Source organism: Leucobacter insecticola (genome assembly GCF_011382965.1).
Taxonomy (GTDB): domain Bacteria; phylum Actinomycetota; class Actinomycetes; order Actinomycetales; family Microbacteriaceae; genus Leucobacter; species Leucobacter insecticola.
This window is the reverse complement of record NZ_CP049934.1, coordinates 628,247-685,917: the sequence shown is the minus strand read 5'-3', so window position 1 is coordinate 685,917 and position 57,671 is coordinate 628,247. Positions and strand designations below refer to the sequence as shown.

Sequence of the window (57,671 nt, the reverse complement as noted above, 5' to 3'; positions counted from 1 at the left end):
ACGAGAACGGCCGGGGCGACAACACGCAGAAAACGAGGCACCCCATAAGCCTACGGCCTCGACCGGGTGGGCCTGCAATCTTCAGGGTCAATTGCGCCATTGCGGGCTTGCTTTCCACTCCAGCCAGGAGGGAGGCTGAATAATGGGTCCATGGCTGAATTTCCTTGGACTCTCGACACACTCGCCGTACACGCCGGACGGGAGGACCTTGCCGCACTCGGTTTGCACGCCCTCCCCATCGACCTCTCCACGACAAACCCGCTGCCCGATATCGCCGTCGGCGGCGACTCATATGAGGCTCTGGCCACCGGTGGCAGGCCCTGGCGAATGGCAGCGCGGTCTACGCGCGCCTGTGGAACCCGACCGTTGCCCGCTTCGAATCCGGCCTCGCGGCGCTCGAACACGCTGAGGCGTCCGTGGCGTTTGCGTCGGGCATGGCCGCGCTCACCGCTGTACTCCTCGCCCTCACCGCAAAATCGGGCAAACGCCACATTGTCGGAGTGCACCCCCTCTACGGCGGGACGGTGCAGATCCTCGAGAGTGGCATCCTGGGCACGGAGGTGACATTTTGTTCACCCGATGAGGTCGCCTCCGCCTGCCGCCCCGACACCAGCCTCGTCATCATGGAGAGCCCCGCGAACCCGACGCTCGAACTCGTGAGCATCTCAAGTGTCGCAGCCCAGGCGGGCGATGTGCCGGTGCTCGTCGACAACACCTTCGCGACGCCGGTCCTGCAGACACCCCTCGACCACGGCGCCGCGCTGTCAATGCACAGCGCGACCAAGTATCTGGGCGGCCACGGCGATGTGATCGGTGGCGTGATCGCATGCTCAGAGGAGTACGCGGAGAAGCTGCGCGCGATCCGCGTCGCGACCGGCGCGATCCTCCACCCGCTCGCGGCCTACCTGCTTCACCGTGGCCTGCCGACGCTCCCTCTACGTGTGCGCGCGCAGCAGGAAACTGCCGGCCGCGTCGCGGCGTGGCTGAGCCAACACCCGGCTGTCGCCCAGGTGTTCTACCCCGGCATGAACGCTGACCCCCACGGCGTCCTGGGCACGCAGATGGCCGGCCCGGGGCGATGCTTGCCGTGCAACTCGTGGGAGGTTACGACGCGGCCGTTGCACTCACCTCAAATGTGACCGTGTTCACCCACGCAGTGTCTCTTGGAGGCATTGACTCCCTCATCGAAAGCCCAGCCGCACTCACACACCGGCCCGTGAAGGGCGACGCAAAACCCGACACCGGGATCGTGCGCATGTCGATCGGTCTCGAGAGTGCTGAGGATCTCATCGCCGACCTCGCGCAGGGACTGGGTGAGGTCGCGTCCTAAACGACAACACCCCCTGATGCTTCTCGGCAGATTCCAGTGGTCGTCGCAACACCTGACATTTTTCAGGAGAAGCGATGGCCACTGGACGGACCCCTTGGCAGAGATACACGACGGAACAAAAGGCCGAGTTCTTCGCGCTGTTTGAAGAACTTCAAGACAACTCTGAAACAGCAAGACGCTTAGGGTTTAACAAGAACGCGACCTACCGGTGGTTACAGCAGGAAGGGTTGCAAGCGAAAGGAATGCGCGGCCCGGGCTACCACCCCGGACGCGCACGCTATTTCGAACTTCGCGAAAGCGGGATCTCTCGAAGAGAAGCTGCCGCAGCAGTGGGTGTGCATTTTCGTACGGCTGGCGATTGGGACCGTGGCACTCGCCACTTCCAGAACCGGCGCTACTTTGCGGATGGCAGGATCGTGGACTACACCACTGGTATGACTACCTACGCTGACCAGACGGTCATGGTTGATCGCCCCAGGTATGAAAAGCTCCAACAAGACCTTCACCCTCGCCTGGTTTCTCTCGAAGAGCGGGAACGAATCGCTGACCTTTCACGTGCCGGGTGCTCGATCCGGCAGATCGCACAAGATCTGGGCCGCGCACCCTCGACGGTGAGCCGAGAACTCCGTAGAAACCGGTCACAACACGGCCCGTATCACCCGTATGCGGCACACCGGAAAGCCGCGAAGCGCAGGCCGCGACCGAAGTCCAGGAAACTCGTGGCTTGTGGTCCTTTGCGCGCGTATGTGCAAGAGAAGCTTTCTGAGTTCTGGTCACCGGAACAGATCAGTCGTACGCTACGGGTGGACTATCCGACGGATCTAGGGATGCGCGTGGCAACTGAAACGATCTACCAGACACTCTATGTTCAAGGGCGAGGTCAGTTGCGTCGTGAGATCGCTGCGGCTCTTCGTAATGGGAAAGCCCGCCGAACACCCAGGAGGCAGACGCAGAAGCGGCAGCAGAGATTTACTGACCCCATGGTGATGATCTCTGAACGGCCTCCAGAAGTTGCAGATCGTGCGGTCCCAGGTCACTGGGAAGGTGACCTGATCATTGGGAGAGAAGGCGGAAGCCAGATCGGGACTCTCGTTGAACGCTCAACCAGGTACGTAATGCTGGTCCATCTCCCTGGCTCCCGTGACGCGGCAACGACGCGAGAAGCGCTCACGAAAACGATGAGTCACCTCCCGGCACATCTGCGGCGCTCATTGACATGGGATCAAGGAGGCGAGATGGCGGAGCACAAACGATTCTCTATTGCGACTGACATACCCGTGTTCTCTTGCGACCCCGCTTCTCCCTGGCAGCGCGGATCAAACGAGAACACCAACCGGCTCCTGAGACAGTATTTCCCGAAAGGCACGGACCTCTCCCGCCACAGCCCCGAAGAGCTTGCCCGAGTGGCCCAACAGCTCAACACCAGGCCCCGTAAAACGCTGGGCTGGGACACCCCAGCTCAGCGGCTCAACAAGCTTCTCCAATCAACCTTGTAGCCTTCGAAGAACCTTGTGGATCGCATCGTGTGTCAGAATGCCGCCATGCGATACATCGTTACAGCGGATCATGAGATCCCGACCAGAGCACCGTTGAAGATAGCACCCGGCGAAGAAGTATCGATTGGTGACCGGGACACAGAATGGCCGGCCTTCGTGTTCGTCACTGCCCCTACTGGGACCGGCTGGGTGCCCGCACGCCATATTAACGAACGAGGGTCCACGGGAACCGTTCTGGTTGCATATGACACCACTGAGCTTCCTGTTTCTGCTGGAGAAATGGTCGAGGCGCTTTCAAACGATCCCGAAAGCGGGTGGGCATGGTGTCGAAACCAGTCTGGCCGGGAAGGGTGGGTGCCTCACCGTGTTCTGCGAGCCATGTAGCGAAGTAGAAAGCGCCCCCGCTCACCGATTTGGTGAGCGGGGGCGCTTCTGTAATGCTCGGAGTTCTACCGTGTTGCGACGACCACTGGAATCCGCCCTCGCATCAGGGGGTGTTGTTTGAGGAAGTCAGTTACTTCACAGCAGCCTTGAGCTTGCTGCCAACCGAAACCTTCACGCGCTTGCCAGCGGGAATGTCGATGCTCTCGCCGGTACGCGGGTTGCGGCCGGTGCGTGCAGCGGTGGTTGCGGTCTCAAAGGAGATCCACCCCGGGATCGAAACCTTTTCACCAGCGGCGACGGTCTCAGATACAGCGGCGAACAGGCCGTCGATAACGCTTGAAACTGCAGCCTGGCTCTGGCCGGTCTCTGCAGCGATCTTAGCGACGAGCTCAGTCTTGTTGAGTGCCATGTTGTTTCCTTCCAGGGCAACGAAGCTAGGTTCCGAGCCCCTGATCTATTTCAGGTATCCCTCCGGTTTGGAGGGTCCGATCGGGTGATCGGTACGAATCTATCGCACAGCGGCGTATTTCTGCGGATTTTCGTGTCGTTTCGTGTCGTTTCAGTGTGAAAACCCAAAAAATAGGTGTGGCCGCAGACCCTTTTCGGATCTGCGGCCACACCTTAAGCCGGTTTCTGAGCTGTTACCAGCTCGGTTTTACGCTCGCGCGCAACCGTAATCGGCAGTACTTGACTGGTCGAACTGTTACCAGCTCGACTTTGTGATGCCTGGCAGCTCGCCACGGTGCGCCATGTCGCGGAAGCGAACACGGGAAACACCGAACTTCGAGAGCACACCACGGGGGCGGCCGTCGATGACGTCGCGGCTGCGCACGCGCACGGGAGACGCGTTGCGGGGCAGCTTCTGCAGGCCAACGCGTGCAGCCTCACGGCTCTCGTCGGTGCCCTTGGGGTCAACGAGTGCCTTCTTCAGCTCGAGACGCTTCGCAGCGTAGCGATCAACGATGGCCTGGCGCTGCTTGTTCTTCGCAATCATGCTCTTCTTAGCCATGTTTAGCGCTCCTCTCGGAATTCAACGTGCTTGCGAACGACCGGATCGTACTTCTTGAGCACGAGACGATCAGGGGTATTCCGACGGTTCTTGCGGGTCACATAGGTGAACCCGGTGCCGGCCGTCGAGCGGAGCTTGATGATCGGACGTACGTCCTTATCTTTAGCCATTAGAGCTTCACCCCACGCTTCTTCAGATCGGCGACCACGGACTCAATGCCGCGTGCGTCGATAACCTTGATGCCCTTGACCGACAGGGTCAGGGTCACCTTGCGGCCGAGTGAGGGCACAAAGTAGGTCTTCTTCTGGATATTCGGATCGAACCGACGCTTGGTGCGACGGTGCGAGTGTGAAATGTTGTGACCGAAACCGGGAACGGCTCCTGTCACCTGGCACACTGCTGCCATGGTTTTTCCTCTCATACCGTGAGACCGGACGGCCTCACCCAAGATTTCTTGTCTGCGGGAGCTATCGCGATTCAGCCGAAACTGATCCCGAACCACCCCTGCGGTCTATGCAATGGGACTTTGCACAGCCAAAGAGCAAGCTTAGACCAGGAAGCCGGGTCACACAAGTGGCCCGGCTTCCTGTCGCCCGTTACGCCCCTTGCGGCGAGCGCTTGCGGCGCCGCAGCATCGCACCCGCGCCGGCGGCAATTGCCAGAGTCGCAAGCCCCAGCGTCAGGAAGAGCGTGGGTCCGCCCGTGGTGCTCAGCCCGTCCTGAGCCTGACCTCCCGGCGCTCCCGCGTTGCCACCATCGGTAGAGCCACCAGGCCCCTGCGTTCCCGGCTTCGGGTCGGGCTGCTCAGCGGCTAGCCATACGGCGTGCAGGGTTGTCGTAGGCGACAGCAACTCAAACGCCGCGGCGCGGGAGGTGCGATCGGCAGATGCCGGGATCAATTCCTCAGAGCATTCCCCGCCTTCTGGCGCGACGGGGCACCATCCCTCGAAGGTAAAGCCGTCACGCTCAGCCGCGGGGAGATCCACTGCCCAGTGTTCATAGGGAAGTTCCGGGATCTCCGCCAGCACTCGCGGAGCGGCGAAAGTGTTCTCGGTGCTCGGATAGGCGAACGATTCTGCCTGTGCGTTGAACGCAGATCCGGGCTGGACATCGCTCAGTGTGCCGCCCTCAAGCCCCGTCAAGGCAAGCTTTCGGTACCCCACCAACTCGTGTTCCTCACCCGGCATGGACCAATCGGTCGCGGTATCTGCGCCGTCTTCTCCGTACCACAGCCAGGTGGCAGCCGCGGGCACGAAGGGATATTCATCCGGTACCGAGATCGCCGCCACCGGCGTCTCGGTTGAGCGGAACTCGACCACCTCAAGAGAAGTTGGTGACTGAAAAAATGCATAGCGATCGAAGCTGAGCGTATCCATTCCGCCCGGGAACGAGACGGTCTTCATCGGATTCTCGCCGAGCGTTACCGCCTGGTAGAAGGCGTTCGAGTCGAAGGTCGCGTTCTTCAGCCCCTCTGGGAAACTGACCGCAGCAAGCGAGTTGCTGCCGGCGATCGAGCTCTGTTGGAAACCTGACGTGTGAACGTGCAACGACTCGAGTCCCGCGGGAAACTCCAGCTCTCGCAGCGCATTGTCTCCGAAGGTGGCCTCCTGGTAAAAGCCACCGTAGTTGACCTCAAGTTGCTTCAGCCCCTCGGGGAAAACGACGGAAGCCAAGCTCGTTGAGCCGTTTCTTGCGTTCTGCTGAAACGCGTAGTTGCCAATAGTCAGATTATGAATTCCAAGGGGAAACTCCACCGAGGTGAGGGCAGTGGAGCCATTGCCCGATTTCTGCGAAAACGCTGAACCGGCGATCTCCAAAGAAGAAACTCGGTCTGGGAAGTCGATGCTCTTGAGCGAGGCCTCGCCGTCGCGAGAACTCTGTGCCAGCGCTCCGTAACCGATAGACAGGCTGTCGAGCCCGTCGGGGAATTCAATCGACTCGAGTCGGGTTGAGGCAGAGGAGACCAGGTAGAACGCACTGTTCCAGAGCTTCAACTGCTTCAGGCCTGACGGGAAACTGACCCGCGACAGAGCCGTTGCACCTTCCGGCGCGAATTGCGCAAAGGAATAGTAGCCGATCTCGAGGCTCTCCGATCCGGTCGGCAGAATCACCTCGGCCAGCCGAGCATCTCCCGCGCCAGCTTCGACAGACTGCTGGAACGCGGAGTCGTTGATCCTCAGCGAGGCCACGGTGCCCGGAAAATTCACCCGCTCGAGGGTGTTGGATCCGTTCGTTGCACGCTGCCGGAACGAGGCCGTTCCAAGCTCAAGCTTGAGCATGTCGGTCTGCGGAAACGTCAGCTCTGTGAGTGAGTTTGCACCGTTCAGATTCTCTTGCGAAAAAGCCCAGTCTCCCACCTTGAGCGTCGTCAGAGAGTTCGGAAACACCACCGACTCGAGATGATTCATGCCTGAGTCGGACTGCAGAAACGCGTAGCTTCCAATATTGAGCGTCTCAAGCCCCTCAGGGAATGACACCCCGGTGATCTGATTGTTGAGTTCACCGGCGACATTACGGCTGAACGCTTCCGCGCCGATCTCGAGCGAACGGACCGGGCCGGGATTCGTGAACGACACGCTCGTCAGATCGTTCACACACGACCTGGCCGCGTCACTCGCCACCACGACGCTGTCGGTCAGGCCGCCCGCGACAGCGGTGAGGTCAACCACCAGCTGCCCACTTGCACCGTGGGACACACCGGGCGCTGTCGCCCCCGGACACAGCTGTTCCGATCCGAGCGTGAAGCTTGCGGCTCTCGATTCGACAGCCTCGGCCGAAGCCACGCCAAACGGAAGTACAGCAAAAGCCAGCCCAAGAACCGCTACTTTGCCGACAAAGAATTTCTGAAACACACAACCCCCCAATAGGCGACTCTCAATAAGTCGTCAAATGATTCTATCACGCAACCAATCATCACCCCGACATAAGAGCTATACGGGGCATAGGAAGAGCATTGATCAGGGGGAGCGTTCAGAGGCCGCGGGGCCACCGCTCGGCGCGCCGAAAGGCTGTGCCCACGTCCGGCTCGGGATCGTGGGCACAGCCTCACACAGGGGCTCGGCGCCGCTACTCGTAGCGCAGCGACTCCACCGGATCCGCCTTCGCCGCGCGCACCGCGGGGAGCGTGCCCGCGAGGAACGCGATCCCCATCACCAGCACAATCACCGTGATGATCGACGCCGGATCGAAGGCGATGAGCGTCAGTCCCGAGAGATCGGCAAGCAGGGTCGTCGCGAGTGAGGCGCTGACGCCGATCCCGACCACCATCGCGACAAGCGCCCCCAGCGCGCTCCCCAAGAACCCCAGGAACGCAGCCTCAAGGCTGAACAGGGAGAACACCCGCCCACTACCCATTCCCATCGCTTTCATGAGACCGATCTCGCGCGTGCGTTCCTGCACCGACATGTAGAGCGTATTGACGATGCCGAACGCGGCCGCGAGGAGCGCGATGATAGCGAAGGCGTTGAGCACCAACACGATGCCGTCGGTCACCGCGGTGACGGTGCCGAGCTGATCCTTGAGGGTGGTCCCGGTGTACCCTGCGTCGCCGAGCCGAGACTTCAGCGCGTCAATTTCTGCGGGAGTCGCTGCGGGATCAAACCATACGGTCGCTGATGCGTACCGATCAGCCTGCTCCGGGGTCAGCCCGGTCTGTTGCGCCGTGAAGAGCGCGTCGCTGAGCGCGTCATTGACGAGCAGGCTCGGACCCGTCGGGGATACGAGCGGATCCTCCGCCACCCCGACGACCGTGGCCTCGAGGACGTGTTGTGTGCGTTCGGCATCGGTGATCGCGAGAACGACCGGCTGCCCGAGGGCCGCGTCGTCGTTCGCAAAGCCGAGCGCGTCAACATAGTCAACGGGCAACGCGAGTTGCAGCGTGCTCGCAGTTCCGGGGGCGTCAGCATCGTCGGTGCGCACGGCACCCGGCTCGACGCCGGCCGCCATCACCACCGTCTGCCCCGGAATCAGGCTGCCGACGGATGCAACGTACTTGGTAGCCTCGGTGTCCACCTGAATGTAGTCAAGCGAGATGGTTCGATTAGCCTCGACCTTGCGCACACCGCCAATCTCGGCGAGGGCGTCGATATCTGCGGAGTCCAGCGCGCTGACGGTGCCCGCGCTCGGGGCTCCGGGAGCACTGGGCGTTCCGGCCCCCGCGGCCCCACCAGCCGAGATCGCATTCGGGTCGTATTCTCTCGGGCCGGAGCTGCCCGCGCCCGGCAGGCCGACGCCGGGATCATCGCCACTCTTCGAAACGGTCATGGCGTCAGCCGCCCCGGCACCGCTGACCGTATCGGTGATGTAGTTGTTGACGCCGGTGCCAAGCCCGCTCGTCAGCGTGAGAGTAAAGGCGCCGGTGAAGATCGCGAGGATAGTGAGGATCGCGCGCGCCTTCGAGCGAAAGGTGTTCGCCGCCGCGCTTCTGATGATGTCGAGGGTGTTCATGCGAGTGTCTCTGCTTCCTGGATCTGGGCTTCCTGGGATTCGTGCGCGGGAGTTGCGGCGTGCGCGTCTTCGACGATCGCGCCGTCGCGAATGGTGATGCGGCGATCGCAGCGCGCGGCAAGCTCAGGATCGTGGGTGACCACGATGAGGGTGATACCGTGATCCCGATTCAACCCGAACAGGATGTCCTCAACGATCGCACCCGTCGCGGAATCGAGGTTCCCGGTCGGCTCATCAGCGAAGATGATGCGCGGGTTGTTGACGAGCGCACGCGCAATCACCGCACGCTGTTTTTGGCCCCGGAGAGCGCAGAAGCCTTGTTCTTCGCTTTGCTGTCGAGTTCAAGCTGCCGCAGAGCTTCGAGACCGCGGCGCTTGCGTTCTTTGGGCCGCACACCAGCAATTTTCAGGGGCAGGATCACGTTCTCAAGCACGCTCGTGCTGCCGGTCAGAAAAAACTGCTGAAACACAAAGCCAAACGTCTTGTTGCGGACGGTGTTGAGTTTCGAACCGCGCAGGCCGGCAGTGTCGGTGCCTTCGAGGGTGAGTGTGCCGCTGTCTGGGGCGTCAAGCAGTGCGAGTAGGTGCATGAGCGTCGACTTGCCCGATCCGCTCTTGCCGATAATCGCGACGCTCTCGCCCTCGACGATATCAAAACTGACGCCTCTGAGCGCCTCGAAGCGGTTGCTGCCGCGGCCGTAGCCTTTGCGGAGATCCCTCACGGAGATTATCGGCGTGGTCATCACATTCCTTTGGGTCGGGGCGCGGTGTCCGTATTGGTGACTCATGCGCCTGGTGCATCTCAAGCCTGTCGGGTGGGCCGCGCCGCCACATCAGCCCATCGCGGTCAGCGCGATACCGCGGGCGCAGTATCTTCAGATGCTGCGGTGGGGTGATTCACCGTGTCGGTGGTCCGCGAGAGACTAGAGGTGTGAAGCCGCAAACCGTAGATCACCCACGCGCCCGCGTACCCCGCGTGGTGCCCGACGTGGTCCTCATCGCGCTGGTGCTCGCGGCGGCATTGTTCCCACCACCGGTCCCTGCGTTTCAGGCCGCCGGACCGATCGCGTTTGTCGCCGTGTTGCTGCCGGTCGTGGTGTTGCCACTGATGTGGAAGTGGCCGGTGCCGGTGCTCGCGGTGCTGCTCGCGCTATTCGGAGTTGCCGCGCTGACCGGCACCATCTCTCCAGGCATCGCACTCGCCGCTGCCGCAGCAACGTATCGGGCAGCCTCGATGCTGCCGCGTCGCCGCACCCTGTGGCTCGGCGGGGTCGCGGCGGCGGCGATTCTGGTGTTGAGCTTGCCGGTGGCGTGGGAGAACGTGTTCGATCCGCGTGCGCTGCAGTTTGCGCTGCTGGTCGCGTTTGCGGCGGCGGCGGGTGATGCGACCCGTTCGCGCCGCGAAGCGATCGCCGCGATGACGGCACGCGCGGAACGGGCCGAGCAGACACGAGAGGCGGAGGCACGCAGGCGGGTGAGCGAAGAACGCTTGCGGATCGCGCGCGACCTCCACGATGCCGTCGCACACCAGATCGCGGTTATCAGCCTGCAGGCCGGTGTTGCCTCTCAGGCACTCGATTCCGACACTGCGAAGGCGCGCACCTCACTTGCGACCATCCGCGAGGCGGCACGCACGGTGCTGGCCGAAATCGGCGACCTCATGAACATGCTCCGCGCGAGCGAGGACGAACCATCTAGCACCGCTGGTGCGCTCGCCGGCGCGGGCTACTCACCCGAAGCAGCCCGGGCGTCCGCGCCCCAGGCGGGCGTGGCCGAATTGCCGGAGCTTGTTGCGCAATTCCAGCGGAGCGGGCTGCGCGTGCGGCTCCATACCGACGCTGCCGCAGACACGGTGTCGGGTGCTACGTCTCGCGTCGCATTTCGAGTCGTGCAAGAAGCGCTGACGAATGCGCACAAGCACGGATCCGGCACGGCGCAGGTGCGCTGTGAAGTCGTGGCCCAGGAACTGGTGGTGACCGTTGCGAACCCGGTCAGGGCCTCGGGCCCCGATGCCGCTGCAGAAGGCTCGCTGGCTGACAATACACCCCCGGGTTCTGGCCTCGGACTACTGGGACTGCGTGAACGTGTGACGGCGGTTCGCGGCACCATTGAGGCGGGGCCAGCGCCGGGCGGCTGGCGCGTCAGCGCACGGCTGCCGATCCCGAATACGAACCCCCAGGAGACAGCGTGACGACCGTACTCGTGGTTGACGATCAGCCCCTGATTCGGCAGGCCGTGTGTGACCTGCTCGGGGGTGCTGCCGAACTTGAGGTCGTGGGCGAGGCCGCCAACGGGCGCGCGGCGGTGACGCTGGCCCGGCAACTGCGACCAGATATCGTGCTGATGGACATTCGCATGCCGGAGCTTGACGGCATCGCCGCCACCGCCGAGATCTGCGCCGACGAGCGCCTGACCGAAACCCGCGTGCTCATCCTGACCACCTTCGAGGAGGACGACTATCTCGTTGAGGCCTTGCGGGCAGGCGCGAGCGGCTTCATCGGCAAGGGCGCGGAGCCCGAGGCGCTCGTGGATGCCGTGCTCTCCGTGAGCCGCGGTGAGGCACTGCTGTCCCCGGTCGCCACCCGGCAGCTCATTGATCGCGTCGTCGGTGGTGCCGGAAGCGTCAGCGCGCCGCGCCCCCTCCCACCGCGGGGGCTAGAACTGCTCGCGACCCTGACCGAGCGGGAGCGCGAGATCGTGCTGCTGGTCGCAAAAGGTCTCTCAAACCAGGAGATTGCCGCGACACTGTTTATCTCGCCGCACACCGCAAAGACCCACGTCAACCGTGCGATGCTGAAGCTCGAGGCGCGGGATCGCGCCCAGCTCGTCATCTTTGCGTACGAGGTCGGCATGCTCGCTCCCGGCGAGTGAGCGGAAGGATCTCGGCGCTCGTAGTGTGCCTCAGACACCCGCTACCCGCGAAGCGCGGCGATGCACACTCCGAGATACTCGTGCAGGGTCTGGCGCTGATCTGAGTCCAGGCCGCTGACAAACTGTGCCTCGATTGCGCGCACTGCATCGCTCGCACGCACGAGGATCGCCTCGCCGCTCGGCGTCAGTGTGGTGGGGAGCACGCGTCCATTGTCAGGCGCGGCGGCCCGTTTCACGAGGCCGCGATCCGCGAGGCTCTGCAGCAACGTGTTCATGGTTTGCCGGGTCACAAACGCGCCGCGCGCGAGCTCAGAGTTTGAGGCACCCGGCGTGCGGCTCAGAAGCTCAAGACAGGTGTACTGCGGGGTGGTCAATTCAAAGCCTCGCAGAGCCTCGTCCATCCGCGAGCGCAGCAGAGTCTGCGCCTCTTTGAGGCGGTATCCGATGAGTGAGTCCAAGGAGGTCGCCGGGTTGTGCATGTAAGTATTCTGACATAGTGTTGATGATGTCAGTATACTGACATCATCAACGAGAGGACATCATGACAGTAACCGGACCAGACTTCATCGCACTCCAGGTGCGCGACCTCCAGCGTGCGGCAGACTTTTACGAGACGACACTGGGGCTGCGCAGGGAGACCGTCTCTCCTCCCGGCGCCGTCGCTTTTGCCACCGCGCCAATCCCCTTTGCCGTCAGAGAGCCGCTGCCCGGCACGAACCTCGACGCGACGCCCCGCCCAGGTCTGGGCGTCGCGCTCTGGATGCACTGCGACAACGCACAAGAGCTGCACGACGCGCTCGCATCAGCGGGAGTTGAGATCCTGCGTGCGCCAGCACCCGGCCCGTTTGGACTGCACTTCAGCTTCGCCGACCCGGACGGATATGCCATCACGATGCACGACCAGGCGTAGCGTCGGGCTCGAGAGGACCGGGATGATTCGCGCACCACTGACACATGGGGCGCGGTCAGGCGTAGGCTAGGCCCGTGGCAGAAGAACTCCCGTCAGCAGGCAGCGCAGCACGCGACACACCCATCAGATATGTCGCTATCGGCGACAGCTTCACCGAGGGCGTCGGTGATGAACAACCCGATGGCTCGGTGCGCGGCTGGGCCGATCTCGTTGCGCAGGGGATCGCCGACGCGACCGGTGAGCCGATCCAGTACGCGAACCTCGCGATCCGGGGAAGGCTCCTGCGGGCGATCATCGCCGAACAGCTCGAACCCGCGCTCGCGCTCGGTCCCACTCTCGTCAGCTTCAACGGCGGCGGGAACGACATGCTCCGCCCGGGAACCGACATGGCGTGGATCGTCCGCGAGACGGAGCGCACGCTCAGGCGGATCCGCGAGGCGGGAGCAGAACCCGTGCTTCTCGCTGGCGCAAACCCGACGGGCGGTCTGCCGAGCGGCGGCCGTGTCGCGCAGAAGGGCGATGCGCTGACGGCTGCCGCGGGCCACATCGCGAAGAAACTCGGGATCCGCTTCTCCGACAACTGGCACGATACCGAGCTCAGAGGCCGACAGTACTGGTCGCGGGACCGCCTACATCTCGCGCCGGTCGGGCACCACCGGGTCGCCTCAAACGTATTGCGGACACTGGGCTACCCCCATCCAGCGGACTGGGAAATCGAGGCGGCTTCGATCCCGAGCCCCACCCGCCGTGAACAGCTCGCCTACACCCGCGAGCACGTGCTGCCCTGGATCAATCGACGACTGACGGGTCGCTCGAGCGGCGACGGGCGCACGGCAAAACACCCCGAATTCATCTGGGTGCTGCCGCGGGAGTTATAGGCGAAAGGGCCGCAGAGGCCGCAGATATCATCCTCGGGGCGGAGCAACGTCGTACCTGGGTATGACGCTCTGGCGAGACGAATCCGCCAGAATTGAATGGGGAGAACGCGAGTCTGGCTTTGCAGACGACGCGCTATCAGTCGTTTCCGGGGCCTGCGCTCCTGGAATCTCGGCCGGACATCGACCCGACCGCTCTGCAGGCGCTGCCGTCTGCCTTCACCGCCCGAAAGGCACCATGACCTTCTTTACCCGCGCAAGCCTAAAGAACCGCCTGCTTGTAGGACTGATGACGCTCGCTATCGCCGTGCTCGGACTGTTCTCGATGAGTGCGCTGAAACAAGAGCTCATGCCGTCGATGCAAGTGCCCATGGCGTTTGTATCCGTGCAATCGCAGGGGCTCGCGCCCGAAGAGATGTCGCGCACCGTCACCGAACCGGTGGAGCAGGCGCTCGGCAGTATCCCCGCGATCACCTCAGTGACCTCAACTACCTCAAGCGGCATGTCGCAGATTATCGTCGAGTGGCCCTTCACCGAGAGTGAAGACGACACGCTCCGGGCGATCAAGTCGGCGGCCGACTCCCTGAAACCGAGCTTCCCCAGCGGCTCAGAGCTTGAGGTCTTCTCCGGCGGTTCAAACGACATGCCGGCGATGGTGCTGTCGGCGGGCAGCGACACCGATGCGATCGAATTTGGTGACGCCCTCGCGCAGACAGTGGTCCCGGCGATCCAGGGTGTCAGCGGCGTGAAGCAGGTAACGCTGTCCGGCCACGAAGAACAGCGCGTGACGATCGATCTCCGCCCCGCAGATATGACACGCCTCAAGGTCGCTCCAGAACAAATCGCCCCGGTGCTTGAAGCTCACGGCGTCGCACTGCCCGCTGGAGAAGCAGAGTCGGATCAGGGCAAACTTTCCATCACGGTCGGCACCGCGCTCACTTCTGTTGAAGAGATCGCCGCCCTCCCCATCGCCGTGGACAACGGTGTTGTGCGCGTCTCAGACTTTGCCGACGTCAACCTGGAAACGGTGCCGACGACCGAGATTTCCCGCGTCAACGGCAAGCCGGCACTGACGCTTCAGGTCATCCCGGCACCGGGCGCGAACGTGGTCGACATCTCGCACGCCGTCAACGCCGAGCTCGACCGGCTCGCCCCGGGACTGCACGCCGAGTTCGCCACGATCTTTGACCAGGCGCCTTTCATTGAGCAGTCGATCCACGATCTCTCCGTCGAGGGCGGGCTCGGCCTGTTGTTTGCGGTCCTCGTCATCCTCGCGTTCCTCGGTTCGTGGCGCTCGACGATCATCGCCGCCGTATCCATTCCGCTGTCGCTGCTGATCACGCTCATTGGGCTGTGGTGGAGCGGCAACACCCTCAACATTTTGACTCTCGGGGCGCTGACGATCGCGATCGGCCGCGTGGTCGACGACTCGATCGTGGTCATCGAGAACATTAGCCGTCGGCGCGGATCCGGCCCGCTGACCCCCAGCGGTGTGGTGGCGTCGGTGCGCCAGGTTGCCGGTGCGATCACCGCGTCAACACTGACCACCGTCGCCGTCTTCCTGCCGATCGCGTTCGTCTCGGGCATAGCGGGGCAGCTGTTTCGGCCCTTCGCCGTGACTGTGACAATTGCGCTGCTCGCGTCCCTCGCGGTCGCGCTGACGATCGTGCCGGTGCTCGCTTACTGGTTCATGCGCAAGCAGCGACACGGGGACACCTCGCCGGTTGCTGAGGATCCCGAGAGCGCTGAACTCGCCGAGGTGTCTGACCTCGACGAGATTCACGCGGCCCCCGACAGGCTGCAGCGCACAATCATGCCCGCGCTCAACGCAACTCGTCGTCACCCCGTCATCACACTGCTCGCCTCAGGGCTGATCCTGGTATCAACCCTCGTGATGAGCACGCAGATCCCAACCGACTTCCTCGGTTCATCCGGCAACGAGAGCATTTCTCTCACCCAGACACCCAAAGCCGACACCGAGGATCTTGTAGCCGCGGCGGAGCCCGTGGAATCCGCCCTCGGCAAAATCGACGGCGTGCGCGACGTGATGACGTCGATCCCGATGGGGACCGCCGGGGTACCAGCAACGATCAGCTACAGTCTGCAGCTCGATGACGGCGCCGACGTCGAAGTTGTCGGTGAGAAGGTCGACAAGGCGCTCGCGAAGCTCAAGGACACCGGCGATCTGCGGCGCGAAACGCAGGATGCGTTCGTGGGTGACGCCGGTGGCAGCGGAATTTCGCTGCAGATCCAGGGCAAGGATCCCGCCGCGCTGCGGGCCGCAAGCGAACTCCTTGAGAAGGAACTCGCAAAAGCCGACGGCGTGCAGTCCGTGAAGAGCGAGTTGGCCGGTGAGCAGCCCGTCGTGCGCGTGAAGCTCGACGAGGCAAAGGCCGCTACCCTCGGTTTCGATCGCGGCTCGATTGCCCGCGCGGTGCAGGAAGCGCTGCAGGGCAAGCAAGTTGGCCGGCTGATGCTGCTGGGTCAGGAACGCGATATCGTCGTGCGCACGCCAGGGGCAGAGCGCACCGCCGACAAGCTCGGCGAGATCCTGCTCCCGGTGACCCCGCAGCAAACGGCCGCCGCACAGAAAATCGCCCTCGATGCACTCGCGGACAAGGCCAAAGCGGAGGCGGAAGAGGCGCGGCTCAAGGGGAACGCCGAACTCACGAAGCAGCTGAACGAGGCCTCAGCGCAGCGTTCAGAGCTCGTGTCTCAGATCGGGGTCCTCAACCAGCAGCTTGCGATGCTCCGAAGCGCGCCGATCATTCCCGAGGAACCTCGTTCCCCAGAAGACGATGCGCTGCTGCGCGCGGAGCAGGAGCGCGCCGAGCAGATCGCCGCACTTGAGGGGGCACTCGCAAGCGCCCAGGGAGGCATCACCGGAATCGACGAGCAGCTCGCAATGCTGCGCAAGTCGCAGTCCGAGGCCGCAACCCAGCTTGCCGAGGCGCAAGAGGCTGAAGCGGCGCAGAAAGCGGCCACGGAAGTCACCGGGACCGCGATCGCCCTCGCAGATATTGCCACCGTGGAGGAGGAGCTGACCGCTCCCACGATCACACGCGCCGAGGGGCAGCGTCAGGTCACGCTCACGGTGAACCCCAAGAAGGGTCAGCTCGATGCGGCAAACGCCGCGGTCGAACGCGCCATCTCCACCGTCGATCTCCCCGCGGGTGTCAGCTTCGAACTCGGCGGCGTGAGCGCGCAGCAGGACGAAGCATTCACGCAGCTGGGGGCGGCGATGCTCGGCGCGATCATGCTCGTGCTGCTCGTGATGATCGCGACGTTCCGCAGCTTCCGCGGACCGCTCGTACTGCTGATCTCGATTCCGTTTGCCGCCACGGGTGCGATCCTGGGGCTCCTTCTCACCGGCACCCCGCTCGGTTTGCCCGCGCTCATCGGCCTCTTGATGCTGATCGGGATCGTGGTCACCAACGCGATCGTGCTGATGGACCTGGTCAATCGCCTGCGCGCCAGCGGAGCCTCCCTCAAGGAGGCGGTTGAGCACGGAACACGCCTCCGGTTGCGGCCGATCCTGATGACCGCCGCGGCGACCATTTTCGCGCTGATCCCGATGTCGCTCGGGCTGACCGGCGGAGGCGTTTTCATCTCGAAGCCACTCGCGATCGTGGTGATTGGCGGGCTCATCTCCTCGACGCTGCTGACGCTCGTCTTGGTGCCGATCCTCTATACCCTCATGGAGCGGCGACGGGAACGGAAGCTCGCCAAGCGCGAGACCAGACGGGAGCGGCGTGAGGAGCGGCGTGCGGAGCGTGATGAGGCGAGGGAGGCGCAGCGCGCCCTGAAGCAGGGCCTGACCGAATAGCGCGGGGTCGCTACAGCTCGTATGCACCCTCGGGGTGGCAATGAACGACCGCATGAAGTCTGCGGCGGCCACCACCGCGGGCTGTAGACCACGGCCCTGGCGATACCTCAGGGAGATGTGTCGCACACCCAGCCCGGGCAGACCGTGCACCTCCACGCCGCGCAGCGGTTGATCCCGAAGCGCGAGCTGTGGGAGCAAAGTGACCCCTTCGCCCGCAGCCACCAGCGCGAGAGCCGTCTGGTTGCTAGCGTAGCGGTGAGCGGCAGTTGCTGAGGGGGCAGGTTCTTGCGGACGCGTTTCACCGCGTGCAGTGCACCAGCACCGCGATCCAGTTCAAGCCAGGGGAGCCGCAGTTTTTCGAGTTCGATGAGCCCCATCGCCGCTTGGGTACCGGAGGGGCCACGAGCACCCACGGGTCATCCAGCAGCGCGATCTCGCGCACCCCGGGTCCCGGCGGCACACGTGGCACGGACTCGTCGAACTCGACCGCGATGAGATCGAGCGTTGCCGAGCGGAGCGCGCGGATCAGCTCCGGCTGTTCACCCTCGACTACCTCAAGGTGCACGCCTGCGAGCTCGCTGCGCCACCTCGGTAGTGACGGAGCGAGGAGGTTGCTTACAAAACTCTCAAACCCGCCGAATCGCACAAGCCCGCTCGGTAGCTCACTCGCCGCGCCAACACGCAGCGCGGCCTCATTGACCTCACGCTCAACGTTCTCCGCGAGCTCAATGAGCTCCTGACCGGCCGCCGTCGGCACGACCCCGCGTGGGCTCCGCTCAACAAGTGGCACCCCCACCTCCGCTTCCAGCCGAGCGAGTTGCTGGGAGACCGCGGAGGGCGTCAGATTCATGGCTTCGGCGGCCGAGAGCACACCGCCGCTACGAGATATCTGCAGCAAATATTGCAGCCGCGAGACGTTGATCCTCATATTCAGAAATTCTAAACCCTCAGTGTCCAAAATATCGATTGTGCTAAATGGGCTTCCGCCCTGAGAATTATCCTGCATGACTTCTTCCTCGACAGCGGCACCCTCGCCGCATCCGGTGTTGCGGCATGCCGCACGCTCATGAGCCCACGCAGAAAGGAGGCGAGCGGTGGACACCTTGATTGGCAGCATCCTCGGTTGGGTTGGAACGATCGGCACCTTCTCCGCATACGTCTTGCTCTGGCGGGGCCGAGTTGACTCTTCCGCACTGCACTATTCGCTGCTCAATGCCGCCGGGGGTTTCATGGCGGGCGCTGGCGCGTTCGCGTTCGGGGCATGGCCAGCCTTTGGGTCGAACATCGTGTGGGGCGCCATCGGGGTACACGGAGTCGTGATGGCGCTTCGGAGAAAGCTTGCTGCGAGCGCGGCGCTGACGTCGGCGGCAGCACCTCACCCGCTGGTGGCGGGGCCGTGGACGCCCGATACCACCGATGCGCTGCCCATCAGCTTGCCCTGGCTACCGCGGGTTATCGAGATGGAGACGCCGGAGGCGGTGCAAACTCAATCACCGGCTGAAATACCGGCTCCTGCGCAGACAGGAGTGACCCCGCCAGCGATCCGCGAGCGGGCCTACGCCAGATAGTGTCTGGACCTCAACAACTGCGGGTATTGTCAGCCGGGTCGGAGGGATTCATTGGCGCGAAACTCAACGGCATCGAGCGCGAGAAGCACACAACCCAGCGATGATGCCGACCTTTCGACAGTGGACGCAAGAACCTGGACCTGCTGATCAAGCGGAGCGATGACGTGGCGTCTCAGCGAGGCGCGCACTTCATCAAGCAGCAATTCGTTGGCTTCAGAGAGTTCACCTCCGACGACCACGATCGATAGTCCGAGCAGATTAACCACGACCGAGACGGCTTTGCCGAGGTGACGTCCCGCATCCTCGATGAGCCGCCGCGCGCTACCGTCACCCCCAACCGCCGAGGCAACGAGGGAGGCAACACTGACGGCTTCCCCCACCTGCGCGTACTGCCGCAACAGGGAGGCACCTCCGACATACGCTTCAAGACAACCGCGGTTTCCGCAGCGGCAGAGTGGCCCGTACTCATCAATCGTGAGGTGGCCCAACTCGCCAGCAATGCCGAAGTTTCCGCGGTACACGCGCCCGTCGAGAACAAAACCGCCGCCGACTCCGGTCCCTAGCTTGATGTAGAGCACATCGTTGTGTCCCCTTGCTGCCCCAAAGGTCCACTCGGCCAACGCGCCAAGATTCGCATCATTATCTACGAGCGTGGGGCAGAGAAAGACAGCCTCCGCCTCGCGGCGCACATCCACCCCAACCCAGCCTGGAAGGCTCAAGCCCGAGTCGAGTGTGCCGTCGCTTCCGATGGGTGCAGGCACGGCCAATCCCACCGCGCGCAATTCCTCGCGCGCGCGTCCGGCGCCAGACAGGGTCTCATCGACGAGGGAATTGGCGAGCGCCAATGCTTTCCGGTAGTCGGTGTCGGGAGAGAGCGCAATGAATCGGGATCGCAAGATGGTCCCGCCAAGATCTGCCACGGAAACCTCAAGATGCGAGTGGCCGACGTCAACTCCGGCGACGACCCCCGCCTCTTGCGCGATCGTCACGCGGCTTCCACGTCGACCCATTCCCCCTTCGGAGTGCAGGAATCCGCATGCGACGAGGTCGCGAACGATGCCGGAAACGGTGGGTGGTGCGAGCTGCGTGCGGCTCGCAATCTCCGCCTGGCTCAGCGGTCCATTCGACCTGATCGTGCGGACTACCCGCTCCTGATTGGCTGCGCGGAGTTGCGCGGTTGTGGCGGGATAGGAGGACATGCATTAACTGTGATCGAAGTCTGCTTTATCGTCAAGTCCCAAACTTTAATCCAGCAAAAATACGTTTCTTGAACACTTTGTATTCATGAGTTGACCCGTAGTTCGCGATGTAGTTGAATGAGCACACTCCACGGTGTTGTGGACCTGAATATTTTCTCGGAGGTCAATGTGAATACGTTCAAACGTGTAGCCGCCGTGACGGCGACGATGATTCTCGCCCTCGGCAGCCTCGCAGCATGCGGGTCCAACAGCGGCGACGCCGGTTCAGGATCGGGCGACACGGCAGACGGTGCCACGATCGCGCTGCTCCTGCCTGAGACCAAGACGACCCGATACGAAAGCTTCGACAAACCGCTCTTCGAGGCCAAAGTCAAGGAACTGTGCCCCAAGTGCAAGGTCAACTATCTGAACGCCGATCAGGACGCGTCAAAGCAACAGCAGCAGGCAGAATCAGCGCTGACGGACGGTGCGTCTGTGCTGGTACTGGACCCCGTTGACGGTAAGGCCGCCACGTCGATCGTCAAGTCGGCGCAGAGTTCGAACGTGCCCGTCGTCGCTTACGACCGCTTTATCGAGGGGGCCGACTACTACATCTCCTTCAACAATGAGCGGGTCGGCGAAATGCAGGGTGAAGCCCTCGTCGAAGCGACCGGCAACAAGGGCGACATTCTGATGCTGAACGGCTCACCCACCGACCCGAACGCAGCTCAATTCAAGAAGGGTGCGCACTCGGTGCTCGACAAGAGCGGCCTGAACATCATCGCCGAGTACGACAATCCCGACTGGAGCCCAGACAACGCGCAGAAGTTCACCAGTTCGCAGTTCAACAAGATCGATCCGAGTTCACTCGTCGGCGTCTATGCGGCGAACGACGGACAGGCCGGTGGAGTTTTTGCCGCGTTCCGGGCCGAGGGACTCGACAGCGTCCCACCGATCACGGGTCAGGACGCTGAGCTGGCGGGGATCCAGCGGATCGTGGCCGGTCAGCAGTACATGACCGTGTACAAGCCGATCAAGATCGAAGCCGAGAAGGCCGCTGAGCTAGCCGTGAACATCGTCACCGGCAAGGACGTCAGTGGCACCACCGACTACGAAGGCGTCGCCTCCTACATCCTCGACCCGATTGCGGTGACAAAGGACAAGGTGAAAGACACCGTCGTCGCAGACGGCTTCTACGAGGTCGCTGACATCTGCACGGCCGAGTACGCCGACGCTTGCAAGGCAGCCGGACTCTCCTGACCGACCCGGGTTGGGGCGGCCAGCAGCCGCCCCAACCCTCCCTTCCCAAGGAACTTTCCATGACCCAACCCGTACTCTCCCTGCGCGGTATCGGCAAGCGATTCGGTGCAGTCCAGGCGCTCACCGACATCGACTTCGACGTTCAGGCAGGCGAGGTCGTCGCCCTCGTCGGCGATAACGGTGCCGGGAAATCCACGCTCGTCAAGATCATCTCGGGCGTCTATAGCCCAGACAGCGGCAGCATCGAGGTGGACGGTAAGCAAGTGGAGATCCCCGGCCCGCGAGCCGCGCAATCGCTCGGCATCGCCACCGTCTTCCAGGATCTCGCCCTCGCCGACAACCTGGATGTCGTCGCTAACCTCTTCCTCGGTCAGGAGAAGTCCCGGGCAGGGGCACTGGACGAGGAAGCAATGGAGGCGCGCAGCTGGGAGTTGCTGCGCCAGCTGTCAGCGAAGATCCCCTCGGTACGGATCGCCATCGCCTCACTCTCAGGAGGACAGCGCCAAACCGTGGCGATCGCCCGCAGCCTGGTCGGCTCTCCCAAGGTCGTACTGCTCGACGAACCAACCGCGGCGCTCGGCGTCGCCCAGACTGCCGAGGTACTCAACCTCATTGAGCGTCTCCGGGCATCCGGCCTCGGCGTCGTGGTGATTTCGCACAACATGGCCGATGTACAGGCCGTTGCCGACCGCATCTATGTTCTACGCCTCGGCAAAAACGCCGCGGAATTTGCCACTGAAGAGATCTCCACCGAGCAGCTCGTCGCAGCGATCACCGGCGCTTCCGACAACGTCGTCGCCGCGCGCCAGGCGCGGGATGCCGGCGGTGCCACGCCCACTCCGAAGACAGAGGAGTCCCGATGAGTTTCGCCGACCGCACCGATGAGCGACTCATCGATGACTCCTCTCCGCAAGCCCTGTGGGGAAATTTGGTCCGCCGCCTGCGATCCGGCGACCTCGGGATGATCCCCGTCGTCGTGGGACTGTTCGTCATCTGGATCGTCTTCTACGCGATGAATAGCCGCTTCCTGTCCTCGCGCAACCTCGTCCAGCTGAGCCTGGACTCCGCCACGATCGGCATGATCTCAGTCGGCATTGTGCTCGTGCTGCTGCTCGGCGAAATTGACCTCTCCGTAGGCTCGGTATCGGGGCTGTCGGGTGCTGTGCTCGCCGTGGTGCTCGTCTATGTCGGCTTGCCGTTGCCGGTCGCGATCCTCGCCGCGCTGTGCACCGGCCTCGTCATCGGGGTGCTCTATGGGGTGCTTTGCACGAGATTCGGGGTACCCAGCTTCGTGATTACCCTGGCCGGCCTGCTCGCATTTCTCGGCTTGCAGCTGCTGACGCTGGGCAAGAACGGCACGATCAACCTCCCGGGAGAATCGGCCCTCATCGCCTTCGCCAACTTCACTTTCCTACCACCCTGGGCCTCCTACGCACTGGCAATCGGGATCGGCGCGATCTACTTTCTGGCGAGGCTGCGCACCATCAAGCGTCGTGCCGCCGCGGGTCTATCGGCGTCGAGCGTACGCTCGGTGGTCATCAGAGCCATCGTGCTGATCGCGGCCGTGGCGCTCGTCGCCTGGTATCTCAACCTTGACCGCGGGATCGGCGCCATGCCGCTCTTGTGGGTGGGCGTGATCATCGGCATGGACTTTCTGCTGCGCCGCACGACCTGGGGCGGCACGTGTATGCCGTCGGTGGCAATCCAGAGGCGGCTCGCCGCGCCGGCATTAACGTTGACCGAATCTACATCTCGGTCTTCGCGATGTGCTCGACGTTTGCCGCGCTCGGCGGCCTGCTGGCGGCCGCTCGTCTGCAGTCGGTCAGCCAGACCAGCGGCGGCACTGACACAAACCTGATGGCGATCGCCGCGGCCGTGATCGGCGGAACGAGCCTCTTCGGAGGGCGCGGATCGGTGTACTCGGCGCTGTTTGGGATGCTCGTTTTGCAGTCGATTACGAGCGGCCTCAACCTCATTGGCGTCGATGCCTATGTTCGCTACATGGTGACGGGCGGGGTCCTGGTGCTTGCGGTGACGATCGACTCGCTCTCGCGGAAGGCCCGCAAGAGCAGCGGCAGCGGGTGATTCCGAGCCCCGGACTATGTCTTTTGCCCGACGGGGCGTAGCCGGGCAGGTTCCCTCCCGGCTAGGCTGGACACCGTGAACTTTGATGACATCTCGCAACTCCGCGAGCATCATCCCGCCTGGCGCCTGCTTCGTGCGACAAGCGCCCCGCTCATCATCGCGTTTCTCGGCGACTACTTCGTCGAGAAGAACCACGGCGCGACCTCGGCGAGCACCCTCGTCAGCGAGCTTGACGACACCCTCTACGCGCTGAACGCACAGACCCCGGACATGTTTCCGCGCGATCCCGCCGCGTATCTTGACGAGTGGGCCGACCCGCAGCGCTCCTGGCTGCGCAAGTTCTACCCCATCGATTCCGACGAGGCGCACTACGACGCGACGCCCGCGCTTGAGAAGGCGGTGCGGTTTGTCGATGAACTGCAGCAGCGCAGCTTCGTGGGCACCGAGTCCCGGCTGCACACGCTGATCGAGTTGCTGCGACAGATCGTGCACGGCAGCGAAAGCGACCCCGAGGTGCGAATCGCGGAACTCGAGAAGCGCCGCGATCAGATCGACGCCGAGATTGCTGAGATTCGCGAGTCTGGGATCTCCCTGCTCGATGACAGCGGCGTGCGGGATCGCTACCAACTGTTTTCGTCGACCGCACGCGAGCTGCTGTCTGATTTTCGCGAGGTGGAAGAGAATTTCCGCCGCCTCGACCGCCGTGCGCGCGAGAAGATCACCTCCTGGGAGGGCGGCAAGGGCGAGCTTCTCGCTGACCTCGTCGAGAGCCGCAGCGACATTTCCTCGTCGGATCAGGGCCGCAGCTTTGACGCCTTCTACGATTTCCTGCTCTCGGGCGACCGGCAGCGCGAACTCGCCGAGCTGGTCACGGCTGTGCAGGGCATGGAGGCGATCGAGGCGGATCGGCGGCTGCGGTTTGTACACCACGACTGGGCCGATGCGGCCGAGCGCACCCAGCAGACCGTGCGCAATCTGTCGGAGCAGCTACGCCGTTTTCTTGAAGACCAGACCTGGGTGGAGCATCGCCGTGTGCTCGATTTGGTGCGCAGCACGGAGCAGATCGCGTTGCGGGTGCGCAATGATCCGCCCGCTGACGGTGTTGGGCTGGTGCTGGACACGCCTGGCCTCCCGATCGCGCTCGCCTTTGAGCGTCCGTTTTACGACGCGCGGCCGGAACCACAGGTCGACAGCGAGCTCGAAGAAGTCACAATCGCAGAGAGTGACTATGAGGCGCTCCTGGCGCAACGCTTCGTAGACAGCGCGCGCCTGCTCGAAAACATCCGCGCAATCGTACCGCCGCGTCAGACCGCCGAGCTCGTCGACATTCTGCAGCTCTACCCGGTCGAGCAAGGCGTTGCCGAGATTCTCGGCTACCTCGCACTGAGCGACGACGAGGTCAGCATCGAGCTGCACCGCGACGAAGAGACCACGATTGACTATGTTGATACCGCAGGGATCGCCCGGCGTGCCAAGCTGCCGCGCGTCACGGTGACACGCGCGTGAGCAGGAGCATGAAGGTAGAGAGGTTCACACATGAGTGAGGGGTCGGCATCAGCACCGAGACCACGGACGAGTTGACCGACAGCTCGGGTGACGCTGCTGCGATCCCGCGGCACATTTCCGCTGAGGATCGCCCCGTATCCCTCACCATCATCCGCCTCATGAAGGGTGTGCTCTACCGCGAAAGCAACGAAGATGAGTGGCGCACGCTCGAACGCGAGTTTGCGGCGGTACAGGATCATTTCTCCCGCATCGGCGTCCAGGTGATCTTCGACGACACCAACGGCTACGCTTTCCTGAAGTCACTGCCCGAAGAAGAGGGTAGCGATCCGCTCCCACGGCTCGTGCAGCGGCGCGCGCTCAGTTACCACCTCAGCCTGCTGCTTCTGCTGCTGCGCAAGCGGCTCGCCGAGTTCGAGGCCGGCGGCGAAGAGGGCCGCCTGGTGCTGGAGCGGGAGCAGATCATCGAGATGCTGCGGGTGTTTCTGAAGGAGTCGAGCAACGAGGTGCGGGTCATTCAGCAGGTGGATCAGACGATCGCGCAGGCGACAAAGCTGGGGTTTCTGCAAGACCTCTCTTCGAAGCAGCGCGCCGATGCGCGGGCGTGGGAGGTCAAACGCATCTTGAAGGCCTATGTTGACGCCGAGGTGATGGGCGAGTTCGCCGAGCAACTCGCGGAGTACGCGCGGGTTGGTGCGGGCGACAGCGCGGCGGACGGCGCGAGCGACAGCGCGGCCGGGGCAGACGCGACACCGACGCCGGAGGTAGACAGTGAGTGACGCACTCTTCTCAGCGATCGAGCTTGATGGCGCCGAGTCGCAGAAGACTGGCTACCGACTGCACCGCATCGAGGTGCTGAACTGGGGCACCTTCAACAAGCACGTCTGGGCGATCAGCCCCTCGGGCAACACCTCCCTCTTGACCGGCGACATCGGCAGCGGCAAGTCGACCCTCGTCGACGCCATCACCACGTTGCTCTTGCCCGCCAACAAAATCTCGTACAACAAGGCAGCGGGCGCGGGATCGAAGGAGCGCAGCCTCCGCAGTTACGTCGAGGGGCACTACCGCTCCGAGCGCAACGAAACCACGGGTGCGTCAAGGCCCGTTGGGCTTCGGGATCACCGCAGCTACTCCGTGATCCTCGGCGTCTTCGTGAACGAGGGCTACGACGATACCGTGACGATCGCGCAGGTGTTCAGGCAGAAGGATCGCACCGGGCAGCCCGAACGCTTCTACGTTTCGGCGCAGCGCGGCCTCAGCATCGCCGAAGACTTCAGCGGTTTCGGTGGCGAGATGAAGACGCTGCGCGGGCGGCTACGCGGATCCGGCGCCGAAATAGACAACACCTTCGCCGACTACTCCCGGCGCATGCGCCGCCTCCTCGGCATCAAGTCCGAGCAGGCGATGGAGCTGTTCCACCAGACCGTGTCGATGAAGTCGGTCGGCAACCTCAACGATTTCGTGCGCAGCCACATGCTCGAACCTGCCGACGCAGGCAAACGCATCACCACAATCATCGATCACTTCGAGAACGTCAGCAGGTCGTACGAGGCCGTGAAGCGTGCCACCGCGCAGCTCGAACTGCTCGACCCGCTGATGGCGAGCGCCGACAGGTATGAGGCGGCAGCCGCCAAACGCGAGCTCTACACCGCCGAACGCGAGGCCCTACCCGTGTTTCTCGGGGAACTCACCCGCGAGGTCATTGCCGCCGCCCGCACGAGCGAGCTCGCCGCGCTCACCGAGCAGCAGGCCGTGCAGCAGGAGCTTGAAGCGAGGCGCACGGCGATCCCGAACCAGCGCGAAGCTCTGCAGCGCGAACGCAGCGGTGCGGGCGGCGACCGGCTCGGTGCCCTGGAAACCGAGATCCCGCGGGCCACCGCGACCCACGCGACCCGGCGCGAACGCTTCGACCGTTTCACGCAGTTGCTTACCGAAGCCGGGCTGCAGCCGGTCGCCGACGCCGCCACCTTCCGCGCGCGCACCCAAGAGCTCACCGCGGCCCGAGACTCTGCAGACACCGCCAGGCAGGGCATCGCCGAGCAGAAGCATCCGCTCGTGCTCACCCGCGGCAACGCGGCCGCGCAGGCCACCACGATCCGCGAAGAGATCACGAGCCTGAACGCCCGCCGCAACAACCTGCCCGTGCCGCTCGTGCGCGTGCGCGAGCGGTTGTGTGCCGAGCTTGGGGTAAGCGAGGCCGAACTGCCCTTCGCGGGCGAACTCATCGAGGTCGACGAGGCGCACGACGAATGGCGGGGCGCGGCCGAGCGTGTGCTGCGCGGCTTCGCCACCACCCTGCTTGTGCCGCAAGCCCTCTACGCCCGCACCTCGGCCTGGGTGAACGACAACCACCTCGGCGCGCGAGTGGTGTATCTGCGGGTGCCCGAGCGTCGCCTGCGCACCACCGCCGCGGCCTCCGGCGGCACGAGCCTGCGAGATATTCTCACCATCGAACCGGGTGAGTTTCACGACTACCTCGAGGGCGAGCTCGCGCGCCGCGCAGACCATCGGCTCGCGGCAAACGTCACCGAGCTGCAGCGCGAAGAGCGCGCTGTCACCCGCGAAGGCCTGATTCGGGATCGCGACCGCCACGAAAAGGACGACCGTCGCAAGGTGAACGATCCACGCGACTGGGTGCTGGGGCGCAGCGCGGAACGCAAGATTGCGGCGCTCGAGCGGTCGCTTACGGAGCTCGAAACTACGGTGCGCGACGCCGACGCCGAACTCACCACACTCGACCGCGAAGAACGCACCCTGACGCAGACGCTCGCGATCTTCGGCAGGCTCGAAGAGTATCGCAGCTGGGACGAGCTCGATGTGGCCGCGGCCGCGGAGGCGCTGCAGGCGCTGCAGGACGAACACGCGCGCATCATCGCGGGATCCTCGCGACTGAAAGAGATCGACGCCAAACTCACCGAACTTGCCGCAGAACTCGCGGCCTGCGACGCTGCGTTTACGGACGTGGCCGAGCGCATCGGCGGCATCAAGGCCAGGCTCGAACAGTACGATGCCCGCATCGAACGAGACGAGCAGGAGCTTGCGGCGATCCCGCGCGATATTCAGGCCGCGGCCCGCGAACACGTTGAGAGCCTGCGCAAGCGCGTGGGAAAGCGGACACCTGCGACCCTCGCCGCCTGCGATAGCCTGCGCACGGCGCTTGCCGCGGAACTGACGACGGCGGTCGACTCCGCGACCCGCGAGATCACGGGGCACATTACGAGTGTGCAGCAGCGCATGGGCGAGTTTTTGCGCCGCTGGCCCGCGCTCGCGAGCGACATGGACGCCACGATCGGGTCGATCGCCGAGTTCAGGCGGCTGCACGAAAGCGTGAAAGAAGATGATCTGCCGCGCTTCGAGGCCGAGTTCAAGAAGCAGCTCGACACCGAGGCAATCAAGGAGCTTGCCGGGTTCAACGCCTGGCTTGGCAGGCAGGCTGACGAGATTCGGGATCGCGTCGACACGATCAACGAAGCGCTCGGCGCCATCGACTACAACCCGGGGCGCGTCATCAGGCTTGTGGCGGAGCAGACGGTGAACTCCGAGATACGCGAGTTTCGGGCGGAGCTGCGGGCCGCGACGGGCGACCTCGTCGGGGGCGCGGGAGAACGCGGTGCCGTCGGCTCCGGCGGCGCAGGATCACCCGACGGCAGTGAGCAGCGATTCTTGCTGGTGAGCGCGATCATCGAACGATTCAAGGGCCGCCCCGAGCGCAGCGACGCCGACCGCGCCTGGACCGCGCGCGTCACCGATGTGCGCAACTGGTTCACCTTCGCTGCCTCTGAGCAGGATCGCGAGACCGGCGTCGAACACGAGCACTACACCGATTCCGACGGCAAATCGGGTGGGCAGAAAGAGAAGCTCGCCTACACTATTTTGGCGGCATCGCTCGCCTACCAGTTTGGGCTCGAGTGGGGCGTCACGAAGTCAAAGGACTTCCGCTTCGCCGTCATCGATGAGGCGTTTGGGCGTGGCTCGGATCAGTCGACGCGGTACGCACTCGACCTGTTTGCGAAGCTTGGGCTGCAGTTGCTGATCGTGACGCCGTTGCAGAAGGTGCACGTCATCGAGCCATACGTCTCGTCGATCGGCTTCGTCGACAACATCGACGGCGCGGCCTCGCGAGTCCACACGCTGACAATCGAGGAGTTTCGGAAGCGGCGCGGTTCGGCTGGTGCGGGATCCGTGAGTGCGAGCGGGGCATGACCTGGACCACGGCCGCCGACCTCGGTGTCGCGTTGCACAGGCGCTGGAAGACCGGCGCGATGCTGCGATCTCACGCCCTCGCAGAGCCGTTTGAGCCGATCAGCCTGCCGATCAAGGGCCCCAGCGAACGCGACCTGGCGGAGCGGCTCGCCGAGGTGCGCCGCTGGGCGGCTGCGCTCGAGCGAGCGGCCGACGGCGGCAAGAACTTCGAGATCGTGCTGCGCGGCGTCGGCGGCAGACACCTCGGGCGCAGCGAGGTGCCGGCGAGGGCGGTGTTCACGAGTCGGGCGCAGCTGTGGCGCGCTCTCGGCGTGGGCGGTGCTGCGGGTGCGGTGGCGCGCTTCGACGACATGCTCGCCGCGGCCGCGCTCGTGCCTGCCGCACGCGACTGGCTGCTGCAGCACCCCATCCGCGCCCTCGACATCGCAGACGATTGGCCCGCGATTCTCGCAGCGCGCGATTGGCTCGACTGGCACCGCGATTCGGGGCTGTTTCTGCGCCAGATCGATGCGCCCGGGGTCGATACGAAGCTCATCGAGCGCAACCGCGGCACCCTCGCCGCACTGCTCGGGGTATCTGCGTCTGCCGCGGGGTTTGTGACTGAGCTGGGATTTGCCGAGAAGCCCGGCAGGGTGCGGCTGCGTTTTGATCCCGCCGCACTCGCTTTACCCGCCGCGCTCACCGAGGCGGAGTTGCGGGTGTCGGAGCTCGCGGAGCTTAACGCGGCCGTGACCGAGGTGCTGATCGTCGAGAACGAGGTGACGTACCTCAGCGTGCCGGTGCCGTCGGGTGCGGTCGTGTTCTTCGGGCGCGGCTACGACGCGGCGCAGGCCGCCTCGATCGGCTGGTTGCGGCGGGCAGCTGAGGCGGGGCAGGTGCGCTACTGGGGTGATCTTGACACCCACGGCTTCCAGATCCTGCATCGCCTGCGACAGCATTTGCCCGGTGTGCGGTCGGTGCTGATGGATCGCGACACCCTCCTCGCCCACGAATCGCGCTGGGGCGAGGAACCGACCCCCACCCGCGCCGAGCTCTCAGGCCTCACCGACGCTGAGGCCGCGCTCTACGAGGATCTCGTCACCGACCGTTACGGTCGCGCGGTGCGCCTCGAGCAGGAACGCATCGACTGGGCGTGGGTGATGGTGCGGCTGGGGTGATCCGCCCCCCTTGCGGCGCAGCTGGCCGCTCTCCTTGTGGGATGATGTCGGCATGCGCCACGATCCGGATTCGATCATACTCACTCGAATAGTCGGTGCCGCGGCCGACCGAGACTTTCTCACCCAGACCGCCTCACTGCTGCGCGAGGTCGTCGCCCACGGGGGCGCGATCGGCTGGGTGACACCGCCCCCCGCGGAGGAGGTAGAGGAACTGCTTCGGGGAGTCGTCGCAGACTCGCCCGAAGGTAATGCCTGCCTGATGGCCGCCTGGAGCGGAGCCCAACTTCTCGGGCTTGGATACTGGAGCCGATATACACGCGCCACGAATAAGCCGCACGTCGATATCGTAAAGCTTGGGGTCGATCCCGCAGCCCGGGGCCAAGGCATCGGTCGCAGGATCATGCAGGAACTCATACAGGCCGCTCGCGACAATCAGGTTGAGGTGGTGACGCTCGACCTGCGCGGTGACAACCTCGGCGGGATCGCGCTCTACGAATCACTCGGGTTCACCCGCTACGGCGTACTTCCCCGCTTCGTGGCACTCGGAGAAGATCGTTACGACAAGTGTTTCTACGCGCTCGACCTGCGCGAGGATACGCCGGTCAAGCGCACGTAGGCAATACTGCGGGATCGCTGAAGTGGCAGAACTACCGAGAGCGAACGACGTGTAAAGATTCTTGCCGCGTCGGACAAATTTGTTAAAGAGGCTAATCCTTTACAGGATGCGTACGTCGCGAGTGTGCTGGGGGCATGTCGGAGTCGCCGGGCGAGACCTGACCGTCCAAGACTTCCCCGAAACCTATATTGGCAGCGGCGTGAGGCTCACACCGCAGTACACGCCTCCCTCTGGAGCAACGCTGATCTGGAATCACTTGCACCAGTGGGAAGCATTCCTCCACGCCAAGGACGACCTTGATCCGCTCCTCAAAATGAGCATGGCGCACTACCCGTTTGAGGCCATTCACCCGTTTGCAGACGGGGACGGCCGCACCGGTAGGATCCTCAATATTCTTCTGCTCGCGAACTACGGTCTGCTCACACACCCCATCCTCTACATGTCCGAACGCATCATTTAGACGAAGAACGACGACTACGACAGGCTCCTCGGCCTCACCGCCACCGGTGACTGGGAATCCTGGAATCTCTATATGCTCGAATCGCTCGTATCCGCTCGGCGGCTCACCAAAATCCGCGTGGGACGCGAGGTGCTCTTTGTGAACGATACCCCCATGCCGGCTCTGGCACCGCCGCGGCACCGAGGGTCAAAGTAGCTAGTGGCGTGCTCGGCGAGCCTGCAGCCAGGACTGTCAAAATACCTGAATGTCCAGCACCGCAACCACCCCTTCAGCGACCACCGTCAGCACCGCAACGACAACTTCAGCGACAACCGCCGCAGCGCAGACGCGCCTAATCCGACCCACCCGGTGGTGGATACTTCTCGTTGCCGCAGTGATCCTCTTCACCGCGATCTACATTCTCGCGGTACTCACCCCGACGGGGCAGAGTTTTGAGAATGCGGCGCTGCGCGGGGCCGACCAGGTCGGCCAGCAGGGCTTCAACGAAGCGAACCGGGCGCTCGGCCAGATCACCATCTGGAGCCTCATCATCGCCACCGCCCTTGTCGGGCTGATCGGGCTGCTGCGGCGGCAGTTCTTACTCGCGGTCATCGGTGTCGGGGTCATCGGAGCCGGGCAGATCATCACACAGTCGCTCAAACGCTTCATTCTGCCGCGGCCCGAACTGGTGCCCGTGACCGGAGACTTCACCGCAAACTCGCTGCCTTCGGGTCACACCACCATCGCGATGACGGTGCTCATCGCGCTGTTCTTGGTCGTGCCATACCGCTTTCGCGGCGTTGTCATGCTGTTCGTGAGCGGCTGGGCCGTCGGCATCGGCGCCTATACCGTGACCGCAAAATGGCATCGGCTTTCAGACACCATCGCTGCGGATCTGGTTGCTCTCGCTGTCGGCTCAGTCGCCGCGCTGATTCTGCTGCGCCTCGGGCGACTACGCAGGGTGGGTCGGCGGCCCCGGCTGCGCATGATTGTCGTCGTGTTTCTGGCACTATCGGGAATGGTGGCACTCCTGCTGGGTGTCGTGCTGGCGACATCACCGCTGAACTATCCACTCCACAGCCCGGTCATTGAGTGGAACGTCTATCTTGCAGCTCACTCACTCGCCTCCGCCGGCTCGGTATTCGCCCTGCTGACTTACTGGGGCACGTGGCGCGGCATCGAGGTCGTTCGGCGCGTCGGCAAGTAGCGCATTCCACGGAGCGTAATTACAGTAGTCGTTCGCGGCTGCGACTGCACGCCGGGGTCTCCCCTGCCCGCTTCATTGTTGCCCTTTGGGCAAGGCGAGCAGCGCGACGACGGAGAAACAGACGAACCCACCCATAACGGAGATGATGCCCGGGGCTGCGCCGAGCTCGACAACGTATTCGGTCGCCATCCCCCGGGAAACAAGCAACTGAACGTACAGCCCCGCAGCAACAGCCCCCGTCGCGCCGACGCCCGCAGCACTCGCCATACGGCCAAGGCCGCTCCACCGCCACCCCAGCGCGGCTCCGCTCGTCACGCTGATTGCCGCGAGCGCGGCAATCAAGCAGCCGAGCGACCATGCATTGATGACGGCTTCGGGAGACAAAAACGAATCCGCTTTGCCCCCTGACCAGTGTGAGGGGATCTGAGCGGGAAGGTCACTCCAAGACGAGGTGATCCACCAGACACTCAGAGTAATGACTGGCGGCCCGATCATTCCCACTGCGACGATCCGCACTCTCTGAGGCATTGGCACCGCCGGTCTTTCTTCGACGCGCTGTGTGCTCATCGTCACGATCCTTAGCTCAACGGACAAGAACTCCGGAAGCGATCGCGGTACACCCCTGCCCCGCGATCACTTCAGCCAACGACAACATCGGCCGTAATCCCCGTCTCCGCTTCAAAGCTATACCAACCACACTGGTGTATGGCAGGCAATCTCCCACATTCAGACCTGAATCTCAAGGCAAGGTCTCACTGATTCTGGAATGACCAGACCCGCCACGGACACGACCGCTCGATCATCACGCGGGTTCGCTGAAGAGCTCAAGCTCGGGGTTCACACCCGCTTCGAGCGCATTGCCCGAAGGTGCTTCACGCTGCTGTCCTCGGCCAACTCGCGGTAACGATCCGATCCCACAGGCACAAGCGCCACCCGTCCATCGGCGTCGGAGTGCACACCCCAGCCGTAGCGTTTGCCGAGCGGTGAGGCACGGAGGCAAGCCTGCGACTTCGCGAAGAAAGCCGCACGAGCGCCCGCGCGCTCAGAAGCAGGTATCGCATTGCGAATCGCGTACACCTCGAATAGCACATCGTCAGAAGTGAAGTCGTAGGGATGCTCTGCGATGATGCGATGTTGCAGTTCCGCGACGGAGGGCGTCTTCGCCCCGGGCTGCGGCACCTGCGCCTCGTCTACTGGGCAGTCGGCCGCAACCTCAATGAAGGTGCTCTCGTAGTTTGTGGTTCCCATTCGATCATTCTGCCGCACCGTCGTTTGAAGCAGAATGGGCTTGGGTGACGAATCAGCTGGAGTGAAAGTATGCCGCGGGGCGCAGGGGTGCGGGCCGGATCTCGCTTCGTGGCGTGGCCGGGCGCTGAGCAAGTGGCTGTGTCCTGCGGGATCATTCGCGTTACTTGGAGCCAGTGAGGCTCCGTGATTTCACGTGAGGCTCACTGATCACAAGTCAAGTCAAGTGAGGATCGCGACGATGTTCAGCCTGGATGAGCCCCGACGGGACTTCGAACGCAGAGTGACGATGATGCTCGGACACACAACGTCGACTTGACGCGAGAATGATCACGTCGACCGAACGACCTTGTGCCTAGCGCTAACAGGGCCAGGGTCCGCACGAACAATTCGTTGTGTGCGCGAATTGTTCCTATCCGGTCCCATAAGAACAATCTGCGCACACGCCAAAGAGCGTCAGCTTCCGCGAACTCAACCGACCACACCCCAGCACCCCCGTGCGATCCATCGAAAAGCCCTCAATCCGACGAGGCGGAGAAAAGGCTACAGGCTACGAGCTTGCAGGCTCCCGGCAATTCATGCACAAACCGAAAATGTCAACGACGTGTTCGATCTCACTGAAACCGTGCTCGGCCGCGACGCGCTGCGTCCACTCCTCAACGAGGTTCGCTGACAACTCGCGGGTGTCGCCGCAACTGCGGCAAATCAAATGGTGGTGATGGCCCTGGGTGGCGCAGGATCGGAACAGGTTCTCACCCTCGGGAGATTGCAACGAGTCCGCTTCGCCCATCTCCGCAAGCCCGGCAAGCGCGCGGTACACCGTTGCAAGGCCGATCGTAGAGCCCCCCTCTCGCAACACCTGGTGCAGATCCTGAGCACTCACGAACCCGCGCTTCTCAGCGAGCGCCGCCCGCACCGCCTCGCGCTGCCAGGTATTACGCCTGGGCTGCTCCATCACGCACCTCCCACGTTGACGGTGGAATCTCCACTATGTCGATTCAACCGTAGCGAAGTTTTGAGCCTTCGAGGTTTTCTGCACGAATCTCCCCAGCGCGCCGCGCACGAGCAACGCCAGCAGAAACACCCCCGTCACCACGACACCGATCGCCCCGCCGGCCGCGATTGCGAGCTCGCGCGACAACCACAGCCCACAAAGCCCACTCACGACACCAATGATCGCGGCGAGCGGGGCACCCAAGAAATGCGAGGCGCAATGAGCCTGGCTGCGGCAGCGGGGCCAATCAGGATCGCGACTCCCAGGATCGCACCCACCGCCGGCATCGCGACCACCACAGAGGCCGCGATCAGCCCGGTCACAACGAGTTCCACGGGCCAGGCCCGAAACCCAGCCGCCGCAAACCCCACCGGGTCAAAGGTGTGGAACAGGATCCGCCGCCCGGCTAGCGAGACGACGCCGAGCGTGGCAAGCAATACGACCGCGGTGCTCACCACATCGCTCTCGTTCACAGCAAGCGGGGATCCAACGAGCAACGCTTCGACCGGCACCCCCAGCCCCGGGTTGAGGCTCGCAAGCAGCGTGCCGAGGGCGAAACCGAAAGACAACACCACCCCGCTCGTCACCTGCCGGCCCTGGTCGGGCACGCGGCCGAGCAGCGTCATGATCAGCACGAGCAGCAGCGCGAACACGGCCTGCCCGAGCAGCAGATTCCACCCAAGCACCGCAAATGCCACCCCGCCCGGAAAGGTGGCGTGGCTCAGTGCCACCGCAAAAAACGAACGCCGCCGGAACACAATCAGCGTGCCAGCGATCCCGGAGAGGAGCCCCAGCAGCACAACCTCAAGGCTTGCAAGCGCAAAGTAGTTCATCGCGCATCGCCCCCCGCATCAATGCGAGCCCGCCCTCGGACGCTCCCCGCAAGCCGAACCAGCGCGGCCACCGCGTACACCGCAACCAGCAGCAGCACCACGACGGCACCGGGCGACACGGTGACTCCCGCACCCACCGACCATTCAAACGACAACCACAACCCGAAGGCTCCCGCGAAAAGCGGGGTCAGGATCGCGAGCGGAATGAGCAGCGCAAATCTGCGGGTGATGAGCCGGGCCACAGCCATCGGCACCGTGAGGAGCGCGATCACCATCAGCACCCCGAGCGCTTGCACCCCCGCAACAACGAGCAAAGCAACCGCGACGCTCAGCACAATATCGGTGGCAAGCGGGCGAAATCCCGCGGCCGCGAAGCCCGCAGGATCGAAGGCGCGAAACAGTTGCGCTCGCCAAGTGACCAGGAGGACCCCGAGGGCGAGAATCGCCACGATCACGATCTGCCCTAACTGCATATCGGTCACGGTCAGCAGCCTGCCAAACAGAAGCTCCTGCAACTGCGAGACGTAACCCTCCTGCTTCGACACAAGAACAATGCCGAGACTGAAAAGCCCCGCGAGCACCACCGCAATAGCGGAATCGGTTCCGGTGCCGCCGCGATAATCGATCACCGTGAAGAGAATTCCGGCCAGGACCGCCGCGATCATGGCCCCCGGGAGCAGGCCCGCAGTGCCGCCGACTGCAGCGCCCACCACCAGACCGGGGAACACGGCATGCACCAAGCCGTCACTCACAAACTCAAGCTCGCGGAAGCTGATGAAGAGACCCACGATGCCCGCCGCTACCGCGAGAATCACGACAGTGAGAAGCGCCCGCCACATGAACGGCAGGGCTAAAACCTCGAAGACCGAGAAATCGCTCGCCGCCGGCAGCACCGCACTCAACACCGTCACTCCGTTTCGCGGGTGGTGGTGACGGTGTGATGATCAAGCTCCACCGTGGTGTCTTGGAAGGCGTGCTGCACTGCATCGAGGGTGAGCGCTGCATCGACGGTGCCGTAGCTTGCAGGGTGTCCGGGTTGTCCGGGTTTGTGTCCGCTCGCAAGCAGCAAAACATGCGTGCAAGCGGCCTGGGCGATCTCCAGATCGTGCGTCGACACCAGCACCGTACGACCCTCGGTGCGCAAGCCCCGAACAAGATCGAGCAACACCTCACGGTTCTCTCGGTCGAGACCGTTGAAGGGTTCGTCAAGCAGCAGCAGCTGAGGGTTCGAGACGAGTGCACGCGCCAGGATCCCGCGCTGCTGCTGCCCTCCCGAAAGCTCACCGAAACGTCTCCCAGCAAACTGCGCGAGCCCAACCCGTTCTAATGCCGCGCTCACGGCCAGCTTGCCCGCGCTTCCAACCCGGCCAAACGTTCCAAGGGAGCGGTAGAGACCCATCGTCACCACCTGGCGGAGGGTGATCGGCAAGCTGGTATCGCGGCTGTCTGCCTGCGGCAGTGAGCCTATGCGCCGACGTGCGCGCGCCGGATCCTCCCCCAGCACCTCGATCCGCCCCGCCGTGAGTTCGGCGAGCCCGAGAACACCCCGCAGCAGCGTCGACTTGCCTGAGCCGTTGGGGCCGATGAGCGCAACGGCGGCACCTGCAGGCACCTCAACGCTTAACCCCTCAACGCGGGTGACCCCTGCGTAGCCAAATGCGGCATCTTGGAGGGAGAGTGCGGATGTCATCTTTGCAGAGTAGCGGGTAGTTCGTCTGGCTTCACACCCCAGCTCTCAAGAATCAGCTGTGTGTTGTGGATCGTCGCGTCGATGTAAGTGTCGGCACCGCTACCCGCGACCCCGAGCGAGTCAGCGTAGAGCGATTCGGCGTCGACAACCTTCACCCCCGCCTCCTGCGAGATGGCCTGCGCGAGCTTCGGGCTCATCGACGATTCAACGAAGATTGCCTTCACCCCACGCTCCTTAATGCTTTGCACGAGCGCATCAATGTCGGCCGCGCTCGGCTCGGCATTGTCTTCAAAGCTCGGCAGGATCGCGCCAGCGAACTCGATGCCGTAGTCGTGCAGGTAGTAGCTGAGCGAGTCGTGCCCGCTAACGATCACACGATCGGCCACGGGTACCCGTTCAAACTGCGCGGCGATCCAGGTGTCGAGATCCTGAAGTTTGGCGAGGTACGCATCAGCGCGCTTGTTGAAATCTTTGGCGTGCGCGGGATCTGCCTTCTCGAGGCCCGCCGTGATCTCGGCGACCATGCCCTCCGCGAAGCGTGGGGAGGTCCAGATGTGCGGGTTGATGTCGCCGTGGTCGTGCCCGGCGTGGTCTTCCTCAGCGTGTGCGTGGTCGTGTGCGTGGTCGTGATCCGCAGTGCCGTGGTCGTGATCCGCTTCCCCAGCGTGCGCGGAGTCTTCGCTCTCCGAGGTGATCAACTTTGCCTCGGCCTCGTCGATACCTTCGCTCGCATCGATCACCACACCTTTGAACCCTGAGGACTCCACGGCGCTATCGATGAAGGTTTCAAGCCCGGCACCGTTGACAACGAGCACGTCGGCTTGGCCGAGGGCGAGCAGGTCGGCGGGCGTCGGATCGAAGTGGTGCGCGGATGCGCCGGCGGTGAGGAGACCCGTCAGGGCGACGTCGTTGCCACCGATCTCGGCCACAAAATCGGCGAGCTGCGTTGTTGTGGCGACGACCTTCAGGCCCGCCGAATGGGTGTCGTCAGAGCCTGCGGGGGAGCCGCTACAGGCACTGAGGGTGAGGGCGGCACCTGTCGCAAGCGCCATCGCCGCGAGGGAGAGGGAGCGCGGTGAGCGCGCGGGAGAGGCTGAGATGAGGGTCATGGGCACACTTTCTAAATGAAAACGGGTCTCAGTATAATGGCAATTGATAATCGTTCGCAATGAGTGGTTGAAGCAGCGATCCCGGACTCGCCTTAGGCTGAGATCGTGACGACACTTCCCGACACCGCCCTGAGTCTGCGCGCCGCCCTCCGCGCGGGCGAACTTTCGGCGCGCGATGCGGTCGAAGAATCGCTCAACAGGATCGCTGACGCAGAAGATCTGGGGGCGTTCATCAGCGTCAATCCCGAGCTGGCTCTGCGGGAAGCCGAAGCCGCGGACGCGTATTTCGCGGCGAACCGCTCGGACCCTACCGCGATTCCCTCGCTGCACGGCATGCCCACCGCCCACAAGGATCTCTCCGATGTTGCGGGAGTGGCGACCACGCACGGCAGCGCCGCCCTCCCCAGCGCCACCGCCGCCACCGACAGCGCAGAAGTGCGCCTGCTGCGCCGGGCAGGCACGATCAGTCTCGGCAAAACCCAGGTGCCCGAGTTCGGCCTCACCGGCTACTCCGAGAACTTGATCGCGCCTCCCGCGTGCAACCCGCACGATCCTGAGCGCACCGCGGGCGGGTCCTCGGGTGGGTCCGCGGCCGCCGTGGCGGCGGGGCTGCTCCCCCTCGCTCCGGGCAGCGACGGTGGCGGATCGATCCGGATCCCAGCACTCGCCTGCGGGCTGATCGGCCTAAAACCGGGCCTCGGCACGATCCCGAGCGACCCCGCGCAGGATGCGCGCGACAGCTTCGGGGCACCGCGCCTGACCGTGAGTGGGCCGCTCGCGCGAACGCCACAGGACGCGGCACTGCTCTTCGACGCGATGCGGGGTACCGCAGGGGAGCCGAGTCTCACAGCAGTGGCGCACTCCGACGGCCTTCGCGGCTTGCGGGTTGGGATCAGCACCGTATCCCCGTTCGAGTCGGCGCACCCGACACCGCTTTCTGCGGAGGCGCTCGCGGCGTTCACGCATGCGGCGCACCTGCTCGAACAGCGTCAGCATCACGTCGAAGAAGCGGAAGTGAGTTACCTCCCGAACTACCCAGAGGCGTTCACCACGTCCTGGACCGCGGCTCTGTCTCTGCTGCGGCTCGAGGAGGGCGCCGAGGATCTCCTCACCCCGTTCACTCGATGCTTTCGCGAGCGCGCCCGCAGCAGGGGTGACGCCGCGCACCATCATGCAGCCGCACAGCTGCGACGCTTCGCATCGGAGGCTCGCGCGCAGTGGGGTCGCTATGACGTGATTCTGACGCCCGGGCTCGCGTTTACACCTCCCCGCATCGGCGCATTCACCTCGCTCAGCCCCGACGACGATTACCGACTGCAGTGCGAGTGGGCACCTTTTACCTCAATGGTCAATGTGGCTGGATTGCCCGCCATCGCCGTGCCGATTGACGGGCCCCATTCCTGGACCGGCGTGCAACTCATCGGCCGCGCGGGAAGCGAGATCCAGTTGCTGCAACTCGCAACCCAGCTCACGGAGTAGCCTGCACATTGAAGAGTCGCATCACATACCCCGAGGGGTATAGTAGAGGTCTACCGAAGGAGACAGCATGAGCACCACGATCACATCCAACTTCCTCGTCACCGGGATGACCTGCAGCCACTGCGAGAACGCTATCCGCGAAGAGGTCAGCCAGATCCCAGGGGTCACGGACATCGAGGTCAGCGCCGAGACTGGGCTGCTGCGGGTCACTCAGAGTGCGGGCTCGGCGCCCGATGCCGCGGACATCATCGCCGCAGTAGACGAAGCCGGGTACGAGGCGGCGCTACAGGGGGCATAAGCACCGCGCACTGTTCGCCGTGAGGGGGCGGGAGGGGAAACGGCCCTGGCCCTTCCTTTCCCGCCCCATTGATCTACGCTGTAGAACATGAGCACGGTAGGGATTCGAGCGCTGAAGCAGAACGCCTGTAGTGCTCACCTACCTCGACACTTCGGCGCTCGTAAGGTTCATTCTGCCGGAGCCAGAGCAGGATCCGCTGCGCATTTGTCAGGCTCGACTCCTCGATCTACGCAGAAGCCGAGCGCCTCGAACCGCACTCGCTCCGCTCACTCGACGTGATCCACCTCGCCGCCGCCCTCGCCCTCGGCAGCCAGCTTGACGAGATCCTGACCGTTGATAATCGCCTGGCCGAAGCCGCAAGAAATGTGGGCATCCGGTCGGTGAGTATTGCGATGTAATCGCACACCGCGCCGCCCGGCCTAACCGCATATACCCCATGGGGGTACAATCGACGCATGACTGCCGGGGACAATCACCATACTGCGGGGCACAACAACGAATCAGGCGTCTGCGATCCCGCATTCAGTGAAGGCCACCCCGTACCCTCTGCCGCAAAAGTGAACAGCAGCGGGCACGGCCACGGCCACGATCACGGCGCCCGCGGTCCCGTCACTGGCACCGCGGGCGCCAAGCACCGCAAGCGTCTGATCCTGGTGCTCACCATCACCCTCACCGTCTTCGTGGTGCAGGTCGTGGGTGCGCTGATCTCAAACTCCCTTTCTCTGCTGGCCGACGCCGGACACATGCTGACGGACGCGACCGGCGTCGCTATCGCCCTCATCGCGACGCTCATCGCGGGCCTGCCAGCCACCTCGAAGCGCACCTTCGGCTACCTGCGCGTCGAGGTGCTCGCGGCTCTCGTCAACGGCATCGTGCTCGGCGTCATCGCGGTAGTCATCTTTGTGCAGGCAATCACACGCTTTGGCACCGAGGTCGAGATTGAGACCGGGCCGATGCTCGTCGCGGCCATACTCGGCGCCGTCGCAAATCTGGTCTCGCTGCTCATTCTGCGGGCCGGTCAGAAGGAGAGCATCAACGTGCGCGGAGCCTATCTTGAGGTGCTGGGTGACCTGCTCGGCTCGGCCGCCGTGATCATCGCGGGTGTTATCATCCTGTTCACCGGCTGGAACTTCGTCGATCAGATCGCCTCGCTACTCATTGCACTGCTGATCTTCCCGCGCGCGGTGAGCCTGCTGCGCGATGTCGTTAACGTGCTGCTGGAGGCGACCCCAAAGAATATCGATATTGATGAGGCTCGGAATCACATGCTGACCGTACCGGGCATCGCCGAGGTACACGACGTGCACGCCTGGACCATCACCTCGGGGGTGCCGGCATTCTCGGCGCACGTCACCGTGAGTGACCTGGCCTGGGACGAGCGCGGCTACCACGCGATCCTCGACGAGCTCCACGCCTGCCTGTACGCCCACTTCGCGACCGAACACGTCACGATCCAACTTGAGCCCGCGAGCCACCTCACCGAACGCCACACCCACCGCTAGCGAACCCGCGAAGGGGCGAAGTATTGCTCGCCGAGATCCCACGCACCGCCGACGCGCTGGGCCGGGAACTACCGCGGCGACATGCGCAGCGCACCATCCATGCGGATCGTCTCGCCATTGAGGTAGTCGTGCTCGGCAATCATCAGCACGAGCTTGGCGAACTCCGCAGGTGCGGCGAGACGCGCGGGGAACGGCACCGATCCAGCAAGCGCGGCGGCGGCTTCGGGGGCAATACCCGCAAAGAGGGGCGTCTCGACGATTCCGGGGGCGATCGTGTTGACGCGGATCCCCGATTGCGCAAGATCCCTGGCCGCGGCGATCGTAAGCGCGGCCACCCCGCCCTTCGATGCGGCGTAAGCAGCCTGGCCGACCTGCCCCTCAAAAGCCGCGATTGAGGCGGTGTTGACCACGAGCCCGCGCTGGCCATCTTCGTCGATCGGCGGCATCTCAGCCATGATCGCGCTGCCAAGGCGCAGCACGTTAAAGGTGCCAGTGAGGTTAATGTCAATCACCCGCCGGAACAGCTCAAGCTCGTGCACTCCCCGTGAAGACAGAATGCGTCGAGCCGGAGCAATCCCCGCGCAGTTGACGACGAGCCGGAGCGGTGCCGCCGGGTCACGGGCATCGAATGCCGTTTGAAGCTGAGCCTCATCGGTGACGTCGGCCGCGCAAAATCGGATCCCCGCTGAGGGCGATCCCGCCCCTTCTATGCTCGCGGGAAGATCGATCCCGAGCACCTCTACCCCGCACTCCGCAAGTGCTGATGCAACCGCCGCTCCGAGTCCCGACGCGGCGCCGGTCACCACCGCGCTTGCCCCACTGAGATCCATATCTGCTCTCCGTCCTGCCTCTATCATGACGGGTTTCTTCGCCCGCTTCCCATCCTGGCAGGCGACACTCCGTCAAGCCGCCATATTTTTGAGTCAATCAAAATAGCGCTACCCTTAGAGCGTGACCCCCACCCCGCCGCTTGACGACACGCCCTGGAGCGAGCGGCTGCGCGAACGCGGGTTGCGTGTCACGGCAGGGCGGATCGCGGCGCTCAATCACCTGAAGGCCAAGCCCCACACGACCGCGACTGAGCTTCACACGGCACTCATCACGGTCCTGCCTTCGCTCACACCGCAATCGGTGTACAACATCGTGCAGGATCTCACCGAGCACGGCCTTATCCGCAGGATCGATCCGCTCGGCGACGGCGGCGCTCGCTACGAAACCCGCACCGATGACAACCACCACCACCTCAGCTGCGTGCTCTGCGGCCGCATCGAAGACGTCGACTGCGTGATCGGCGAGGCGCCGTGCCTCGTTCCTCAGAGCACCCACGGCATGCGCGTGCTGCACGCTGATGTTACCTTCCGGGGCATCTGCGCAGCGTGCGAGCAAAAACCCCCATCTCCTCACCCACGAAAGGAATAGGCAGTGTCAGAAGACAACAAGTGCCCCATCGACCACAGCGGCCAGAGCGCGAGCCCGGCCGCCCGAGCGACCGCCGCAACCGGCAACACCGATTGGTGGCCCGATCGCCTCAATCTCAAGATTCTCGCGAAGAATCCCGACGTCGCGAACCCGCAAGGCGCAGACTTTGACTACAAGGCCGCCTTCGAGGCGCTCGATCTGGCAGAGGTCAAGCAAGATATCGCCAGCCTGCTCGTCGACTCGCAGCCGTGGTGGCCCGCCGACTTCGGGAACTATGGCCCGCTCATGATCCGCATGGCGTGGCACAGCGCTGGCACCTACCGCGTGTTCGACGGACGCGGCGGCGGCGGCACCGGCCAGCAGCGCTTCGCGCCCCTCAACAGCTGGCCAGACAACGTCGGCCTCGACAAGGCCCGCCGCCTGCTGTGGCCGGTCAAGAAGAAGTACGGCAAGTCGCTCTCCTGGGGCGACCTGATGATCCTCGCAGGCAACGTTGCGCACGAACAGATGGGCATGCCGACCTTCGGTTTCGCCGGCGGCCGCCCCGACGTGTGGGAGCCGGACGATGACGTGTACTGGGGCTCCGAGAAGTCCTGGCTCGGCGACGAAGCTCGATTCGATGGCAACAAGGAACTGCTGAAGCCACTCGGCGCGACGATGATGGGACTTATCTACGTCAACCCGGAGGGCCCGGGCGGTAACCCGGATCCTCTCGAAGCAGCAGTGCAAATCCGCGAAACCTTCAAACGCATGGCAATGGACGACGAAGAGACGGTCGCCCTCATCGCTGGCGGCCACACCTTCGGCAAGACCCACGGCGCGGCCCCGAGGGTGAGTACGCGGGTCCGGATCCTGAGGCTGCTCCAATGGAGCAGATGGGTCTTGGCTGGAAGGGCAGCTACGGCACCGGTGTCGGCAACGACACCGTCGGGTCAGGCCTCGAGGTCACCTGGACTTACCATCCGACACGCTGGGACAACGAATTCTTCCATATCCTCTTCGCCTACGACTGGGAGTGCGTCACTGGTGAGGGCGGTCACTACCACTGGCGGCCAACCAACGGGGCGGCGACGACATGGTGCCGATGGCACAGGGCGATGGCCGCCGTGAACCCCGCATGTTGACCACCGACATCTCGCTACGCGAAGACCCGATCTACCGCGAGATCTCGCTGCGGTTCAAGGACGATCAGGAGGCCTTCACCGAAGCCTACCGCCGCGCGTGGTTCAAGCTCACGCACCGTGATCTTGGCCCGAAGGCACGCTACCTCGGCCCCGAGGTTCCGGCAGAAGATCTGATCTGGCAGGATCCGATCCCCGTTCGAGACTATGAACTCATCACTGCGGCTGACGTCGCCATGCTCGAGACCAAGATCGCCGATGCCGGCCTCAGCATCAGCGAACTCGTGTCGACCGGCTGGGCGGCGGCATCCTCGTTCCGCGGCAGCGACAAACGTGGCGGTGCCAACGGTGGTCGCCTGCGGCTCGAGCCGCAGCGCAACTGGGAGGTCAACCGCCCGGAGCAGCTTGCGCGCGTCATCGCGGAGCTGGAGAAGATCCAGGCCGACTTCAACGCTTCTGCCACAGGCGGCAAGCAGGTCTCGTTCGCTGATCTGACCGTGCTTGCCGGCAACGTCGGCGTGAAGCAGGCAGCGAAGGCTGCAGGCTTCGATGTTGAGGTGCCGTTCACCCCGGGCCGCACCGACGCAACGCAGGAGCAGACCGACGTCGAATCGATGGAGTACCTCAACCCCGCAGCCGACGGCTTCCGCAACTACGAGAGCGCACGCGGCCTCGGCATGCCTGCTGAGCACCTACTCATCGATCGCGCGAACCTGCTGAATCTGTCGGCACCAGAGATGACGGTGCTGATCGGCGGCATGCGCGTGCTCGAAACCAACTGGGACGGCTCCAAGCACGGTGTGCTGACCGAGCGCCCAGGCGTGCTGAGCAACGATTTCTTCGTGAACCTGCTCGACCTCAACACGAAGTGGCGCGCCGTTGACTCCGAGTCACGCACCTTCGAGGGCAGCGACGAGGCAACGGGCGAGGTCCGCTGGAGCGGCACCCGCGCCGACCTGGTGTTCGGCTCGAACAGCGAGCTGCGTGCGGTCGCCGAGGTCTACGCGAGCGACGACGCGGCCGAGAAGTTCGTGCACGACTTCGTCGCAGCATGGGTGAAGGTCGCTGAGCTCGATCGCTTCGACTTGAGCTAGCGCTCCGGCGCAGGTGAGCGGCGCGAGTGGGTTGAAATCCCCTGGATTTCGACTCGCTCGCGCTCGCTCAATCGGCGGGGGGGCTCGCGCTCGCTCAATCAGCGGCGGCACAACGCCCGCACCTAACACCACTAGTCGAGCAGCAGCGCGGGCTCCTCAAGCACCGAGGCAACATCGGCAACAAAACGCGACACCACGTCACCGTCAACCACGCGGTGATCAAACGAACCGCCCACGGTGGTGACCATGCGCGGCCGGACCTCGCCGTCCACCACCCACGGCTTCTGCTTGATCGTGCCCATCGCGAGGATCGCCACCTCACCGGGGTTCAGGATCGGCAAGCCAAAGTCCATGCCAAAGACGCCGATGTTCGTCAGTGTGATCGTGCCGTTTGCCATGTCCGCCGGCGAGGTCCGGCCATCACGGGCGGTGATCGTCAGCTGCTCGATCGCCTGCGCGAGTTCAAGCAGGCTGAGATCCTGAGCATCCTTAATATTCGGCACGATCAGGCCACGGGGCGTCGCGGCCGCGATCCCGAGATTCACGAAATTATGCTGCACGATCTCGGTGTCGGTCCACATCGAGTTCACCTGCGGATTGCGGCGCACCGCCCACAGCATCGCGCGCGCGAAGATCAAGAGCGGCGACACCTTCACGCCCGCGAAATCGGTGGAGGACTTCAGGCGCTTCACGAACTCCATCGTGCGCGTCGCATCGACGTCGGTGAACACGCTGACGTGGGGGGCCGTGAACTTCGACGCCACCATCGCCTGGGCGGTGAGCTTGCGGACCCCCTTCACCGGGATCCGTTCCTCGCGGCTCGAGGGGACCTCCGGGGTCACGATATTGCGGAACAGGCTCGCCTGCGAAGCCTCCCGCACAACATCGTCGCGCAGAATCTCGCCGGCGATCCCACTCCCTACGACCATCGACAGGTCCACTCCGAGGTCTTTTGCAAGCTTCCGGATCGGCGGCTTCGCAATGATCGGCGAAGCGTCCGCCACCGGGATCGCAGCGGCTTGCGCGGTCGCGCCGATCAGCAGCGGCTCCCCCCTCGACGGCGGCGCGACTGCACGGTGCCGGCGGTGCCGTAGCCCACGAGCACCGCACCACCCTCGTCTCCGTCCGCAGACGCGCCCTCATGCTCGATCGAACTCGCGGTGTCGGCCACGGCGTCTCGGGTGTCCTCAGAGTCAGCGGCGGCAGCAGCAGGGGCGGGATCAGCGACCCCTCCAGCATCACCCGCAACACTCACGCGCAGGATCGGATCCCCCACGGGCACCGTCTGGCCCTCCTCGGCGAGCAGCGCGGTCACGGTCCCAGCAAACGGCGAGGGCAGTTCAACAAGCGACTTCGCTGTTTCGATCTCGCAGATCACCTGGTTGAGGGCGACGGCATCGCCGGGTGCGACGTGCCATGAGACAAGCTCGGCCTCAGTGAGACCCTCGCCGACATCGGGAAGGGGGAAGGTCATTTCGCTCATGGCGACTCCTTGAAACGTTGAACTGCTGTGCGTGTAGCGCGGTGAAGTGGGCCGCGGCGAGCGCGACACGTGTGGTGCCTTAGTAGTGCATTGTACGGTCGACCGCTTCAAGCACTCGGTCGGCATCCGGCAAATACAGACCTTCGACTCGCGCGGGCGGGAACGGCACGTCGTATCCAGCGACCCGCAGCACGGGTGCCTGCAGCGAGTAGAAGGCGTGCTCCGCAACATAAGCGGCAATCTCGCTACCGAGGCTTACCCCGCCCTGCGCCTCCTGCGCGACCACCAAGCGCCCCGTCTTTCGCACGGAGGCAAGCAACGGCTCGTAATCAATCGGAGACAGGCTGCGCAGATCGACGACCTCAATACTGGTGCCCTCGGTGCCCGCGATCTCGGCCGCCTGCAGCAGCGTGGTCACCATTGCGCCGTGGCCCACGACCGTGACATCGGTACCGGGCCGCGCGACGCGGGTCTGGTGCAGCGGGCTCGCAGCGGCGGAAGGATCCACCTCGCCCTTTTGCCAGTACTTCGCTTTGGGTTCGAAGAACAGCACCGGGTCGTTCGACTGGATCGCCTGCTGGATCATCCAGTACGCGTCGTTGGGTGTTGACGGCGCCACCACACGCAGTCCCGGCGTGTGCGCAAAGTAGGCGTCGGGGCTTTCCTGGTGATGCTCGACCGCGCCGATGTGCCCGCCGTAGGGCACCCGGATCACCACGGGCATCGATATCGTGCCGTCGTGACGGTTCGTGAGCTTCGCGAGCTGCGTCACGATCTGATTGAACGCCGGGAAGATGAAACCATCGAACTGGATCTCGATAACGGGTCGATACCCGCGCATCGCAAGCCCGATCGCGCTGCCGACAATCCCGGCCTCGGCGAGCGGAGTGTCAAGCACGCGAGCAGATCCGAACTCGGCCTGCAGCTTATCGGTGACCCGGAATACCCCGCCGAGGGGCCCGATATCTTCGCCCATCAGGATCACGCGGTCGTCAGCGGCCATCGCCGCACGCAGGCCCTCGTTGATCGCGCGAGCAAGCGGCAGGGTCTGGCGTTCGCTCAACGTCTGAATGTCTGCAACGCTCACTGGTCGCTCCCTCGCTTCGTCCCGTCGGCGCCCTCAAACGACGACTCGTAGCGCTCAAGCCAAGCACGCTGTTCCTCGATGCGCGGGTGTGGCTCGGAGTACACGCTGGCAAACATGGAATCGGCCGTCGGCGCAGGCAGATTCAGGATCGCGTCACGGGCCCGCTTTGCCTCCCGATCGGCGCTCTCCCACACCTCAGCAAAGAAGGCGTCCTCGACGCCCAGAGTCCGCAGATAGGCTTCGAGGCGCTTGATCGGGTCGCGCTCTTGCCAGTGCTCAAGCTCCCCGTCTTCGCGATAGCGGGTGGGGTCGTCACTCGTGGTGTGAGCGCCGATGCGATAGGTCAACGCCTCAATGTATCCGGGGCCGTGACCGGTGCGAGCCAGATCCAAGAATCGCCGCCCAACAGCGTAGGCCGCGAGCGGGTCATTTCCATCGATCTGCACGCTGCGGATCCCGAACCCAAGGGCGCGACGGTAGAGCGGCGTGCGCGACTGGCGGGCGACCGGCACCGAGATCGCCCAGCGGTTGTTCTGCACCACAAACACCTGCGGCGTCTGGTAGCTGGCGGCGAATACGAGCGACTCGTTCGCGTCTCCCTGGCTGGTGGTGCCGTCACCGTAAAAGACCATCGTGGCTTCGCCCGTGGCGGTGCCAGCCTCACCGGGATCGAGGCGGGTGTCAGCGGCCGCCCGCTTCGCATCAAGCAACTGGCCGAGCGCGTGCCCGGTGGCGTGCTGCGTCTGCGCACCCAACACGAGCGTGTAGAGATGGAAGTTGCCGTTCGCGGGGTCGGTGACGTCCCATCCGCCGTGCGTTAATCCCCTGAACTGCGCCGCGAGATTCACAAAATCGACGCCGCGGATCTTGGCGACCAAGTGTTCGCGGTAGGCCGGGAAGATGTGATCCTGCGGCTCGGCGGCACGGCCCAAACCGACCTGGCAGCCCTCCTGGCCGACGCTCGGCACCCACAGCGCGAGTTGCCCCTGCCGCTGCAGGTGCGTGCACTCGGTGTCGAAGGCGCGGGTACCCACCATATCGCGGTACCAGCCCTTGAAATCCTCGGTGGTGAGGCTCTCAAGTTCATCCGCAAACGCTGCAGCCGTCGCGGAGGGGACATAATTGCCCGCGTCATCGAGGAAGCGGATCGGCTCGGGATCCGCCCCCCGTGAAGCGGGTCGAAAATGCTGTGCTCACTCATCTCGATCAAGTGTAATCAGGGTGAATGCGCCAGGGCGGATATGCGCGCCAATTCATTCCTGATACGGGTTACCGCGAGGTTCCGTCACCACCAGCCGGTGTCGATCGAAATATCCTTGATTTCGGGTTTGCCATCCACAATCTCGATATCACCACGCACTCTGAGGGTTGATTCCCTGAGTTCAGGATCCTTGTTGTAGCTCGTGGGGTTTGAGCGCACTGCAATCACGGCTTCTGCGCCGCGGAAGCTATCAAGAGAGATACTCTCAAAATCTTTGGCCTGACTGACGACCTTCAGCTCCGCAAGATCCTTATCTCGGGTGATGCTTGGGCACACCTTGTCCATGTTTGTCGGGATCTCGACACACTGTGTGATCCGCTTTTGCACCTGGCTCAGCACTTCCTTCTCAAACGCTTCGCTCGGAGTCGACGTGATCCTGACCGTCTGGGCGCTTGCATTGCCATACTCGAAACTCGGGATCGCTCGGAACTCCTCGGTCGAAGTGCCAATGAACTCGGTCTCGGGCGCGGTGATCTCGTAGACGCCGGGGTAGAGGTAGACGGTGCGCTGGTAGTTCATCCCGTACGTGTCATCGCCGTCGAGCGAAACATCGCTTGCTCCGACGGTGAGCACATCAAGGCTATCAGATTGGAGGGAAGCCTCTACCAGCAGTGGCTGGCTCAGCTTCCAGCTGTCAAGAAACACCATCTCCTTTGGACCGGACTCGAGAGTAAAGGTGTATTCAAACCGTTCTCCGTCGAGCGAGTACGTCGCGAGCACCGTCGCGCCATAGTCTGAGCGCTCCGTCGTTTCAACATCCACGACCTCGATGAGCTGCTGTGCGCTTGCAAGTGTCTCGTTCGTGAGGAGCTCACGATCGCCGGTCTTGATGCCCGGATCCACCAGCTCGCCCGCCCGATCCGCGTTACCGGCGGCGAGCGCGTCAAGGTATTCACGAACCTGCGCGGCGGGATCCCTCTCCTGGTTCAGCAGATTCACCGTCACCGCGAGTCCGCCGCCGAGCACCACCAGCATGCCCACAACCGAGAGCGTGACGATGAGGCCCGTCTTGCCCTTTTTCGACATCGGCGCTGGTGGGTGAATCGGTGCGAGGCCTCCAGCTTGCGGGGACGCTGCCATCGGATTCTGGACCATCGGATCCTGAAACTGTGGTGTCTCAGCCGCTGGGGCACCGTGGACCGGGGGCTGCAGCACCGGTTGTTCAGACACCGAAGCGGCTGACGGAGCTGTCACCACATGCGGCTGGGCGGGATCGGGGAATGGTGATAGCGCCGGGGCCGCCACATATCCGGCTGGCTCGACACCGTACAACCACACGTTGATTGTTTGCTTCCCGCCGAAGGCACGAAGCAGCGCCGGGTTCATACGGTAGGCAAGCAACGGGACATACTCAGCGGCAATCGAGGTGGCCCCCGCGGCGAGGCCCATCAAGAACGGGGTGCTCCAAGAGAGACCAACGCTCCCAAACCCAAATAAACCGCCGAAGCTCGAGGCTGATCCGCTCAGCGAAATACCAACGAGCCCGAGGGACAGCAAACACCAGACACCGAACACAACGATCGGCATCTGCCACACCCGGTTCCATTCGAGCCTGCCGGTCCGCGGCCTGCGAAGACCTACAACGCCAGCGGTCATCACCAGACTCAGCAACGCGACAACGAATAGGACGATGCTGAGTCCGCCCATCAGGTCCCAGGCCATGCCGAGCTGACCGATTCCCAGGCTGGATCCGAGCGTGATGCCGCCGAAATGGCCAAGCGCGGCACCTGCTGCCGCAACATTGCCGAGCAGGGGGAGCAACGCAAAGAACGCGCCGAAGCTTTCCGCTTTCACCGCGACAATGACGATCGCAACGAGCGCGAGAACCCCGAATATCGTGCCCTGCACTGCGAGGGCACGGCCGGCCTCACGGATGACACGCGCCCACCGGCCTTCGGCCTGCGCCAGCTGCAAGCGCCGGCGCGACTCGCGCGCGAGGAAGAGCGTGACGGTGATCAGCGCCAACAGGACGAAAAACACCATCGCCGGGCGGGCATGAATCCGCACCCCTATGAAGTCGGAAACACCACCTCCGAAACTGGCAAACCCGGTGATCATTGTCATGATGAGCGCAACCGCGGCGCCCTCGATGGCAGCTCGCGCGAGCTCAGTCAAGGTGCTCGGTGCAGGAGGCATCTCGGATCGCATCCGCAGCTTCGTAATGAGGGCGACCGCAGCTGCCACGGCGGCGAGGGCTCCCAGCGGAAAGATCGAGAGGGCGGCGGCGGCGCTCGCTGACACGAACCCGGCGTCAACATTGCCATCGACCACGAGGCCACCGCCGAATGAACCGCCCAGGAGGACAAACAGGGCGGACAGCAAGCCGCCGAAGTCGAGCGAGAGGGCGCCGCCGACCCCCTCGCCCGCTGCATTCAGCGAGCCGAGCAAGCAGAGCGCCGAGAGGAGACCTGCCGCAAACACCGCTCCGGCGATCCAGCCCAGGGTGGCGAAACCACGCGGCGAGAAAATGGCCCGAATGTACGCGACCGCTGCAGGGTTGCGCGGTGGCGCGGGCGGAAGCGGAGGCATGTGCGGTGGCGCAGGCGCGTAGGCGTCTTGGGCGTACGCCTGAGGATGAGCTTGCTGCACCGGGTAGCTGTGCTGGACCGGCTGCTCCGGATACGTTGCTTGAGGCTGAGGCAACACCGGCACCTGCGGCACCGGCGCAGGGGACACCGGGTAGCCCTGGGGCGGATTGGGCATCTGGGGGTGCTGGTGCGCCTGAGGCGGAATCTGCTGCGGCGCTGGCGGCGGGATGTGGGCATTCACGGGCGTCTGCGGCGCTGGCGGCGGCGGGATCAGCGGGAACTGCGGCGTTGCTTCGCCCGAAACATCACCGTGCGACTTGGGTTCCTGCGGCTCCACTACCTTCATCAACTCCGATCAAAGGCCTGTTGGCCGTTCAGCCTGAGCGCCGCATCAGCAACTCCCAGTAAAAATTCAGTAACCAAAAATCTAACACGTGTCTCCTGATCTGACCGGATTCGTAGCCCGGCTTTCACCCCAGTTTTGATAGCATCCGTGTGATTTCTGGAGCCAATGCGGAGTCGCGCTCAGCCCGTTGCGATCTCGCGCATCTCAAGATCCCGGATCTTTGGTTCACCGTCTCTAAACTCGATGCGGCCTTCAACCGCGAAGCGGTGCTCCTCGGGTCCGGGGTCTGCGTTGAGCGGATTGGGTCCCGGTCGAACCTTGACCACGGCTTCCGCTGACCTAAAGTAGCCAATGCCAATCTCCTCGAAACGATCCGCCTGGCTGAGGACCTCGGCCTCCAGGAGGTCCTTCTGCCGCAGGTATTCGGGGCACACCCGGTCCAAATTCGTTGGTTTCGCGGCGCACTGATCAATACGCAGCCGCACCTGCTGCAAGATTTCGAGTTCGAACGTGGGCTTGGGTTTCATTCGCACCCAGAACGTGGTTTCTGCGAGCGTGTCGGAGGGGATCGCCCGGAGCTCTTCAGTCGAAGTCGTGACATAGGGGTTGTCTGCGGCTGACAGGCGGTATAGCCCCGGGTAGAGAAATACAGTGCGTGAGCCGTCGTCTTCGCTGGGCGTCACAGCGGACGTATCGTCGCCCCCGCCCTGTGGAACACTGATCTCAGTATCACCGACTTTCAGGGATTGCAGGCCCTCGACGCCCACCTTCGCCTGGAGCAGCAGCGGTTCGGCCAACTTCCAGGACTCAAGAAACAGCATCTCCTGCGGTTCACGCGTCAAACGAAAGTCGTGCTCAAAGTGTTCGCCGTCGAGGGAATAGGTCGCACGCACAAGGGCGGTAGAGCTTGTGCGTGCAATCGTCTCTAGGCCAACCACCTCGATCAATTGCTCTGCGCTCTCAAGGGTCGCATTGGTCAGCAATTCACGCTCTGAGTTTCGCACGCCCGGGTCAATCATCTCGGTCGCACGCCGCGCGTCACCGGACGCGAGTGCCTCCAAATAGCTGCGGGCCAGAGCGCTCGGCGCGCGATCCTGGTTCAGTAGCTTGACGGTGAGCGCGGTTCCGCCGCCAAAGGCGATGGATGGACCCTGCAATGAGGTTGCCCTGCGGCGTCCGTTGGGGATTGCCTGACCGCGACCCAGACGGAGCCAACGTCTGCACACCCGTCCCTTCTGCTGACGCCTGCGCGAGCTGTCCGGGCGCTGCCTCACTCAGCCACGTCTCAACAACGTCTCGCCCGGCGGACCCTCGCAGAAGCGCAGGATTCACGCGATACATCAACTCCGGTACAAATTCGGCCGCGATCCCGGCGACACCCACCAGAGTCTCTACCTCACCCCGCAGCGTCACTCCCGCGAGTCCGAGAGCGAGCACGCACCAAAAGCCGCACACCAGGAGCGGCATCCGCCAGACACGGGGCCACTGAATTGGGCCGCCGCGCTGTCGTCGCAGTCCGACAGCGGCCGTAGCGTAGCCCACACTCAGCAGCGTCACACCAACAATCGCCACGCTCATCCCCCCAGCAGATCTCCCGCAGGTGCAAGTTCGCCCACCCCCGTACTGCTTACGAAGACCAAGCTTCCGAAATGACCAAGTGTCGCCCCGGCAACCGCGAGATTTCCCAGGAGCGGCAGGAGCGCGAAGAAGCCACCGGAGCTGCCAAGATCCTTCGCAAGGATAACGGCACCGAGCAATGCGAGGGTCCCGAACGTCGCGCCCTGCACAGCGAGGTACACACTGGCCTCACGACAAGCGCGAGCCCACGCACCTGCGTGCTGCCCGGCCGTCCGCCGCCGCCGCGGTTCTCGGGTCAGAAACAGCGTGGCCGTCAGCACGCTCAACAGGACCAGGAACACCGCGCCAGGATCACTTCGGATCACCAGCGTTTCGGCACCGACGCCGGTACTGATGCGCGCGAACGCAACAATGGTTGCCATCAGTGCGGCCACGCCAGCGGATTCGATCGCGGCCCGGGCAAGCACACTCCACGAACTCGGTGCCGGCTCTGAGGGCATGTGCACCCGAGCAACGCGCGCAACCGCGACGACCGCAATGGCGAGCGCGCCAAGCGCGACGATCGTGATCGAACCGCCACCACCCGGTACCGCTGCCTCCTCATAGAGGCTCCCGCTGAGCTGAAGGCCACCCCCCATGACCCACCAATCAGCACAAATATGGCGGCCAACGCTCCCCCCAGATCGAACAGGCGTGCACCGTAATTCTCGCTCCCCACGATCGCCGCGGCACCCAGCAGGCACAGCGCCGATAGGAACCCAACAGCGAACACGACTCCTGCCACCCAGGCCATCGTGGTCATGCCGGCGGAAGTAAACACGGCACCGACGTAACTCGCGCCCGGATTGGCCTGAGGGGCCGAAGCCACCGAGTCGGCAGCAGCCTCGGCCACATCAGCATGCCTACCCGAGCGAACAGGGCGCGATGACTGCAGTTCTGCAGACCCGTTCGCGGACGGCAACAGTGACGCTTTCCGCGCAGCAAGATTCTGTTCCACGGCCGCCTCAGCTCGGTTCAAGGCTCATCAATCTTCCTGCCCTCAGCCACATACCCTGCGTCCAGGAAGATTTCAGCTATTAACATCCTATCTCTGCCGAGCGCTTTGAGACTCACTCGCCGGACACCACCAGGTATGTACATCGAATCCACCAAGCTGTGGCCATTCCTCTGACCATACTCGGAGGCCAAGCTGAAAGAATGTGACCATGCGATCTCTCATCCGTGTCCTCGTAAGCGCATTCGCGTTGTGGCTCACCACGCTCATCGTTGGTGGCAGCGGCGATCAGGGCGTGTGGATCGTGCCCATCAACGCCGATCAGTACGGGCACCTCGTCACGCTGCTGCTCGTCGCGCTTGCCTTCGGGCTCGTCAATGGCACGCTCGGCAAGATCGTGCGCTTCGTGTCGATCCCGCTCTACATTCTGACCCTCGGGCTCTTTGGGCTGATCGTCAACGGCATCATGTTTGCCGTGGTCGCCTGGCTCTCGGATCTCGCGGGCTTTGGACTCGCCCTCGGCGGCTTCTGGTGGGGTGTGCTCGCCGCGCTCGTGATGTCGGTGCTGTCGGGGATCATGAATGGTCTGCTCGGCACCAACCGCAAGCGCGATCGGGATCGCTAGACAAAAACGTAGTCAACCCCCACGGCATCGTACGTGGCAGACGCCCGTTTGTCTCGCGTCAGCAAGGTTGCCTCGTGGTAGGCCGCGGTCGCGCCGATGACCGCGTCAAACACCGTCCCCCTGCGCGGCCCGCTGCCGTGACTTTGCCCAACAGAGATTCAACCTGGTCGGCTGGAAGTTGCACTACCTCCCAGGTCTGGTCGGTCAAGACCTCCAACGCAGAGTCAGGCGATACTCGGCTGCCCTCCCCGAGTCTCGTCATGACACTGAAAGCTTCGATGAGCGTGTGCGCGGGCACGACATCCACCCTCTGGAGCGCGTCAAATGAATCCTGATGCGCGGAGTGCCAGGGCGTCAGCGCCGGAATGAGCACGCTGGAGTCACACGCGAACTTCATTGCGCACCGCCTCCAGTGTCTCTCTCACAATCTCATCGGTCAGCACAGGCATTTCAGTCGTTGGCTGAAGAACCTTGAGTCTGCCAACCTTGCGAACCTCTACCTCAACCGGCGCGTACTCGATCACGATCCGCCCTTCGGAGTACACGATGTCGACGGGTGTGCCAGGAATGAGCCCCATCTGGGTGCGAATGGCTTTTGGAATGACCATTCTTCCGGCAGAATCAATGGTAGTTTTCATGCCATAAATTTACCATTAATTGCGTGAGAGCAGAAGAACCAGCCGGATTCCGCGGATCTCGGGCAGACTGGGAGGCATGACCACCGAGGCTCCCTTCCGCATCAGTTTTGTCTGCACCGGCAATATCTGCCGCTCCCCCATGGGCGAAGTGGTGTTTCGGCGCATGGTCGAAGAGGCAGCCATCGGCGAGCATTTCGTCATTACCTCGCGCGGCATGGGCGACTGGCACGTCGGCAACCAGGCTGATCCGCGCACCATCACCGCCCTTGCACGCCGCGGCTACGACGGCGAGCCGCACCGGGCCGCCCAGCTCAGCGACGCCGATATCGCGGGCCACGAGTTGCTGATCGCGCTCGATCGGGGCCACGAGGCGCTGATGCGCGAGCGCGGCGCAGATCCCGAGCGGGTGGTCCTGCTCACCAACTTCGATCCCGAGCGGCCCGAAGATCCGGATGTGTTTGATCCGTACTGGTCTGACGACGATGCCTTCGACCGTGTACTCGCGCAGGTCGAGCGCAGTTGCGCGGCACTGCTTCACGATCTGCGGGCCAAACTCGGGGTCTGAGAGGTCTCACCGCGACACCTACGCAGGACATGGGAGAATAGACCCGGCCACCGCACCCGGCTCGGGATCCCGAGCCCCCAACGTACGCACGGAGACTCGATGACCCCCATGCCCCAGCAGCCCATCAGCCCGCTCGACGGACGCTACCGCCAGGCGGTCGCTGAGCTCGGCAACACCCTCTCCGAGGCGGGGCTCAACAAGGCGCGCGTGCACGTTGAGGTCGAGTGGCTGATTTACCTGACCTCGCACTCGCTGCTCGGCGGTGCGCCGCTCGAAGCGGGCCAGATCGAGACGCTGCGGGCATGGGCTGCAGGATTTGGCCAGACAGAGATCGACAAGCTCGCCGAGATCGAGGCGACCACGCAGCACGACGTCAAGGCCGTTGAATACCTGGTTCGGGATCAGCTTGCCGCGCAGGGGCTCGACGCGATCGCCGAGCTGACGCACGTCTGCTGCACGAGCGAAGACATCAACAACCTCTCCTATGCGCTGACCGTGAAGCAGGCCGTCGCCGATGTCTGGCGCCCCCGCTTCGAGAAGGTCATCGCAGAGATCGCGCGTCAGGCTGAGCAGTACCGCGAGCTGCCGATGATGAGCCGCACGCACGGACAGCCCGCGACCCCCACGACCCTCGGCAAAGAGCTGGCCGTGTTTGTACACCGCCTCGAGCGCCAGCTCAACCAGATCGACGACATCAAATACCTCGGCAAGTTCTCGGGCGCGACCGGCACCTTCGCGGCGCACCTCGCGGCAGATCCTGCAACCGATTGGATGCGAGTGTCGCAGGAGTTCGTCGAGGGGCTCGGGCTCGACTGGAACCCGCTGACCACGCAGATCGAGTCGCACGACTGGCAGGCGGAGCTCTACACGAGAATCGCGCACGCGAACCGGATCCTGCACAACCTCGCAACCGATATCTGGAGCTACATCTCGATCGGGTACTTCCGCCAGATTCCCGTCGCCGGGGCCACCGGATCCTCGACGATGCCGCACAAGGTCAACCCGATTCGCTTCGAGAACGCGGAGGCGAACCTTGAGCTGTCGAACGCGATCCTCGACTCGCTCGCCGCGACCCTCGTCACGAGCCGCTGGCAGCGCGACCTCACCGACTCCTCGGCACAGCGCAACATCGGCGTCGGTTTTGGGCACTCGGTGCTCGCGCTCGACAACATCTTGAAGGGCCTCGGCCAGATCGATGCCGCCCCCGAGGTGCTTGCCGCGGATCTCGACGCGAACTGGGAGGTACTGGGCGAGGCGATCCAGACCGTGATTCGCGCGGAGGTTGCCGCAGGCCGCTCCACCATCAGCGATCCCTACGCCGCGCTGAAGGAACTCACCCGCGGACGCCGCATTGGCCAGCAGGATCTCATCGAGTTTGTGCAAGGGCTTGAGATTGGCGAGGAGGCTCGGGATCGCCTCC

General features: G+C 63.9%; 53 protein-coding genes and 6 pseudogenes (2 of these 59 running past the window's edge). 29 read left to right on the top strand and 30 right to left on the bottom strand.

Annotation, left to right across the window (positions count from 1 at the left end; translation table 11 throughout):
- Positions 1–41, bottom strand: the 5' end (the start) of a protein-coding gene (locus G7067_RS03245; RefSeq protein ID WP_166321941.1) for a bifunctional copper resistance protein CopD/cytochrome c oxidase assembly protein. The gene continues 1,966 nt to the left of window position 1, outside the view; only the first 41 of its 2,007 coding nucleotides appear in the window; its start codon is at positions 39–41; the stop codon falls past the left edge of the window.
- A gap of 109 nt (positions 42–150) precedes the next feature.
- On the opposite strand from G7067_RS03245, the pseudogene G7067_RS03240 reads away from it, so the two are divergent.
- From G7067_RS03240 to G7067_RS14635, 3 genes and pseudogenes are all read left to right on the top strand, one after another.
- Positions 151–1,330 (top strand): annotated as a pseudogene (locus tag G7067_RS03240) (trans-sulfuration enzyme family protein).
- 302 nt (positions 1,331–1,632) lie between these two features.
- On the top strand, positions 1,633–2,826 hold the full coding sequence (locus tag G7067_RS03235; protein ID WP_425280702.1) for an IS30 family transposase: 1,194 nt from the start codon (positions 1,633–1,635) through the stop codon (positions 2,824–2,826).
- Positions 2,827–2,871: 45 nt separating this feature from the next.
- Positions 2,872–3,210: an SH3 domain-containing protein gene (locus G7067_RS14635; RefSeq protein WP_166321939.1), complete on the top strand. Its 339-nt coding sequence runs from the start codon at positions 2,872–2,874 to the stop codon at positions 3,208–3,210.
- Between the two features lie 130 nt (positions 3,211–3,340).
- On the opposite strand, the gene G7067_RS03225 is transcribed toward G7067_RS14635, so the two are convergent.
- The 8 genes and pseudogenes from G7067_RS03225 to G7067_RS14815 form a co-directional block, all read right to left on the bottom strand.
- Entirely contained in the window at positions 3,341–3,619 is a 279-nt protein-coding gene (locus G7067_RS03225) for an HU family DNA-binding protein (RefSeq protein ID WP_166321937.1), read from the bottom strand.
- Positions 3,620–3,913: 294 nt separating this feature from the next.
- Complete coding sequence (rpsN, locus tag G7067_RS03220) at positions 3,914–4,219, bottom strand: 30S ribosomal protein S14 (protein WP_166321935.1); 306 nt, start codon at positions 4,217–4,219, stop codon at positions 3,914–3,916.
- A 2-nt stretch (positions 4,220–4,221) separates the two neighbouring features.
- Positions 4,222–4,389, bottom strand: coding sequence for a 50S ribosomal protein L33 (gene rpmG / locus G7067_RS03215; protein WP_046454849.1), 168 nt, complete (start codon positions 4,387–4,389; stop codon positions 4,222–4,224).
- Positions 4,389–4,625 carry a 50S ribosomal protein L28 gene (gene rpmB, locus G7067_RS03210; RefSeq protein WP_166321933.1) on the bottom strand — a complete coding sequence of 79 codons (237 nt, stop codon included), beginning with the start codon at positions 4,623–4,625 and terminating at the stop codon, positions 4,389–4,391. Before rpmB ends, rpmG begins: the two co-directional genes overlap by 1 nt.
- Before the next feature lie 190 nt (positions 4,626–4,815).
- Positions 4,816–7,071 carry a leucine-rich repeat domain-containing protein gene (locus G7067_RS03205; RefSeq protein ID WP_166321931.1) on the bottom strand — a complete coding sequence of 752 codons (2,256 nt, stop codon included), beginning with the start codon at positions 7,069–7,071 and terminating at the stop codon, positions 4,816–4,818.
- A gap of 214 nt (positions 7,072–7,285) precedes the next feature.
- On the bottom strand, positions 7,286–8,665 hold the full coding sequence (locus tag G7067_RS03200) for an ABC transporter permease (protein ID WP_166321930.1): 1,380 nt from the start codon (positions 8,663–8,665) through the stop codon (positions 7,286–7,288).
- Positions 8,662–8,946 (bottom strand): hypothetical protein, encoded by a 285-nt coding sequence (locus G7067_RS14820; RefSeq protein WP_341872893.1) that lies wholly within the window; start codon positions 8,944–8,946, stop codon positions 8,662–8,664. Before G7067_RS14820 ends, G7067_RS03200 begins: the two co-directional genes overlap by 4 nt.
- Before the next feature lie 3 nt (positions 8,947–8,949).
- Positions 8,950–9,407: pseudogene (locus G7067_RS14815) on the bottom strand (ABC transporter ATP-binding protein); the annotation flags it as partial.
- Between the two features lie 188 nt (positions 9,408–9,595).
- Between G7067_RS14815 and G7067_RS03190 the strand changes: the two are divergent.
- Positions 9,596–10,855 (top strand): sensor histidine kinase, encoded by a 1,260-nt coding sequence (locus G7067_RS03190; protein ID WP_166321929.1) that lies wholly within the window; start codon positions 9,596–9,598, stop codon positions 10,853–10,855.
- Positions 10,852–11,535, top strand: coding sequence for a response regulator (locus G7067_RS03185; RefSeq protein WP_166321928.1), 684 nt, complete (start codon positions 10,852–10,854; stop codon positions 11,533–11,535). Before G7067_RS03190 ends, G7067_RS03185 begins: the two co-directional genes overlap by 4 nt.
- A 41-nt stretch (positions 11,536–11,576) precedes the next feature.
- Here G7067_RS03185 and G7067_RS03180 read toward each other — a convergent pair whose 3' ends face one another.
- Positions 11,577–12,014: a MarR family winged helix-turn-helix transcriptional regulator gene (locus G7067_RS03180; protein WP_166321927.1), complete on the bottom strand. Its 438-nt coding sequence runs from the start codon at positions 12,012–12,014 to the stop codon at positions 11,577–11,579.
- 62 nt (positions 12,015–12,076) lie between these two features.
- Between G7067_RS03180 and G7067_RS03175 the strand changes: the two genes are divergently transcribed.
- The 3 genes from G7067_RS03175 to G7067_RS03165 all read left to right on the top strand — a co-directional run bounded on the left by G7067_RS03175 (position 12,077) and on the right by G7067_RS03165 (position 17,146).
- Positions 12,077–12,445 (top strand): VOC family protein, encoded by a 369-nt coding sequence (locus tag G7067_RS03175; protein ID WP_166321926.1) that lies wholly within the window; start codon positions 12,077–12,079, stop codon positions 12,443–12,445.
- A 74-nt stretch (positions 12,446–12,519) separates the two neighbouring features.
- Positions 12,520–13,323: an SGNH/GDSL hydrolase family protein gene (locus G7067_RS03170; RefSeq protein WP_244301221.1), complete on the top strand. Its 804-nt coding sequence runs from the start codon at positions 12,520–12,522 to the stop codon at positions 13,321–13,323.
- Positions 13,324–13,558: 235 nt separating this feature from the next.
- A complete protein-coding gene (locus G7067_RS03165; RefSeq protein ID WP_166321925.1) occupies positions 13,559–17,146 on the top strand; it encodes an efflux RND transporter permease subunit in 3,588 nt (1,195 codons plus the stop codon).
- Positions 17,147–17,251: 105 nt separating this feature from the next.
- On the opposite strand, the pseudogene G7067_RS14630 reads toward G7067_RS03165, so the two are convergent.
- Positions 17,252–17,368, bottom strand: a pseudogene (locus G7067_RS14630) (LysR family transcriptional regulator); the annotation flags it as partial.
- A gap of 76 nt (positions 17,369–17,444) precedes the next feature.
- The gene (locus tag G7067_RS03160) at positions 17,445–18,074 is read right to left on the bottom strand and encodes a LysR family transcriptional regulator (protein WP_280115752.1); all 630 of its coding nucleotides are present in this window, start codon (positions 18,072–18,074) and stop codon (positions 17,445–17,447) included.
- A gap of 166 nt (positions 18,075–18,240) precedes the next feature.
- On the opposite strand from G7067_RS03160, the gene G7067_RS03155 reads away from it, so the two are divergent.
- On the top strand, positions 18,241–18,714 hold the full coding sequence (locus G7067_RS03155; RefSeq protein WP_166321924.1) for a CBU_0592 family membrane protein: 474 nt from the start codon (positions 18,241–18,243) through the stop codon (positions 18,712–18,714).
- Between the two features lie 29 nt (positions 18,715–18,743).
- Here the strand turns inward: G7067_RS03155 and G7067_RS03150 are convergent, their stop codons facing one another.
- A complete protein-coding gene (locus G7067_RS03150) occupies positions 18,744–19,913 on the bottom strand; it encodes an ROK family transcriptional regulator (protein ID WP_166321923.1) in 1,170 nt (389 codons plus the stop codon).
- A 138-nt stretch (positions 19,914–20,051) separates the two neighbouring features.
- Here G7067_RS03150 and G7067_RS03145 point away from each other — a divergent pair, with 138 nt between their 5' ends.
- From G7067_RS03145 to G7067_RS03100, 11 genes and pseudogenes are all read left to right on the top strand, one after another.
- A complete protein-coding gene (locus G7067_RS03145; protein WP_244301220.1) occupies positions 20,052–21,152 on the top strand; it encodes an ABC transporter substrate-binding protein in 1,101 nt (366 codons plus the stop codon).
- Positions 21,153–21,211: 59 nt separating this feature from the next.
- Positions 21,212–22,015: an ATP-binding cassette domain-containing protein gene (locus G7067_RS03140; protein ID WP_166321920.1), complete on the top strand. Its 804-nt coding sequence runs from the start codon at positions 21,212–21,214 to the stop codon at positions 22,013–22,015.
- Positions 22,012–22,677 (top strand): annotated as a pseudogene (locus G7067_RS14625) (ABC transporter permease subunit); the annotation flags it as partial. The gene G7067_RS03140 and the pseudogene G7067_RS14625, both read left to right, overlap by 4 nt.
- A 98-nt stretch (positions 22,678–22,775) precedes the next feature.
- Positions 22,776–23,237: an ABC transporter permease subunit gene (locus G7067_RS14620; protein ID WP_341872863.1), complete on the top strand. Its 462-nt coding sequence runs from the start codon at positions 22,776–22,778 to the stop codon at positions 23,235–23,237.
- 75 nt (positions 23,238–23,312) lie between these two features.
- Positions 23,313–24,743: a DUF3375 domain-containing protein gene (locus G7067_RS03130; RefSeq protein WP_166321918.1), complete on the top strand. Its 1,431-nt coding sequence runs from the start codon at positions 23,313–23,315 to the stop codon at positions 24,741–24,743.
- A 71-nt stretch (positions 24,744–24,814) separates the two neighbouring features.
- Complete coding sequence (locus G7067_RS03125; RefSeq protein ID WP_244301219.1) at positions 24,815–25,519, top strand: DUF4194 domain-containing protein; 705 nt, start codon at positions 24,815–24,817, stop codon at positions 25,517–25,519.
- Entirely contained in the window at positions 25,512–28,943 is a 3,432-nt protein-coding gene (locus G7067_RS03120) for an ATP-binding protein (protein ID WP_166321916.1), read from the top strand. Before G7067_RS03125 ends, G7067_RS03120 begins: the two co-directional genes overlap by 8 nt.
- Positions 28,940–30,100 carry a Wadjet anti-phage system protein JetD domain-containing protein gene (locus G7067_RS03115; protein ID WP_166321914.1) on the top strand — a complete coding sequence of 387 codons (1,161 nt, stop codon included), beginning with the start codon at positions 28,940–28,942 and terminating at the stop codon, positions 30,098–30,100. Before G7067_RS03120 ends, G7067_RS03115 begins: the two co-directional genes overlap by 4 nt.
- A 52-nt stretch (positions 30,101–30,152) precedes the next feature.
- Positions 30,153–30,716 carry a GNAT family N-acetyltransferase gene (locus G7067_RS03110; protein ID WP_166321912.1) on the top strand — a complete coding sequence of 188 codons (564 nt, stop codon included), beginning with the start codon at positions 30,153–30,155 and terminating at the stop codon, positions 30,714–30,716.
- A gap of 106 nt (positions 30,717–30,822) precedes the next feature.
- Complete coding sequence (locus G7067_RS13750; protein WP_205881186.1) at positions 30,823–31,176, top strand: Fic family protein; 354 nt, start codon at positions 30,823–30,825, stop codon at positions 31,174–31,176.
- A gap of 244 nt (positions 31,177–31,420) precedes the next feature.
- Positions 31,421–32,362, top strand: coding sequence for a phosphatase PAP2 family protein (locus G7067_RS03100; protein ID WP_166321910.1), 942 nt, complete (start codon positions 31,421–31,423; stop codon positions 32,360–32,362).
- Positions 32,363–32,434: 72 nt separating this feature from the next.
- Here the strand turns inward: G7067_RS03100 and G7067_RS03095 are convergent, their stop codons facing one another.
- From G7067_RS03095 to G7067_RS03065, 8 genes are all read right to left on the bottom strand, one after another.
- A complete protein-coding gene (locus tag G7067_RS03095; protein ID WP_166321908.1) occupies positions 32,435–32,929 on the bottom strand; it encodes a hypothetical protein in 495 nt (164 codons plus the stop codon).
- A gap of 270 nt (positions 32,930–33,199) precedes the next feature.
- Complete coding sequence (locus G7067_RS03090; protein ID WP_166321906.1) at positions 33,200–33,610, bottom strand: DUF6157 family protein; 411 nt, start codon at positions 33,608–33,610, stop codon at positions 33,200–33,202.
- A gap of 547 nt (positions 33,611–34,157) precedes the next feature.
- Positions 34,158–34,562: a Fur family transcriptional regulator gene (locus G7067_RS03085; RefSeq protein ID WP_166321904.1), complete on the bottom strand. Its 405-nt coding sequence runs from the start codon at positions 34,560–34,562 to the stop codon at positions 34,158–34,160.
- 33 nt (positions 34,563–34,595) lie between these two features.
- Complete coding sequence (locus G7067_RS14615; protein ID WP_280115749.1) at positions 34,596–34,772, bottom strand: hypothetical protein; 177 nt, start codon at positions 34,770–34,772, stop codon at positions 34,596–34,598.
- Entirely contained in the window at positions 34,769–35,434 is a 666-nt protein-coding gene (locus G7067_RS03080) for a metal ABC transporter permease (RefSeq protein ID WP_280115748.1), read from the bottom strand. The genes G7067_RS14615 and G7067_RS03080 overlap by 4 nt, the downstream gene beginning before the upstream one ends.
- Positions 35,431–36,327 (bottom strand): metal ABC transporter permease, encoded by an 897-nt coding sequence (locus G7067_RS03075; protein ID WP_244301321.1) that lies wholly within the window; start codon positions 36,325–36,327, stop codon positions 35,431–35,433. The genes G7067_RS03080 and G7067_RS03075 overlap by 4 nt, the downstream gene beginning before the upstream one ends.
- Positions 36,328–36,341: 14 nt before the next feature.
- Positions 36,342–37,124 carry a metal ABC transporter ATP-binding protein gene (locus G7067_RS03070; protein WP_166321902.1) on the bottom strand — a complete coding sequence of 261 codons (783 nt, stop codon included), beginning with the start codon at positions 37,122–37,124 and terminating at the stop codon, positions 36,342–36,344.
- Positions 37,121–38,233 (bottom strand): metal ABC transporter substrate-binding protein, encoded by a 1,113-nt coding sequence (locus tag G7067_RS03065; protein WP_166321900.1) that lies wholly within the window; start codon positions 38,231–38,233, stop codon positions 37,121–37,123. Before G7067_RS03065 ends, G7067_RS03070 begins: the two co-directional genes overlap by 4 nt.
- 105 nt (positions 38,234–38,338) lie before the next feature.
- Between G7067_RS03065 and G7067_RS03060 the strand changes: the two genes are divergently transcribed.
- The 4 genes from G7067_RS03060 to G7067_RS03045 all read left to right on the top strand — a co-directional run bounded on the left by G7067_RS03060 (position 38,339) and on the right by G7067_RS03045 (position 41,512).
- Positions 38,339–39,712 carry an amidase gene (locus G7067_RS03060; protein ID WP_166321898.1) on the top strand — a complete coding sequence of 458 codons (1,374 nt, stop codon included), beginning with the start codon at positions 38,339–38,341 and terminating at the stop codon, positions 39,710–39,712.
- Positions 39,713–39,779: 67 nt separating this feature from the next.
- Positions 39,780–40,010 (top strand): heavy-metal-associated domain-containing protein, encoded by a 231-nt coding sequence (locus G7067_RS03055; protein WP_166321896.1) that lies wholly within the window; start codon positions 39,780–39,782, stop codon positions 40,008–40,010.
- Between the two features lie 191 nt (positions 40,011–40,201).
- On the top strand, positions 40,202–40,408 hold the full coding sequence (locus G7067_RS03050) for a PIN domain-containing protein (protein WP_205881230.1): 207 nt from the start codon (positions 40,202–40,204) through the stop codon (positions 40,406–40,408).
- Between the two features lie 57 nt (positions 40,409–40,465).
- Positions 40,466–41,512: a cation diffusion facilitator family transporter gene (locus G7067_RS03045; protein WP_166321894.1), complete on the top strand. Its 1,047-nt coding sequence runs from the start codon at positions 40,466–40,468 to the stop codon at positions 41,510–41,512.
- A 68-nt stretch (positions 41,513–41,580) separates the two neighbouring features.
- On the opposite strand, the gene G7067_RS03040 is transcribed toward G7067_RS03045, so the two are convergent.
- Positions 41,581–42,342, bottom strand: coding sequence for an SDR family NAD(P)-dependent oxidoreductase (locus G7067_RS03040; protein ID WP_166321892.1), 762 nt, complete (start codon positions 42,340–42,342; stop codon positions 41,581–41,583).
- A 121-nt stretch (positions 42,343–42,463) separates the two neighbouring features.
- Here G7067_RS03040 and G7067_RS03035 point away from each other — a divergent pair, with 121 nt between their 5' ends.
- Positions 42,464–42,931, top strand: a complete 468-nt coding sequence (locus tag G7067_RS03035; RefSeq protein ID WP_166321890.1) for a Fur family transcriptional regulator — start codon at positions 42,464–42,466, stop codon at positions 42,929–42,931.
- A 3-nt stretch (positions 42,932–42,934) separates the two neighbouring features.
- A pseudogene (gene katG, locus G7067_RS03030) lies at positions 42,935–45,146 on the top strand (catalase/peroxidase HPI).
- Between the two features lie 131 nt (positions 45,147–45,277).
- Here the strand turns inward: katG and G7067_RS03025 are convergent.
- The 7 genes and pseudogenes from G7067_RS03025 to G7067_RS02995 all read right to left on the bottom strand — a co-directional run bounded on the left by G7067_RS03025 (position 45,278) and on the right by G7067_RS02995 (position 54,067).
- Positions 45,278–46,629, bottom strand: a pseudogene (locus tag G7067_RS03025) (dihydrolipoamide acetyltransferase family protein).
- Between the two features lie 79 nt (positions 46,630–46,708).
- Positions 46,709–47,632 carry an alpha-ketoacid dehydrogenase subunit beta gene (locus tag G7067_RS03020; protein WP_244301319.1) on the bottom strand — a complete coding sequence of 308 codons (924 nt, stop codon included), beginning with the start codon at positions 47,630–47,632 and terminating at the stop codon, positions 46,709–46,711.
- Positions 47,633–47,712: 80 nt separating this feature from the next.
- Positions 47,713–48,753: a thiamine pyrophosphate-dependent enzyme gene (locus tag G7067_RS03015; protein ID WP_166321888.1), complete on the bottom strand. Its 1,041-nt coding sequence runs from the start codon at positions 48,751–48,753 to the stop codon at positions 47,713–47,715.
- Positions 48,754–49,001: 248 nt separating this feature from the next.
- Positions 49,002–51,851: a hypothetical protein gene (locus G7067_RS03010; RefSeq protein ID WP_166321886.1), complete on the bottom strand. Its 2,850-nt coding sequence runs from the start codon at positions 51,849–51,851 to the stop codon at positions 49,002–49,004.
- A gap of 179 nt (positions 51,852–52,030) precedes the next feature.
- Positions 52,031–53,008, bottom strand: coding sequence for a hypothetical protein (locus tag G7067_RS03005; RefSeq protein WP_166321884.1), 978 nt, complete (start codon positions 53,006–53,008; stop codon positions 52,031–52,033).
- Positions 52,890–53,429 carry a hypothetical protein gene (locus G7067_RS03000; RefSeq protein WP_166321882.1) on the bottom strand — a complete coding sequence of 180 codons (540 nt, stop codon included), beginning with the start codon at positions 53,427–53,429 and terminating at the stop codon, positions 52,890–52,892. Before G7067_RS03000 ends, G7067_RS03005 begins: the two co-directional genes overlap by 119 nt.
- Positions 53,426–54,067: a hypothetical protein gene (locus G7067_RS02995; protein ID WP_166321880.1), complete on the bottom strand. Its 642-nt coding sequence runs from the start codon at positions 54,065–54,067 to the stop codon at positions 53,426–53,428. Before G7067_RS02995 ends, G7067_RS03000 begins: the two co-directional genes overlap by 4 nt.
- Before the next feature lie 567 nt (positions 54,068–54,634).
- On the opposite strand from G7067_RS02995, the gene G7067_RS02990 reads away from it, so the two are divergent.
- A complete protein-coding gene (locus G7067_RS02990; protein ID WP_166321878.1) occupies positions 54,635–55,048 on the top strand; it encodes a phage holin family protein in 414 nt (137 codons plus the stop codon).
- A gap of 380 nt (positions 55,049–55,428) precedes the next feature.
- On the opposite strand, the gene G7067_RS02980 is transcribed toward G7067_RS02990, so the two are convergent.
- The gene (locus G7067_RS02980) at positions 55,429–55,686 is read right to left on the bottom strand and encodes an AbrB/MazE/SpoVT family DNA-binding domain-containing protein (protein ID WP_166321874.1); all 258 of its coding nucleotides are present in this window, start codon (positions 55,684–55,686) and stop codon (positions 55,429–55,431) included.
- A 76-nt stretch (positions 55,687–55,762) separates the two neighbouring features.
- Here G7067_RS02980 and G7067_RS02975 point away from each other — a divergent pair, with 76 nt between their 5' ends.
- Both G7067_RS02975 and purB read left to right on the top strand, forming a co-directional pair.
- Entirely contained in the window at positions 55,763–56,251 is a 489-nt protein-coding gene (locus G7067_RS02975) for a low molecular weight protein-tyrosine-phosphatase (RefSeq protein ID WP_205881185.1), read from the top strand.
- A 99-nt stretch (positions 56,252–56,350) separates the two neighbouring features.
- Positions 56,351–57,671 carry the 5' portion of an adenylosuccinate lyase gene (purB, locus tag G7067_RS02970; RefSeq protein WP_166321872.1) on the top strand. The gene runs 65 nt beyond the window's last position, so only the first 1,321 of its 1,386 coding nucleotides appear in the window; its start codon is at positions 56,351–56,353; its stop codon lies off the right edge, out of view.

Coding starts and splice junctions, on each gene's coding strand:
- rpmG (WP_046454849.1), bottom strand. CDS start 4,389: ATGGCTAAAGATAAGGACGTACGTCCGATCATCAAGCTCCGCTCGACG.
- G7067_RS03095 (WP_166321908.1), bottom strand. CDS start 32,929: ATGAGCACACAGCGCGTCGAAGAAAGACCGGCGGTGCCAATGCCTCAG.
- G7067_RS03055 (WP_166321896.1), top strand. CDS start 39,780: ATGAGCACCACGATCACATCCAACTTCCTCGTCACCGGGATGACCTGC.
- G7067_RS03175 (WP_166321926.1), top strand. CDS start 12,077: ATGACAGTAACCGGACCAGACTTCATCGCACTCCAGGTGCGCGACCTC.
- G7067_RS13750 (WP_205881186.1), top strand. CDS start 30,823: ATGCGTACGTCGCGAGTGTGCTGGGGGCATGTCGGAGTCGCCGGGCGA.
- G7067_RS14635 (WP_166321939.1), top strand. CDS start 2,872: ATGCGATACATCGTTACAGCGGATCATGAGATCCCGACCAGAGCACCG.
- G7067_RS03065 (WP_166321900.1), bottom strand. CDS start 38,233: ATGACCCTCATCTCAGCCTCTCCCGCGCGCTCACCGCGCTCCCTCTCC.
- G7067_RS02990 (WP_166321878.1), top strand. CDS start 54,635: ATGCGATCTCTCATCCGTGTCCTCGTAAGCGCATTCGCGTTGTGGCTC.
- G7067_RS03100 (WP_166321910.1), top strand. CDS start 31,421: ATGTCCAGCACCGCAACCACCCCTTCAGCGACCACCGTCAGCACCGCA.
- G7067_RS03200 (WP_166321930.1), bottom strand. CDS start 8,665: ATGAACACCCTCGACATCATCAGAAGCGCGGCGGCGAACACCTTTCGC.
- G7067_RS03020 (WP_244301319.1), bottom strand. CDS start 47,632: ATGGCCGCTGACGACCGCGTGATCCTGATGGGCGAAGATATCGGGCCC.
- rpsN (WP_166321935.1), bottom strand. CDS start 4,219: ATGGCTAAGAAGAGCATGATTGCGAAGAACAAGCAGCGCCAGGCCATC.
- G7067_RS03180 (WP_166321927.1), bottom strand. CDS start 12,014: ATGCACAACCCGGCGACCTCCTTGGACTCACTCATCGGATACCGCCTC.
- G7067_RS03090 (WP_166321906.1), bottom strand. CDS start 33,610: ATGGGAACCACAAACTACGAGAGCACCTTCATTGAGGTTGCGGCCGAC.
- G7067_RS03080 (WP_280115748.1), bottom strand. CDS start 35,434: ATGAACTACTTTGCGCTTGCAAGCCTTGAGGTTGTGCTGCTGGGGCTC.
- G7067_RS02995 (WP_166321880.1), bottom strand. CDS start 54,067: ATGGGGGGTGGCCTTCAGCTCAGCGGGAGCCTCTATGAGGAGGCAGCG.
- G7067_RS03000 (WP_166321882.1), bottom strand. CDS start 53,429: ATGAGCGTGGCGATTGTTGGTGTGACGCTGCTGAGTGTGGGCTACGCT.
- G7067_RS03160 (WP_280115752.1), bottom strand. CDS start 18,074: ATGAGGATCAACGTCTCGCGGCTGCAATATTTGCTGCAGATATCTCGT.
- G7067_RS03140 (WP_166321920.1), top strand. CDS start 21,212: ATGACCCAACCCGTACTCTCCCTGCGCGGTATCGGCAAGCGATTCGGT.
- G7067_RS03085 (WP_166321904.1), bottom strand. CDS start 34,562: ATGGAGCAGCCCAGGCGTAATACCTGGCAGCGCGAGGCGGTGCGGGCG.
- G7067_RS03045 (WP_166321894.1), top strand. CDS start 40,466: ATGACTGCCGGGGACAATCACCATACTGCGGGGCACAACAACGAATCA.
- G7067_RS03165 (WP_166321925.1), top strand. CDS start 13,559: ATGACCTTCTTTACCCGCGCAAGCCTAAAGAACCGCCTGCTTGTAGGA.
- G7067_RS03115 (WP_166321914.1), top strand. CDS start 28,940: ATGACCTGGACCACGGCCGCCGACCTCGGTGTCGCGTTGCACAGGCGC.
- G7067_RS03040 (WP_166321892.1), bottom strand. CDS start 42,342: ATGGATCTCAGTGGGGCAAGCGCGGTGGTGACCGGCGCCGCGTCGGGA.
- G7067_RS02975 (WP_205881185.1), top strand. CDS start 55,763: ATGACCACCGAGGCTCCCTTCCGCATCAGTTTTGTCTGCACCGGCAAT.
- rpmB (WP_166321933.1), bottom strand. CDS start 4,625: ATGGCAGCAGTGTGCCAGGTGACAGGAGCCGTTCCCGGTTTCGGTCAC.
- G7067_RS02980 (WP_166321874.1), bottom strand. CDS start 55,686: ATGAAAACTACCATTGATTCTGCCGGAAGAATGGTCATTCCAAAAGCC.
- G7067_RS03070 (WP_166321902.1), bottom strand. CDS start 37,124: ATGACATCCGCACTCTCCCTCCAAGATGCCGCATTTGGCTACGCAGGG.
- G7067_RS03010 (WP_166321886.1), bottom strand. CDS start 51,851: ATGAAGGTAGTGGAGCCGCAGGAACCCAAGTCGCACGGTGATGTTTCG.
- G7067_RS03110 (WP_166321912.1), top strand. CDS start 30,153: ATGCGCCACGATCCGGATTCGATCATACTCACTCGAATAGTCGGTGCC.
- G7067_RS03225 (WP_166321937.1), bottom strand. CDS start 3,619: ATGGCACTCAACAAGACTGAGCTCGTCGCTAAGATCGCTGCAGAGACC.
- G7067_RS03150 (WP_166321923.1), bottom strand. CDS start 19,913: ATGTCCTCCTATCCCGCCACAACCGCGCAACTCCGCGCAGCCAATCAG.
- G7067_RS03015 (WP_166321888.1), bottom strand. CDS start 48,753: ATGGTGGGTACCCGCGCCTTCGACACCGAGTGCACGCACCTGCAGCGG.